Raw genomic sequence first — 57,671 nt, forward strand, 5'->3', positions numbered from 1 at the left:
GAAGGAGCGAGACCATGGGCGAGCGCGTGTACGACCCGGCGGCGGTCGAGGAGTACCGGCTGTTCCTGCTGGAGCTGATCGACGAGCTGGAGGGCGAGGTGATCCCGGTGCTGGCCACCGGGACCCTGAGCCGGGCACCGGCGTTCGGGACCGCGCCGGGCGCGGCCGACGCGGCGTCGCGGTACCTGGAGTTCCACGCCGCGATGTGGCGGAGCCTCCAGTACCTGCGGGGGACGCTGCACGGCCTGGAGTCGGCGCTCGCCGAGACCGAGGGTGGCGACTCGGGGTTCTTCTTCACCGTCGGGACCGTCGCTTAGGCGAGGGAGACGGCTCGGGCCGCACCTCCTGGAGGAGGTGCGGCCCGAGCCGTGCCACGGTCCGCGTGGTGCTAGAACGCCCCGTCGGGGAGGTCCATCGGGACCAGGTCGGCCGCTTCGACGATCTTGCGGTCGGCGGTGATCCGCGGGAGCACTTCGTGGGAGAAGAACTTCGCCGCGGCGACCTTGCCGCGGTAGAAGTCGTCGTCCGAACCGGCGTCGAGCTTGGCCTGGGCGACCTCGGCCTGGCGCAGCAGGAGCCAGCCGACGACGAGGTCGCCGACCGCCAGCAGCAGGCGCCGGGAGTGCAGCCCGACCTTGTACAGGTCGCGGGGCTCGTCGCCCATCGCGGCCATGAGCGAGGGCTGGAGCGCCTCGATGATGCCCTGGACGTCGCCGAGGGCGCGGAGCACGCGGGCGCGCACGTCGCCGAGGTCGGCGTGGCCGTCCTGCGTGGACTCCATGATCTCGCCGGCGACGGCCATGAGCGACTCGCCGTTGTCCTTGATGATCTTGCGGAACAGGAAGTCGAGGCTCTGGATGGCGGTGGTGCCCTCGTAGAGCGTGTCGATCTTCGCGTCGCGCACGTACTGCTCCAGCGGGTAGTCCTGGAGGTAGCCCGAGCCGCCGAAGGTCTGGAGCGACTCGGAGCTGAGCAGGTCGTAGGCGCGCTCGGAGCCGCAGCCCTTGACGAGCGGCAGGAGCAGGTCGTTGATCCGCTTGGCGGTCTCGGCCGCGTCCTCGTCGCCGTCGGCCTCGGCCAGGACGGCCTTGTCCTGCCAGGAGGCGGTGTACGCGACGAGCGCGCGCAGGCCCTCGGCGTAGGACTTCTGGAGCAGGAGCGAGCGGCGCACGTCCGGGTGCTTGATGATCGGCACGCGCGGGGCGGTCTTGTCGGTCGACTGGAGCAGGTCGGCGCCCTGGATGCGGCTCTTGGCGTAGTCGAGCGCGTTCAGGTAGCCGGTGGAGAGCGTGGCGATGGCCTTGGTGCCCACCATCATCCGCGCGTACTCGATGATGAGGAACATCTGGCGGATGCCCTCGTGCTTGTCACCGAGGAGCCAGCCCTTCGCGGGGGCCTTCTCGCCGAAGGTGAGCTCGGCGGTGGCCGAGACCTTGAGGCCCATCTTGTGCTCGATGTTGGTGACCTTGACGCCGTTGCGCTCGCCGAGCTCGCCGGTGGCCGGGTCGAACAGGTACTTGGGCACGATGAACAGGCTCAGGCCCTTGGTGCCGGGGCCGCCGGCGCCGTCGACGCCCACGGGGCGGGCGAGGACGTAGTGGATGATGTTGTCGGTCATGTCCTGGTCGCCCGAGGTGATGAAGCGCTTGACGCCCTCGATGTGCCAGGAGCCGTCGGGCTGGAGCCGGGCCTTGGTGGTGCCGGCGCCGACGTCGGAGCCCGCGTCGGGCTCGGTGAGGACCATGGTCGCGCCCCAGCCCTTCTCGACGAAGAGCTTGGCCCACTCCTGCTGCTCGGCGGTGCCCTCGCGGTAGGCGCTGTGCGCGAACGAGGAGCCGGCGGCGTACATCCACAGGGCGGGGTTGGAGCCGAGCACGAGCTCGGCGAGGGACCACCAGAGCATGCGCGGCGCGGAGGTGCCGCCGAGGACCTCGGGGAGGTCCAGGCGCCAGTACTCGGCGTCGATGAAGGCCCGGTACGACTTCTTGAACGCCTCGGGGAGCGTCACCGACGCGGTGGACGCGTCGAAGACGGGCGGGTTGCGGTCGCCCTCGACGTAGCTGGAGGCCAGCTCGTTCTCGGCGAGGCGGGCCAGCTCCGCCAGGATCTCGCGGGCGGTGGCCTCGTCAAGGTCCGGGTAGACCTGGTGGTCGAGGATCTTGTCCGCTCCGAAGACCTCGAAGAGATTGAACTCCAGGTCTCGGAGGTTGTGGCGGAAGTGCGTCATTGCGGGTCCTCCATTACTCAGTGGTAACCCCCATCATATTACCCGTCAGTAATCTGTTCAAGGATCCCGCGACCCCGCGCAGTTCGCCAGGCGTGTCGCGGTCGGATACCCGACACCGCGCCGCCCCGGGCGCCGCTCGATCGGGTGATCGTGGAGGTCTCCCCGCGCACGCCGTAACCGGCGCATTCGTGCCTCGTTGAACCGGGCATCAGACCGCTTGTGCGACTCCGCCCGCACCGGGCGGGACGAACCGACGAGCCCACCACCCGCACCACCGCGTCACCGCCGCGCCCCACCACCAGGAGCACCCCATGATCCGAGCCGTCGCCTCCCAGCTCGCCGCCCGCGTCGGGCCCGCCTACATCGGCCGCCACCGCCGCGCGCGGCCCGTCCTCCACCGCGTCCTGCGCCTGCCCGTCCCGGCCCCCGTCCAGGAGGCCGCGCGGTGAGCCGCCGGCTGCCCGTCAGGCTCACCAGGCGCCGCCGCGCCCGCTCCCGGCTCCTCGCCCTGCGGCGGTGCCGGATCGGGCGCCCGAGGGACTAGTCCGCCCCCGGGCGGTAGTCCAGCAGCAGCAGCGCGATGTCGTCGGTCAGCGGACCGCCGACCCAGCGCCGCAGCGCCGTCTCCAGCGAGGCCAGGCCGTCGCCGGTGTTGCCGTGCCCGATGAGGCTCCACGCGCGCTCGCGGATCGGGAAGAACTCCCCGTCCTTGCGCGCCTCCGCGAGGCCGTCGGTGTACAGGAAGATCCGGTCCCCCGGCTGGAGCCGCACCGTCAGCTCCTGCGCCGACGGGCCCAGGCCCAGCGGCGGCGCCATCGACTCCGGTTCCAGGTAGGTCGCCACCCCGTCGCGCACCAGCATGGGCGGCGGGTGGCCGCAGTTGAGGATCTCCAGGGTCCCGCCGCGCTCCTGGAGCAGGATCGCCGTCACGAAGTCCTCGTCGCCGCCGTTGCGCAGCACCGCGTGGTCGAGGTCGGCCACCATGCACCGCTGGTCCGGCCGCTCGAACGCCACGTGCCGGAACGAGCCCAGGACCGTCGACGACAGCCGCACCGCGTCCAGGCCCTTCCCGCGCACGTCGCCGATGACGATCCGCACCCCGTACTCGGTGTCCAGGGCCTCGTACAGGTCCCCGCCGATCTCCGCGCCCGACCGGGCCGAGACGTAGCGGGCCGCGATGTCGAAGGGCCCCAAGCGCTCCCCGATCGGCCGCAGGATCGCCTGCTGCACCACCGAGGCGAGCTGCGCGAGCCGCCGCAGCCGGTCGTCGTCGCGCTCGCGCACGACCGCGACCGCCGCCGCGATCACCACCGCCACGGCCACCACCAGGAAGTCCACGCCGTGCCGGGCCACGCCCGACATCGAGAAGTCGTGCAGCATCCACAGGTACCCGAAGGCCAGCGCCATGCTCGCGGCCCCGACCCCGGCGACCCAGCGCCACGGCAGGAACGCGGAGGCCGCCAGCGGGGGCAGCGCCAGCCACGACACCGCGTGGGAGTCGTCGCGGACGGTCAGGCGCAGCCCGACCAGGACCACCACGACCGCGAACGCGGCGGTGAACGCCGACCGCACGGACGGCGCGGACCAGCCCTTCCACAGGTCGCCCAGGGCCGGGGCCGGCCTGCGGCGCTGCGTAGTGCGCATGTGGATGCATGCCTCCTTCCCACCGGGTTCGCGGGCGCGCGCCCGCATGCGGCCGGAGGCCCCTCGTGGGGTCTCCGGTTCGGACGCGCCTGCGCCCGGCCCCCGGGAGGGCCGGAGGGGTTCGCCGCGCCCTCGCTGCGGCCGGGGGTGTCGTCAGCACCGGCCCCGGCCGTCGGCGGTGCGAAGCCCGGAGTGCCGGACCCGTTTCGACCATCGCCGTTGTGAAGATCGTAATGGTCGGCGCGGCGCTACCGGGCGTGGAGGACGTCGCCGCCCGGGTGACGGCGAAGTCGGTGCGTTCGGTCGAACGTAGGCGCCGAACGGGCCCGGGAACATCCTCCGTTCGGACAGGGTTTCGGGGCCCTGAACTGGGGCGGCGCCCGGAGGGCCCGCGCGGCGCGGGCACCGTCCGCGGCCTGCGGCGGGATCCGGACGGCCCGTCCCGAACGTGACGAAAAGCGCTGGCGCGGTGACGGGCGGTCGTGCGAGTCTTGGGGCCGTGCAGTTCACGCTTTCCAGAACCCCCTACGGCAGCCCGGTCGCGCGCGCCCTGTGCGACGAGGTGCAGGCCGAGTACGTCCAGCGCTACGGCTCCGGTGACATGACCGAGCTCGCCGACGCCGACTTCGCCCCGCCGAACGGCGACTTCCTGGTGGCCTACGGCGAGGACGGCGAGCCGGCCGGCTGCGGCGGTTGGCGCTCGCACGGCGAGGACGCCGAGATGAAGCGCGTGTTCGTGCGGGCCTCGGCGCGGCGCCAGGGCCTCGCGAAGCGGATCGTGGCGGCGGTCGAGGCGTCCGCGGCGGAGGCCGGCCGCAAGCGCGTGATCCTGGAGACCGGGCCGCGCCAGCCCGAGGCGGTCGCGATGTACGAGCTGCTGGGCTACACGCCCGTGCCGGGGTTCGGGTACTACTCCGCGGAGGACGGCTCGATCCACCTCGGCAAGGAGCTCGCGAGCGACCTTCCACACTAGTTCACTGAATTGCCGACGCAAGCGGCACGCAACCACTAAAGCCGCTGATGGCGCCTTTCGGACAGGAGAGACCGAACGGTCTTTTCCGAACCTCCACCCCGAAAGGATCAAAGTGGACAACAAGAGGAAGCATCTGATCCGCCTCGGCGCCGGCGCCGCCGCGACGCTCGGCGCCGCGGCCCTCGCATGGGCCGGGACCGCCGCCAACGCCCAGGAGAACACGCCCGGGAACGACGTCGAGGTCCAGGTCATCGGCGGCCAGCCCGCCGAAGAGGGCCAGTACCCCTGGCTGGTCGGGCTCGGCTCGCCCGGCGACGGCACCCCCTGGGAGCGGCAGTTCTGCGGCGGCTCGGTGATCGCCGCCGACGTCGTCCTCACCGCCGCGCACTGCGTCGAGGACGCCGCGGCCGAGGACCTCGTGATCTTCTCGGGCTCGGTGGACCTGGAGTCCGACGCGATCGTCGAGACCGCCGTCGCCGACCTCCACGTCGCCGAGGACTACAACGCGCCCATCGCGATGGCGAACGACTGGGCGCTGCTCAAGCTCGCCGAGCCGGTCGACGTCGAGCCGATCGCGCTCGGCGCCGACGCGGCCGAGTACGCGGCCCTGGAGACCGCGGGCTGGGGCAACACGGGGTCGGAGTACCCGGTCGTCGCCGAGTGGGTCGAGGTGCCCTTCGTGGACGACGCCGCGTGCGAGGCGGCCTACCCGGGCGAGGTCGACGCGGCCTCGATGCTGTGCGCGGGCGACCTGGAGAACGGCGGGGTGGACTCCTGCCAGGGCGACTCGGGCGGCCCGATCATGACCCCCGCGGGTGAGGAGCAGGTGCTCGTCGGGATCGTGAGCTGGGGCTACGGCTGCGCCGAGGCCGGGAACCCGGGCGTGTACTCGGAGATCGCCGGCTTCGCCGCCGCGATCGACGAGGTCCTGGCCGGCTGGGAGTAGCCGACTGGAAGCGGGAGCCGGGCGGACCGCGGTCCGCCCGGCTCCCGCCGTCTCCGGACCCGGTCCAGTGGAGTCCGGAATGGACCATTCTCATTCATCCGTCCCTATTGCCATATGACGTTAGTGAATGCACCGCTATTCACTGAAAAACAGCTGAGGTGCGGAATATTCATATATGAGCGATATTCCCGTAAGCTGACGTGCGGCAGGTGAACGCCTGAATCCACCCACTCGAAAGGATTTCTCGCGTGAAGCACAACCGAAAGAACCTCGTCAGGATCGGCGCGGCCGTCGCCGCCGGACTCGGCGCCGCCGCACTGGCGCTCTCCACCACCGGCGCGAACGCCGAGGAGGCCGCGGCGGACGGCGACTTCGACGCCCAGATCATCGGCGGCCGGCCCGCCGCCGACGGCCAGTTCCCGTGGACCGTCGCCCTCGCCGACGCCGCCGATCCGTCCTTCAACTACTGCGGCGGCCAGCTCATCGAGGAGGACGTCGTCCTCACCGCCGCCCACTGCACCGAGGGCTCCGCCGCCGCGGACGTCGTGATCCGCCACGGCGACACCGACATCGCCCAGACCGACGTGTACGAGGTCGCCGAGATCGTCGTCGCCGACGGCTTCGACGGCGCCACCATGGTCAACGACTGGTCGCTCATCAAGCTCGCCGAGCCGATCACCGGGGCCGAGACCCTCCCGCTCGCCGACGCCGACACCGGGGACTGGGGCACCCTGACCGTGGCCGGCTGGGGCACCACCGAGTCCGGCTCGATGTCGCCGGACCTCCTTTACACCGACGTCCCGTACGTCTCCGCCGACGACTGCGCCGGGGCCTACGGCGCCGAGTTCGACGCCGCCACCATGATCTGCGCCGGCGACCTCGCGAACGGCGGGGTCGACTCGTGCCAGGGCGACTCCGGCGGCCCGCTCGTCTCCGCCGACGGCGTCCTCGTCGGGATCGTCAGCTGGGGCTACGGCTGCGCCGAGGCCGGCAACCCCGGCGTCTACGCCAACGTCGGCCTCCTCCACGGCGACATCACCGCGGCCCTCGCGACCCTGTAGCGCGGGCTACCCTCCGGGGCACCGGGCGCGGCCTCCGGGCCTTTTGTATACTCGGTGCGGCTCCGTTCAGGCGGAGTTCGCGGGTGTAGTTCATTGGTAGAATGCGACCTTCCCAAGGTTGAGAGGCGAGTTCGATTCTCGTCACCCGCTCCGCGAGGACTTCCACGGCCGCCCCGGTCTCCGGGGCGGCCGTTTCCGTGCCCGCCCCACGCCACCTCCGAAGGGCCGTTCGACGCCCGATCGACCCCTTCCCCGGCCCTTCCCCAGCGCTCGTTCGACTCCGCATCGACACCCGTTCGACGCCCGTTCGACGATTTCGTGGCGGAGACAGGCCCCGCCACGTGCAGGGACATTTCAAGTTATCGATCACTTCCTCGCCCGCGCTAGCTGCCCATAGAGACCCCCTTCACTTTCCGAGAGCCCGCAGGTACTATGACCGCATCGAAAGTTTCCGGTACTTGTCCTGAAAGTTTCGGTGGCGATCCCTCTTGCCCCGGCCCAGGACGCCGGACCCTCATCCCTCGAAAGGACCACCATGCGAAACCCCCTTCTCCGGCCCCGGGCCCTGGTGGCCGCCGGTGCGGCCGCCGCGCTCGCGCTGACCGCCGCCGCGTGCGGCGACAGCGGCGAGAGCGACGCCGACCTCACCTGGTGGCACATCCAGAACCAGGACCCGCTCATGTCGACGTGGCAGGAGTTCGCCGACGACTTCGCGGCCGACAACGACATCACCATCGACGTCCAGGCCATCGAGAACCAGGCGTTCAAGGACCGCATGGGGACCGCCTCCCAGTCCGGCGACGTGCCCGACATCTTCCACACCTGGGGCGGCGGCGTCCTCGCCGAGCAGGTCGAGGCCGGCCTCGTGCAGGACCTCACCGGGAAGCTCGACTGCATCGACTCGATCAACCCGATCGCCCTGGAGCCCTACACGATCGACGGCAAGCTCTACGGCATGCCGTTCGACGCCGGCGTCGTCGGGTTCTGGTACAACGAGGACCTCTTCGCCCAGGCCGGCATCACCCAGCCCCCGGCCACCTGGGACGAGTTCCTCGCCGCCGTCCAGGCGCTCAAGGACGAGGGCATCACCCCGATCGCCCTCGCCGGCGCCGACAAGTGGCCCGGCCACTACTACTGGACCTACCTCGCGATGCGCACCGTCGGCCTCGACGGCCTCGCCTCCGCGGCCGAGGCCGGGGACTTCTCCGGCGACGGCTTCGTCCAGGCCGGCCAGATGGTCGCCGACCTCGCCGCCCTGGAGCCCTTCCAGCCCGGCTTCGAGTCCGCGGTCTACGGCGAGGCCGACGGCCAGTCCGCGACCATGGGCGAGGGCCTGGCCGCCATGGAGCTGATGGGCCAGTGGGCCCCGCAGGCCCAGCGCGACAACTCCGGCACCGAGGGCCCCGAGAACCTCGGGTTCTTCCCCTTCCCGACGGTCGAGGGCGGCACCGGCACCACCACCGAGTGGCTCGGCGGCGGCAACGGCTACGCGGTGGCCGCGGACGCGCCCGACGAGGCGCTGGACTTCCTGTGCAACTTCATGGAGCCCGACAACTACACCCGCGCCATCGCCGAGGGCAACCTGACCCCGGTCGCCGCCGACGTGGCCGCGGTCGCGCCCGACCTGAACGAGGACACCCAGAAGGTCGTCGACGCGCTCGCCACCGCCACCGGCACGCAGCTCTACCTCGACCAGGCGTACCCGCCGGCCATCGGCGGCGTCATCAACGACGCCACCGAGGGGCTGCTCCTCGGCCAGCTCACCCCCGAGGACTTCGTCGCGATGGTCAACGAGGCCTGGGCGGCCGAAGCGTGACGATCAAGGAGTCCCCTCGGGTCTCCCCGGTAACGGGGCGCCCGGACCGCCGCGCGGGCTCACGCCCGCGCCGGCGGTCCGGGCGCCCCGGCGCGGGGACGCTCGCCACGTTCATCGCGCCCGGCCTGATGCTGTTCCTGATGTTCGTGATCCTGCCGGTGCTGTTCGCCGCGTACGTGGCGTTCTTCCGCTGGAACGGCCTGGGCGGCGTCCCGACCGAGTTCATCGGACTGGAGAACTTCCGGAACCTCGTTCAGGACGACGTCTTCCTCGGCGACCTGTGGCGCCTGGCGCTCATCGTGGTCCTCTCCCTGCTGGTCCAGCTCCCGCTGTCCTTCGGGCTCGCGATGCTGCTGCACCAGCGGTTCCCCGGGCGCACCGCGTTCCGGCTGCTGTTCTTCGTGCCCTACGTCCTCACCGAGGCCGTCACCGCGGTCCTGTTCCGCCTCGTGTTCTCGCCCCGGCGCGGCTTCGCCGACTCGCTGCTCGCCAACCTCGGCATCGACGCCCAGATCGGGTGGCTGTCCGACCGCGACATCATCATGTTCGTCATCTTCGGGATCCTCACCTGGAAGTTCTTCGGCTTCCACATGATCCTGTTCCTGGCCGGGCGCCAGAACATCCCCGACGAGCTGTACGAGGCCGCCGCCATCGACGGCGCCACCGGTGCCCAGGCGTTCCGCTCGATCACCCTGCCGCTCATGGGCCCCACGGTCCGCATGATCGTGTTCCTGTCCGTCATCGGCTCGGTGCAGCTGTTCGACCTCGTGTACGTGCTCACCGGCGGCGGCCCGTTCCACGCCTCCGAGACGCTCGCGATCACCATGTACGAGCAGGGCTTCCAGCGCAACCAGATCGGCTACGCCTCCGCGCTGTCGATCGCGATGTTCGTCATCAGCCTCGTGTTCGCGCTGCTGTACCAGCGCTACGTCCTCAACCGCGACCTCCAGGGGTCGCTCACCACCGCCGGGGGGAACCGCTCATGAGCGTCAACACGCGCCGGGCCCGCCTGCTGCGGCACACCGGCTTCTACGTGGCCGCGTTCCTCACCACCGCGTTCGTGGCCACGCCGATCCTGTTCGCGCTCCTCGGCGGCTTCAAGGACAACCAGCAGCTCCGCGAGAACGCCCTGGGCCTGCCGAGCCCCTGGAACGTGGAGAACTACACCGACGTCCTGGAGTCGGGGGCGTTCTGGCAGCAGGTCTTCAGCTCCATCTTCATCGCGCTCGTCACCACGTTCATCGTCGTGATCTGCTCGGCGATGGTCGCGTTCGTGTTCGCCCGCTACGCCTTCCGCGGCCGCGAGGGCCTGTTCACGCTCTTCGCGGCCGGGATGATGTTCCCCTTCGCGGTGGCCGTGCTGCCGCTGTTCATCATCCTGCGCAGCTTCGAACTGCTCAACAGCCCCTTCGGCGTGATCCTGCCGCAGGCCGCGTTCGGCCTGCCGCTGACGATCATCATCCTGCGCACCTTCTTCCGCTCCATCCCCGGCGAGGTCGAGGAGGCCGCCACCATCGACGGCGCCGGGCCGTGGCTGTTCTTCACCCGCATCCTCCTGCCGATGGCGCGGCCCGTGCTCGCCACCGTCTCGGTGCTCGCCCTGGTCGGCTCCTGGAACTCGTTCCTGCTCCCGCTGGTGGTGCTCCAGAAGTCGACCTGGTGGACGCTCCCGCTGGGCGTCACCCAGTTCAGCGGCCAGTACGCCTCGGACACCGCGAAGGTGCTGGCGTTCGTCATGCTCGCGATGCTGCCCGCGCTGGTGTTCTACGCGTTCGCCGAACGGCACCTCATCAGCGGCCTGACCTCGGGCGGCACCAAGGGTTGAGACGCGTCCGAGGAAGGGCCCGGGGGTCGGCTGGCCCCCCGGGCCCTTTTTCGCGCGCACCGGGAACCGGCCCGGCGCGCGCGGCGTCCGAGAGGCATGAAAGCGAAACTCCTCACCGCACTCGCGGGCGCGGCCGCCCTCGCCGCCGCCGGGTGCACCTCGCAGCAGGGCGACGACCCCGTCGTCGACAGCGTCCCCTGGGTCCCCGCCTCCGCGCAGCTCGCCTCCTACGGCGGCTGCGACGAAGCGCTGGAGGGCATCCAGGACGCCGCGCTCGCCATGATGTCCCAGTGGCAGACCGGCGAGTACTTCGCCGGCGGCTCCGTGGAGGACGGCGCCCGGGCGGAGGAGGGCGACATGGCCGCCTCCGACGCGGGCGCCGCGCCGGCCTCCGGGCAGGGCGCCGACGCCTACTCCCAGACCAACAACCAGGTCGCCGGGGTCGACGAGCCCGACATCGTCAAGACCGACGGGACCTCCGTCTACAGTGTCGTCCGCAACACGCTCCGGGTGGTCGACATCGCCTCCGGGGAGGTCGTCGCCGAGCACGCCTTCGACGACACGACGTGGAGCCACGAGCTGTTCCTCGGCGACGGCGGCCTGTTCGCGATGTACACGCAGGACGTCCAGGACGGCGAGACCTACTACAGCGAGTTCAGGGTCGACCGCCTCGACCCCGCGACCCTGGAGGTGCGCGACAGCCTCGCCATGGAGGGGTCCATGGTGGACGCCCGCATGGTCGGCGGGGAGCTGCGGTTCGCGGTGTCCTCGCAGCCGCTCATCCAGCCCGTCTACGACGTCCTGTACGGCGGCGGCGGCGATCTCGCGGACCTCGAAGCGGCCCTTGGGGAGACGACCCTGGAGGACTGGGTCCCCGGCTTCACCGTCAACGGCGAGGCCGGGGAGGTCGACTGCGGCGACATCGCGCACCCCGAGCGCTTCAGCGGCTCCGCGGTGACCGTGTTCGGCCTCGCCGCGGCGGGCGGGTGGGACGAGGTCGCCCCGCACACGGTGATGGCCGACGGCGAGACCGTCCACGGCACCGCCGACAGCCTCTACCTGGCCCACTACGACTACGGCTGGGGTGAGGACGAACCCGAGTCGGAGACCGAGATCTACCGGTTCCGCTTCGACGGCGGCGAACCGGCCCTCGCGGGCGAGGCGACCGTGCCCGGGTCGCTGCTGAACCAGTACTCGCTCAGCGAGTACGACGGCCACCTGCGGGTCGCCACCACCGAGAACGACGCGATGTGGGGCTGGTGGGGCGGCTGCGGGCCGGCCGCCGACTGCGCCTGGGGCGCGGAGGTCGCGCCCGAGCCGGAGGACTCGAAGTCCACGGTGACCGTGTTCGCCGTCGGCGATGACGCGCTCACCGAGACCGGGTCGGTCACCGACCTCGGTGTCACCGAGCAGATCTACGCGGTCCGCTTCATGGGCGACACCGCGTACATCGTCACGTTCCGCCAGACCGACCCGCTGTACACAGTAGACCTCTCCGATCCCGCGGACCCGGTCGTCACCGGGGAGCTGAAGATCACCGGCTACTCCGGGTACCTCCACCCGGTCGGCGAGGACCGGCTCCTCGGCGTCGGCCAGGAGGCCACCGAGGACGGCATGACCACGGGCCTTCAGGTGAGCCTGTTCGACACGGCCGCACCGGAGGCGGCGGTCCTCGACCAGTACCACCGCGAGAACGCGGCCTCCGCGGTCGAGTACGACCCGCACGCGTTCCTGTACTGGCAGGACGCGAGCATCGCGGTCCTGCCGGTCAACGACTGGGGCCGGGACTACGCCGACTACACCGCCGGGGCGCTCGTCCTCGCGATCGGCACCGACTCCCTGGAGGAGGCCGCCTGGATCGAGCACGAGCTGGAGGACCCCTACCAGGAGGGCATCGTCCGCGCCCTCGTCGTCGGCGACCAGATCTGGACCCTCTCCTCGGAGGGCCTGCAGGCCAACGAACTCGGCGGCGGCTACGCGCAGACCGCCTGGATCGGGTTCTAGGGGCCGGGGGAAGAAGCGGGCCCGCACCGCCTTTCGGGTGGCGGTGCGGGCCCTGTCCGCGTCTAGCGGTCCCGGCGCCGCTCGCGCCATTCGGGGGCGAGGACCGACCAGACCTCCATGTCGTAGCGCTCGCCGCGGTGCAGGTAGGCGGCGCGCAGCAGGCCCTCGCGGGTCATGCCGAGGCGCTCGGCGACCGCGACGCTGGCGGCGTTGCGGTCCGAGGCGTACCAGTCGACGCGGTAGATGCCGCGCTCCTCGACCGCCCAGTCGATGATCGCGGTGGTCGCCCGCGTGACCAGGCCCCTGCCGACGGCGGCGGGCTCGAGCCAGCAGCCGGCCTCGGCGGTCTCCATGACGGTGTCGAAGGTGCGGAACAGGACGCCGCCGACGAGCGCCCCGTCGAGCCGGATGCCCCAGATCCGCCCGGTGTCCGCCTCGGCCCGCGCGGCGAAGACCTCCAGGAGCGCCCGCGTGCCGTCGACGTCGGCGCACCGGTCGGCGATGGAGACGTACCGGCCGATGTACTCGCGGCCGCGGTCCATGTGGGCCGTCATCTCCTCGGCGTGCTCGGGCAGCAGCGGGGCGAGCTCGGCGCCGTCCCCCAGGGGTCCTGCGAACATGTGCCCTCCAGATCGGGATCGGGTGTGCCACATGGTCTCACGGGCGGGCCCGGGCCGGCGCCGGCCCGGGCCCGCGGCGCTACTCGGCGGGCCGCAGGTCCGCGAGCATCCGGACCGCGCCCATGCCCCACATCTCGTTCCAGAAGCTCGGGTAGACGCCCGGGGAGCGCTCGGCGGTGGGCCAGCCGGTCCACACGGCGTTGCTCGCCTGCGACCAGGCGCCGTTGTACCACACGGGGATCGCCGGGAGGTCCTGCACGGTGATGAGCTCCAGCTCGGTGATGACCTCGGCGTAGCGGGGGTCGTCGGTCGCGAGGGTCGAGAGCTCCTGGGTGAGCTCCCACGCCTCCTCGTTCTCCCAGCGGGAGAAGTTGCCGTTGCGCTGGATCTCGGCCACGGGGAGCTGGAAGAGGTTCTGGAAGTGGCTCCACGGCGAGTTGGTGATCCGGCTGTTGTTGTTGACGACCAGGTCGAAGTCGCCGGACTCGCGGGCGGCGTCGACCTCGGCGGCGTCGAGGAACACCGCGGTGCAGTCGATCCCCGCGTCGACGAGGTCGGAGGCGAGGGACTGGGCGGCGGCCTCCCAGTCGGTCCAGCCGTCGGGGACGATGAGCTGGAGGGAGAACGGCTCGCCCTCGCGGGTCTCGACGAAGCCGTCGCCGTCCTCGTCGGTGTACCCGGCCTCGGTGAGGATCGCGACCGCCTGGGACGGTTCGAAGACGAAGCCGTCGTCGCCGATCGCCTCCGCGTCGTAGTAGCGCTCCCAGACCGGGAGGAGGCCGGTCGGGTGGGCCTCGGTGACCATGCCGCCGTACACGGCGTCGACGATCTGCCCCGGGCTGATGGCGAAGGCGACGGCCCGCCGGAACTCGGGGTCGTCGAGGGGCTCGCGGGTGGTGTTCGGGACCAGCATCGCCACGTTGAACGGGGCCATGAAGGGCGGCTTGTCGAAGTAGGTGGTGAGCGCGGGGTCGCCGGTGAGGAAGTCGTCGACGCCGGGCATGAAGTTGTTGGCGAGGTCGAGCCGGCCCTCGATGAGCATGTTGAGGATGTCGGCGTTGCCGGGGGTGACGAGGTCGACGATGAACCGCGGCCGCACCTGGAGTCCCAGCGCCTCGGTGGCCCACCAGTCGTCGCGCCGGACCCAGGCGACGCGGGTCTCGTCGTAGCTGTGGACCGCGTACGGGCCGGAGACGACCGGGTCCGGGTCGAGGGTGCCGCTCACCAGCTCCTCGGGTGTGTACGCCTCGTATACGTGCTTGGGCACGATCTCGTTGGTGTACAGGAAGTTGTCCCACTCCTGATGGCGCGCTTCGGAGAACGTGAAGCGCAGCGAGCGCTCGTCGAGGACCTCGACCGCTTCGAGCCAGTCCCAGACGGCCGCGTACGGCACGCCGTCGATCTTGCCGAGCTCGACGGTGTACGCGACGTCGTCGGCGGTGAGCCGCTTCCCGTCGCTCCACGAGACGCCCTCGCGGAGCGTCAGTTCGTATTCGAGGCCGCCGGTCCACTGCCCGGACTCGGCGAGCCAGGGGGTGAGGCGCTGCTCGGCGGTGTCGAGGAGGAACAGGTACTCGTATCCGAGCCCGTTGAGGCCGGTGACCTGGCCCGCGCTGATCGGGTTGAAGTCGCCGGGCGGGCCCCAGGCCGTCCCGGTGGAGTACAGGGTCTCGCCGCGGGGGAAGTCGTCCATGGCGAGGCGGCTCGCGTCGTCGCCGGCCCCGGGTGATTCGTCGTCGCTGCACGCCGCCGTCGCCAGGGCCGCGGTGGCGGCGAGCGCGGGGAGGTGTCTCCGCTTGGTCATGTCGGTTCTGCTTTCGATGTGCGGGCGACCCGCTTCGCCGGCGCCGGGTTCCGGTGTGAGGGCGCCGCCGCGCGGGCGGCGGGCGGTCCGGACGGTGCGGCCGATGGCGATGGGGCCGGAGGAGATCGATCCCGCATGTCGGGTTGCGACCGCGAGTCGGTCGGAGCCGCCCGATCGGAGCGCTCCGGACGCCGGTGCGCGAGGCCGGGGGTGCGGCAGGGTCGCTGCCGTACGGGGGTGCGCGTCCTCGCGGTAGGGGAACGTTATCGCAGATTGGAAGCGTTGTCAGAACGCTTCGTGCGGCGGTTAGTCGCAATTGCAGGGATAAATACGTCAATTGCACGCCGCGATTCGCAATCGCTCCCACGATCGGTATCCAATCGAGATCTCCCGGGAGTGCGGGCGGGGCCCGCGCCGGTCGGCGCGGGCCCCTGTTCCTGTTTCCTTCAGGTCCGGCCGGCCGCTAGCGGCCGAGGTTGCGGAAGCGGCGCACGCCCAGCGGCAGGAAGACCAGGGTGATGAGCAGCGGCCACAGAACCGCGGCGGCGAGGGCGTGCTGCTCGGGCCAGGAGCCGCCGGTGGCGACGGGGTTGCCGAACAGCTCGCGGATCGCGGTCGCGGTGGCGGACACCGGGTTCCACGCGGCGATGGCGCCGAGCCAGCCGGGCATGAGCTCGGGCGGGGTGAACACGGAGGAGACCATGCCGAAGGGGAACGCGAGCGCGAAGAGGCTCCCGGTCTGCTCGACGTTCTTGGCCATGAGGCCGATCCAGACGCCGATCCAGATGAGCGCGAAGCGGAGCCAGATGAGGAGGGCGAACGCGCCCAGGGTCTCCCAGACCGTGCCCTCGCTGCGCCAGCCGATGGCGAGCGCGATGAGGAAGAGCACGAGCAGGTCGACGCCGGCGTGGATGGTGTCGGAGATGTTGCGGCCCACCACGACCGCCGAGGAGGCGGTGGGCATGGACCGGATGCGGTCGACCATGCCCTTCTCCTTGGCGTAGGCGACGGCCATGGCGGTGTTCATGAACCCGAAGGCCATCGTCATGGCGAACATGCCGGGCATGGCGTAGGCGACGTAGTCGACCCCGGCGCCCTGCCCGGTGACGTCCATGGCGGAGCCGAAGACGTACACGAAGAGCAGGACCATGACGATGGGGAAGCCGAGGGTCCACGCGAAGTTGGCGGGCTCGCGGAGCAGGTGGGTGAACTCCTGGCCCACGATGGTGCGGTAGTCGTGGAGCGTCCACTTGACGCGGCCGGCGAGGGTCTCGTCGGGGAGCGGGGCGACGGCGGTCACTGGCGGGCCTCCTGGGGCTGGTCGGGGCGGCCGACGAGTTCGAGGAACGCCTCGTCGAGGGTGGGGCGGCGCAGGCCGAGGTCGGCGACGGTGATCCGCTGGTCCTGCACGGCGGTCGCGGCGGCGGTGAGGGCCGGGACGGGGTCCTTGACGGGGGCGGAGACGGTGAGTCCGGCCTCGTCGGCGGCGACGTCGCCTTCGGCGACCGCGGCGACGATCCGCTCCAGGGCGGGGAGGTCGGCGGGGTCGGCGGCGACGATCTCGAGCCGGTCGGCGCCCATGCGGCGCTTGAGCCCGGCGGGGGTGTCGTCGACGAGGTTGCGGCCGTGGTCGATCACGGCGATGCGGTCGCAGAGGCGGTCGGCCTCGTCGAGGTAGTGGGTGGTGAGCACGACGGTGGTGCCGTCGGCGGCGAGGCCGGAGACGGCGTCCCAGACCTCGCGGCGCCCGGCCGGGTCGAGGCCGGTGGTGGGCTCGTCGAGGAAGAGCACCTGCGGGGCGAGGATCATGCTCGCGGCGAGGTCGAGGCGGCGCTTCATGCCGCCCGAGAACCCCTTGGCCTGGCGGTCGGCGGCGTCGGCGAGCCCGAACTGGGCGAGGAGCCGGTCGGCGCGCTCGCCGGCGCGGGTCTTGTCGAGCCGGAACAGCTTCCCGAAGAGGACGAGGTTCTGGCGGGCGGTGAGGAGGTCGTCGACGGCGGTCTGCTGGCCGGTGAGGCCGATGCGGCGGCGGACCTGGCGGGCCTCCTTGGCGACGTCGAACCCGGCGACGGCGGCGCGCCCGGCGTCGTAGCGCAGGAGGGTGGTGAGGATGCGGACGGTGGTGGTCTTCCCGGCGCCGTTGGGGCCCAGGAGCCCCAGGACGGTTCCGGACTCGGCGACGAGGTCGAAGCCGTCGAGCGCGGCGGTGTCCTTGAATCGCTTGCCGAGGCCGGCGGCCTCGACGGTCGTGGTGGTCATCGACTGGTCTCCCTAATCGGGTACGTTGTACTCAGTAATAGCATACGGCGTACCCGATTAGCAAGCGCGATATCATGAGGCCCCTATGGCGACACCACAGACTGGGGCGGGCGACCCCGAACGCAGCCTGGAGCTGCTCTGGCGCGAGTTCGAACCGCAGCAGAGCCGCCCCGGGCCGAAGCCGCGGCTCACGGTCGACCGGATCGTGGAGGCCGCCATCGCGGTGGCCGACCGCGAGGGCTCGTGCTTCGGGATGCGCAGCGTCTCGGCCGAACTCGGCGTGGGCGCCATGACGATCTACCGGTACGTCCCGGGCAAGAAGGAGCTCATCGACCTCATGGTCGACCGGATCTCGCGCTTCGAGGGCGACGCCAAGCCGGACCTGACGGGGATGACCTGGCGCGAGCGGCTGGAGCTCCTGGCCGAGGGCACGTGGTCGGCGTACGACGACCACCCGTGGATCCTGGAGATCAACCAGCGGCGGCCGGTGTTCGGGCCGGACTCCATGGCGGGGTACGACTTCGCGCTGTCGGCGTTCGCGGGGCACGACCTGTCGAACCGGGAGATGAACCTCGTCATCACGGCCGTGATGAACCTGGTGACGGGCACGGCGCGGCAGTACCTCATGCGCGACAGCGCCGTGGAGGTCCCCGAGGCGAACGAGCGCGAGTGGTGGGACGTCCAGGCGCCGTACCTGGACCGGGCCATCGAGTCGGGCCGGTTCCCGCACCTCGCGGGGTTCACCGACGAGGAGGCGTGGAACATCACCGCCCACGAGGCGATGCGCTACCTCCTGGAGCGGTTCCTCGACGGCCTGGCCCCGCGCATGGAGGCGTCCCGCAGCCAATAGGCCGGCGGACGGGTCCACCGGCCGTTCCCCACGGGCGCTAGGCCCGTCTGCTGTGCTTCCCGTTCCGACGGGCTACGCCCATCGACTGCACTTCCCGTTCCGAAGGGCTACGCCCATCTGAAGTACCACGCCTTCGACCGGATCATGTGCTCGGCGAGGTCCTCCAGTGTGGGCACGCCGGAGTCGAGGAGGTCGGGGCAGTACGCGTACGCCTCCGAGGCGACGGCGAGCGCCTCCTCGCGGGAGGGCGGGTGCGGGACGTACAGCTCGACGACGTCGTAGGTCATGGCGACCAGTTCGGCCTCGAAGCGGCGGTTCCAGCTGCGCAGGACCGAGGCGTGCTCGGCGCCGTAGAGCTCCCAGTTGGTGGAGCCCTTCCAGGGGAACATGGCCGGGATCTTCCAGCCCGCGTCGGTCTCGACGAGGCCGAGGAGGCCCTCGTGCTGAGGGGTGGCGAAGTCGGAGTCGCCGCGGCGGGGCAGGATCGGGACGCCGCGGGCGGGCTCGCCGGCCTCGGCGCCCTTCTCGTGGAGCAGTTCGGCGGCGTCGATCTCGTCGGCGCGGGCGAGCTCGTCGTCGCCCTCGTGGATGATCGCCTCGCCGTTGTCGCGCCACTCCTCGGGCGGGCCGAGGAGGACCGGCATCCAGCCGGTCTGGTCGGCGGCCTGGCGGATGTCGAGCCACCAGCGCAGGGCTTCGGAGGCGCGGACGGCGAAGGCCCACATGGCGGTGTCGCCGCGGCGCACGAGCTGGTGCATCTTGGGGACGGCCAGGCCGGCGGCGCGCAGGTCGGCGCGCGGGGACCCGGCGATGTCGAGGTCCTCGGAGTCGATGCGGGGCATCATCTCGTCGCGGCCGGTGCCCGGGCGGGGCGGCTCGGGCTTGTCCAGTGTGAGCAGTTCCCGGCGCGGGCGCTCGGGGACGAAGATCTCGCCTCCCGGCTCGGGCTGCGCGGGGACCGCGGCGGCGGGCGCCGGGTCGGGTCGCTCGGGTGCGAGGTCGGGCACGAGCCGGAGTCCGGTCACGGGCGTTGCGGGAGCGATGCTGTCCTCCTCCAGGGCTACCGGCGAGGGGTCCGGGCCGTTCTCGGGGGCGGCATCGCCGAGAGCCCCTGAGGACGCGCCGGGCTCGGGCGTCTCGGGCTCGTTGGCAGGTTCGGGTTGGGCGGCGGGATCTGGCACTGAATCTGGTGTGTCCCGGCGCCCCAACAGACGCTGGAGGAGTCCCACAATGAACCATGATGCCCTGTCTCCGCCGAAACCGCCACGCCCACCCCCGAACTGGGGCGCACGAATTCACCGGAACGGGCTCGCGTCAGCGCCCGCGGCCCTTCTTGAAGAGGAGGCCGAAGAGGAAGGCGCAGACCAGGATGACGACCAGGATCGCGAGGAGTTTGAACATGATGGCCATGGGGTTCACTTCACCTTGGTGAGTTCGGGGCGCTTGGGGTGGACGGTGTCGCCTGAGGACTTCCCGGTGAGGCGGCGCTTGACCCAGGGGGCGAGGTGCCGGCCGGCCCACTGGACGCCGTTCATGTCGCGGCGGGGGCGCGGGTGGTCGGGGAGCGGGTCGAGCCATGCCGGGTCCGGCTCGACGTCGAGGGCCAGGCACACGTCGTGGGCGACGCGCTTGTGGCCGAGGGTGTTCAGGTGGAGGCGGTCGGCGGACCACAGCCGCGGGTCGTCGAAGGCCCGGTCGCCCCACAGGTCGACCAGGACGGCGCCGTGGCGCTTGGCGACCTTCTTGTACGCGTCGTTGGTGGTGATGAACCGCTTGCGCAGCATGGCCATCCCCGGGATGTGCGGGGTGACGTCAGCGCAGGTGAAGAGGACGACCTCGGCGCCGGACGCCTTGAACAGGCGCACCACCTCGTGGAGGCGGGTGGCGAGCTGGACCGGGTTGAACCCGGGGCGCAGCGCGTCGTTGCCGCCCGCGGCGAAGGACACCAGGTCGGGGCTCTGCTTGATCGCGGGGACCACCTGCTCGTCGACGATGCGGTCGAAGAGGCGGCCCCGGATAGCGAGGTTCGCGTAGGCGAACGCGGGCCACTGCTCGGCGGCGCGCACCGCGAAGAGGTCGGCCCAGCCGCGGTCGCGGTCGCCGTCAGGGTCCGGGTCGCCGACCCCCTCGGTGAAACTGTCGCCGATGGCCACGAAACTCGAGTACTCCGCCGCCACTGCCCCACCTCCATGTTCGCCGGGTCCGCACCCGCGCCGTCGATTCGAGAACTGCGCCTCGTGGGCGCTGACCAGCATGCCTCACCCAGATAACGATCGGATTTCGATCAGGTGGCGAGGTCGGGCACAGCGGTCCATACGTCGCGTGGCGGGTGGCGGACGCTGACGCGGTCCCGTTCGGGCGCTTGGGTTCTCGGCAGGAGGCGTGGCCTGGGCGCGGGGGGCCGGCCAGGCGTGGACGGCGGCGTGTCCGCTATCCGTCAGAGTGGCGGAGGTCTCAGACGTACCAGCCGGCGGCGCCGGGCTCGACCCACCAGGTGCGCTTGCGGCCGAGTTCGCCGGCGAGGCCGTCCTGGATGTAGGTGACCGAGCCGGCGGGGTGGACGGCGACGGCGCGGCCCTTGGCGCGGCGGACCTCGATGCGCAGGCGCTTCCTGAAGCGGCCCACGGTGACCGGGACGGCGACCGCGACGTCGATCTTCCCGTCGGCGGGGTCGGGTTCGGCGAGGACCATGTCGTCGGCGGCCGCGTAGCCGTCGGCGTTGGCGACCACGCACGCGAGGATCTGCTCGCTGCCGTCGGCGAGGACGACGTCGTCGAGGTTGACGACGCCGCGCCAGGGCCGGTCGCCGCCGCCGAGGCGGACGCCGTCGATCGCGACGCCCCCGCCGTCGTGGCGCATGAGGTCGGTGCGGCGGACCGTCCCGCCGGTGACGGCCTCGGCGACCTCGGCGGGCTTCTCGGGCAGGCCGAGGCGGGCCACGATCCCGGGCGTCCCGCCGAGCGGGAGGACCGCGAGCGCGGGGAGGTCGGGGACGGTGCGCCCGTCGGGCAGGCCCTCGGGGCGCTTGCTGGGGGCGGGCATCGCGAGCCGCGTGAGCCGGGCGAGGACGGCGTTGACCTGCTCGTCGGTGTCGGCGGCGAGGACGATCCGCTCCTCGGGGTCGGCGGCGGCGGCGTCGATGTCCTCGGCGGTGCGGGCCTCGACGGTGCGCACGGCCGCGCCGCGCGCCTTCAGCTCGTCGGCCAGGTGCAGCGCCTGGGTGCGCGGCCCGGGGTTCGAGCAGTCGGACTCCACGAGGGTCAAGACGACGACGTTCACCCGCCCGACTCTACGGTGTGACGGGGACCCGCTTCATAGTGCTTGGGCCTGCTGAGACCCCAGATAAACGAATGCAAGTAGGCTTGGCAGGTAATCGGGTGATCAACTTCCCGGGAGGATGGGCACATGCCGGCGATCGCGGTCGTAGGAACGCAGTGGGGCGACGAGGGCAAGGGCAAGGTCACCGACCTGCTCGGCGCCGAGATGGACTTCGTCGTCCGCTACCAGGGCGGCAACAACGCAGGCCACACGGTCGTGACCCCGGACGGCACCAAGTACGCCATCCACCTGGTCCCGGTCGGCATCCTCACGCCCGGGGTGGTCCCGGTGATCGGGAACGGGGTCGTGGTGGACCCGAAGTTCCTCATCTCCGAGCTCGACGAGCTGACCGCCGGCGGGGTCGACGTGTCGAACCTGAAGCTCTCGGCCGACGCGCACCTCATCATGCCGCACCACCGGGCGCTCGACCGCGTGGTCGAGCGGTACCTCGGCGGCGCCCGCATCGGCACCACCGGCCGCGGCATCGGCCCGGCCTACGCCGACAAGGTGGCGCGCCAGGGCATCCGCGTGCAGGACCTCCTGGACCCGAAGATCCTCTCCATCAAACTGGAGCAGATCCTCCGCGAGAAGAACCAGATCCTCGTGAAGGTGTACAACCGCAAGGCGATCGACCCGCAGGCCGTGGTCGAGGAGTACCTGGGGTACGCCGAGCGCCTGAAGCCGTACATCGCCGACACACGGCTGCTGCTCAACCTGGCCCTGGAGGAGGGCAAGAACGTCCTCCTCGAAGGCGCCCAGGCGACGATGCTCGACGTGGACCACGGCACCTACCCGTTCGTGACGTCCTCGAACCCGACGACGGGCGGCGCCTGCGTGGGCACCGGTATCGCGCCGAACAAGATCACGACCTCGATCGGCATCATCAAGGCGTACACGACCCGCGTGGGCTCGGGCCCGTTCCCGACGGAGCTGTTCGACGAGTTCGGGGAGTTCCTGCTCAAGAAGGGCGGGGAGTACGGGGTGACCACGGGGCGGCGGCGCCGCTGCGGCTGGTTCGACGCCGTCCTGGGCCGGTACGCGGTGCGCGTCAACGGCATCACCGACCTGTTCGTGACCAAGCTCGACGTGCTCTCGGAGCTGGAGCGGGTCCCGATCTGCGTCGGCTACGAGGTCGACGGCGAGCGCGTCGACGAGATGCCGATGACCCAGACCGACGTGCACCACGCGAAGCCGGTGTACGAGTACCACGACGGCTGGTTCGAGGACATCTCCCACTGCCGCAAGTTCGACGAGCTCCCGGCCGCGGCGCAGTCCTACATCGAGCGACTCGAAGAGCTGTGCGGCGCACGGGTCTCCGTGGTCGGCGTGGGCCCGGGCCGCGAGGAGAACATCATCCGCCACCCGATGCTCTAGCAGACGCTTCCAACCGCAAGGGGGTGCCGTCCGGCGCCCCCTCGCGGCGTCCCCGGGGCGCGACGGGGCGGGGTAACCTGCCCCCATGCCCGAGAGCACCGCCCCGGAACCGGGTTTCACCGTCAACGACCCGCGCGTGCACAACCTGATCCAGGGCCAGCGGATCGAGCTCAACATGCACCAGGCCGCCGAGGCGCGGGTGCACGCGTTCGCGGAGGGGCCGCTGCTGTGCGGCCGCATCCCGGCCGCGGCGCCGGCCCGGATCGAGCGGGAGACGACGGTCGCCCCGGAGGGCCCGACGGTCCTCACCGGGATGGCGGGGGCGGGCAAGACCCAGGCTGCGGCCGCGTTCGCGCGCCGGATCTGGAACGCGGGCGGGCTCGACCTCCTCGTGTGGGCCGACGCGTCGGACCGGGCCGGGATCGCGGCGGCGTTCGCGGGCGCGGGCGCGGCGGTGCGCGGCGACGACCCCGCCGGCACGGAGGCCGCGGCGGCGGCGTTCCTCAACTGGCTCGCCCGCCCGAACGCGCCACGGTGGCTCGTCGTCCTCGACGGCGTGACCGATCCCGACCATCTGGCGGGGCTGTGGCCGCCGGAGACCGCGCGCGGCAGGACGATCCTGACCACGCAGGTCCGCAGCGCCGCCCTCGACGGCCACCGGGTGCGCCTCGGCCCGTTCACGCCCGAGGAGTCCGCGGACTACCTGGAGCGGCGCCTGGGCGCGGGCTCGCGCGCCCTCGACGGCGCGGCCGGACTGGCCGCGGAGGTCGGGCACCTGCCGCAGGCGCTCGCGCTCGCGTGCGCGCACCTCCTCGACCGGCCGGGCACGACCTGCGCCGACTACGCGCGGGGCCTCGACGCCGCCGGGCCGGCCCCGGTCGCGGCGCCGCTCCGCGCGGCGATCGAGCGGGCCGACCTCCGAGAGCCCGCGGGCCTGGCCTCGATCCTGCTCGGCCTCGCATGCCGGCTCGACCCGGCAGGGGTCCCGCTGGCGCTGTTCACCGCCGACCGGGCGCTGCAGACGTACGCGGGCTTCCCGGGCGTGCGCGCCGATCCGCCGCTGACGCGCGGCGAGGCGGAGGAGGCCATCGCGGCCCTGCACCGGTCGTCGCTCATCGACATCGACGGCGATGCGGCCCGCATCCACCCGCTCGTGCAGCGCGCGGCGGGCGAGGCGCTGGGGCCCGAGGGCCGGGACGCGACGCTGAAGGTGGCGGCGGACGTCCTCCAGGACGTCTGGCCCGCGGACGGCGACCCGCGGCTCCCGCGCTTCCACGCGACCGTCGCGCGGATGCTCGACAACACGGCGGGCTCGCTGTTCCAGGCGGGGACGCACACGGTCCTGTCCGCCACCGCCCGCGACCTGTCCGAGTCGGGGCGCATCGCGGCGGCCGTCGCGTTCCAGCGGCGGTTCGCGGACGCGAGCGAGGCGCACCTCGGGCCCGAGCACCCGGACACGCTCGACGTCTTGGAGGACCTGTCGTTCCGGCTGCGGGAGGCGGGCGAGCCGGACGCCGCCGCCGAGGTGGGCGAGCGGGTCCTGGCGGCGCGGCTGCGGGTCCTGGGCCCCGACCACGGGGCGACGCTGCGGGCGCGGACCGTGCTGTCGCGGCTGCGGATCGAGGCGGGCGACACCGGCGGCGCCGTCGCGGAGCTCGAAGCGCTCGTGGCGGACCACCTGCGCCTCGTCGGACCCGACGACATGCACACGTTCACCGCCCGCAACAACCTCGCCGAGGTCCGGGGCATCACCGGCGACCACGCGGCGGCCGTCGCCGGGTACGACGCGCTCCTCGCCGACTGCCTGCGGGTCTTCGGCCCCCGCCACGCCGTGACACTGCGGACCCGGAACAACCGCTCGCGGTGGATCGCCGAGGCCGGTGACGTCGACGGCGCGATCGCGGAGGCCGAGTCGGTGCTGGCCGACCACGACGACGTGCTCGGGCCCGACGACTACCAGATCCTCGTGGCCCGCGCGAACCTCGCGTACTTCCGGGCGATGGACGGGGCCCCGGAGCGGTCGGCGGCCGAGTTCGCGGACCTGCTGGAGGACTTCCTGCGGGTCCTGGGCCCAGAGCACCCGGAGACGGCGAAGGTCCGCGGGCACCTCGAACTGCACCGCGCGGCGGCGGAGGGCTCGGACTGACGGGCGGCTAGAAGGTCCGCTTCCGGCGGGGCGCGGCCGAGCGCGGGGGCTCTTCGCGGATGTGGTCGCGGACGCGGGACATGATGCCGCGCAGGCGGTTCAGGTCCTCGGCGGAGACGGCCTCGTAGAGGAGCCGGCGCGTGACCTGGATGTGGCCGGGCAGGACTCTTCCGACGGTCTCGCGACCCTTGTCGGTGATGGCGACGAGGGTGGCGCGCTCGTCGTCGGGGCTGGGCCCGCGGGTGACGAGGCCGGCCTTCTCCAGGAGCGCGGCCTGGTAGGTGAGGCCGCTGCGGCTGTAGACGACGCCGTCGGCGAGCTGGGTCATGGTGAGCTGCCCGGCGCCGTTCAGGGCCATGAGGAGCTGGAACTGGACGGTGCTGATGCCGCCCTCGGCGCGCAGCTGCTGCTCAACGTGGTGCTGGAGGAGGCTGACGGCCTCGGTGAGCGCGAAGTACGCCTCCAGCTGCTGCGGTTCGGGCAGCTTGAGGTCGCCGAGGTCGAAGTCGTCAGGGCCGGTCACCTCCGAATCCTACCTGCTTCGAATTCAAAGCAATGTGTCGACCATCACTCGCTCCAACTCTTGTGCTTCGAATTCAAAGCACTCTACAGTTGCGACCAGACACTTCGAATTCAAAGCAACCACCTGAAGGAGCACCCCATGAAAGCCGTGCGATTCCACTCCTACGGCGGCAGCGACGTCCTCGCCCTCGAAGACGCCGACCGCCCCACCGCAGGCCCGGGCCAGGTCGTCGTCCAGGTCGCCGGGACCTCGTTCAACTTCCTCGACCTCGCCATCCGCATCGGCCTCATGAAGGCCGCCATGCCCGTCGACTTCCCGCACACCCCGGGCATCGACCTCGCCGGCGTCATCGCCGAGACCGGCGACGGCGTCACCGACTGGAAGCCCGGCGACCCGGTCGTCGCCTTCCTGCCGCCCCCCGCACCCGGCGCGACCGCCGAGTACGTCGCCGTCCCGGCCGACCTCCTCGCCGCCGCACCCGCCACCGTCCCGCTCGCCGACGCCGCCGCGCTCCCCACGGTCGGGCTCACCGCCCGCCAGGCCCTGTTCGACCACCTCGGACTCCGCGCCGGCCAGAGCATCCTCATCAACGGCGCCGGCGGCGCGGTCGGCGGCTACGCCGTCCAGCTCGCCAAGCGGGCGGGCGCGGTCGTCACCGCGACCGCCAGCCCCCGCAGCATCGAACGCGTCAGGGCCGCCGGCCCCGACCGGATCGTCGACCACACCGAGACGCCCGTCACCGAAGCCCTCGAAGGCGAGCAGTTCGACGCGGTCCTCCACCTCGTCCGCAACGGCCCCGAGGAGACCGCCGCCCTCATCGGCCTCGTCGCCGACGGCGGCGCCTTCGCCAGCACCGCCACACCCGGACCGCTCATCCCCGGGCGCGGCATCCGCGTCGACCAGGTCTACGTGCGCAGCGACGCCACCCGGCTCGCCGAACTCGTCGCCCTCGTCGACTCGGGAGAGCTCAAGATCGACGTGACCGAGCGGCTCACGATCGCCGACCTCCCGGCCCTGCACGACCGGGCGTTCGCGGGGGAGGTGAGCGGCAAGGCGATCCTCACGCCCTGATCGCCGAAACCGCTTCCATGCGCTTAGATTGCCGGGTGGCAACAGCAGAGTCGGAGCGGCGCGGCGACCTCGACGCGGCCGCCGCCGTCTTCACGGACGTGCGGCCGCGCCTGTTCGGGATCGCGTACCGGATGCTCGGCAGCGCGGGCGAGGCCGAGGACCTCGTCCAGGAGGTCTGGCTGCGCTGGCAGGCGTACGACCGGGACACGGTGGCCGAACCGGGGGCGTTCCTCGCGACGATCGCGACCCGGCTGTCGATCAACGCACTGAAGTCGGCGCGGGTGCGCCGCGAGACCTACATCGGTCCGTGGCTGCCCGAGCCGGTGGACACGGCGGCCGATCCGTATCTGGGCGCGGAGCGCGGCGAGGCCCTAGAGTACGCGACACTGCTGCTCATGGAGCGGTTGTCGCCGAACGAGCGGGCCGCGTACGTGCTGCGGGAGGCGTTCGACTACGCGTACGACCAGATCGCCGAGATCATCGGCACCAGCACCGCAGCAGTGCGGCAGCTGGTGAGCCGGGCGCGACGGCACATCGCGGACGGCCGCCGCTCCCGCCCCAACCGGGCCGGGCAGCGGGCGCTGCTGGAGGCGTTCATGGCGGCGGCGCGGTCAGGCGACATGGTGCAGCTGGAGCGGCTGCTCGCGGCCGACGTGGTGAACACCTCGGACGGCAACGGCGCGGTCAAGGTGGCCCGCAAGCCCCTCGTCGGGGCCGAGCGGGTGGCGAAGTTCCTCAAGGCGCTCGAATGGCTCTGGGACGACATGGAGGTGGACTGGACCGAACTCGGCGGCCGAACCTGGGCCGTCCTGCGGCAGCACGGCGCCGTCTACGCCGTCATCACCGTGGACGCGACCGACGCGGGCATCGACCAGATCCTGTGGCAGGTCAACCAGGACAAGCTCAGCGCCTTCCGAGACTGAACGACCACCCGAGCCAGCCGAGACCATCGGACACCGGACACCGGACACCGGACACCGGACACCGAGCACCGAGCACCGAGCACCGAGCACCGAGCACCGAGCCTGGACTCGGGCGGCTTCGCCGCCCGAGTCCAGGCTCCCGAGTCCAGGCTCGGAGTCCGATGCGAAGCGCCCGTTCGCGAACCGCTCGCTAGCGGGCGATCCACTCCCGGTAGGTGAGGCTCGACAGGAGCGCGCCGCCCTGGTCGATGAGGGCGTCGCCCTTGACGGCCGCGAACATGCCCGCGGTGGAGTCGACCACCACGTTCCGCTTGTCGCCCTTCGCTTCGAGCGTGATCCGCCCGAGCTCGTCGAGCGTGAACACCTCCGGGCCGGCGACGTCGCGGGTCCCGTTCAGCGGGGCGCCGCCGGCCACGTCGGCCACGGCCCTCGCGATGTCGGCCGACGCGATCGGCTGCACGCGCGTGGCGGGCAGGCGGACCGTCTCCTCGTCGGAAGTCCACGACATGACGGCGGGCATGAACTCGAAGAACTGGGTCGACCGGACGATCGAGTACGGCACCGGCCCGGCCTTGAGGACGTCCTCCTGCAGGACCTTCGCGCGGTAGTAGTCCAGGTCCGGGACCTGCTCGACCCCGACGATCGACAGGATCACCGCGTGCCCCACCCCGGCGTCCGCCGCGGCGGCGAGCAGGTTGTCCATGCTCGTTTGGAACCACGCGATCGACGCCTCGTCGAAGGTCGGCGAGTTCGTCAGGTTGACGACCGCCCCGGCCCCTTCGAGCGCCGCCGCGAGCCCGTCGCCGCTGATGAGGTCGACCCCGGTGGACGGCGAGTGCGGCATCGCCTCGTGCCCGGCCTCGTTCAGGAACGTGACGACCTGCGAACCGATGAGCCCGGTCCCGCCCATGACAGCGATCTTCATTGCAAACCTCCGGTTCCGCGGGGCGGCCGGTGCCGCCCCGTCGCCAGCTGAGACAAGACGCGTCAGGGGTTTGTGACATCCTCCCGCGGACCGGCCCGGAACAACGCCGGTTCCCGCCCGGACCCCGGCTTGATAGCGTTTGCACCATGAGCGAGCCGACCGCCTTCCCGCTGCGCCTGCCCGAGATGCCGCTGCACGATCCGTTCATCGTCGCCGACTCCGGCTCCGGCCTCTACCACCTGTACACCTCGAACCTCGCCTCCAGCGGCGCGCCCGGCGCCGGGACGATGGTCTACCGGTCCCGGGACCTGCGCGAGTGGGCCGAGCCCGTCCCGGTGTTCCTGGTCGACGAGGAGGACGCACCGTGGGCGGTGCACGGCGCCTGGGCGCCCGAGGTCCACCGGTGGAACGACCGCTGGTACCTCTTCACGACCCTGCACGACACCGACGCGCCGCTGCCCGTGCCGCGCCCCGGCGAGTACGGGACGCCGTTCCCGGTCGCGAACTACCGCCGCTCCACGATCGTCGCAGCCGCCGACGCCCTTACCGGCCCGTTCCGGATGCTCAAGCCCGAGGCGCCGATCCTCCCCGCGGACCTCATGACCCTCGACGGGACGCTGTTCGTCGACGAGGACGGCGAGCCGTGGATGGTCTGCGCCAACGAATGGCTCCAGCGCATCGACGGCACCGTCGAGGCGTTCCCCCTCAACCGCGCCCTCGACGGGGTCGACGGCGAGCCGATGGTCCTCTTCAGAGGCTCGGACGCCTCCTGGATCACCCGCGAGCTCCCCGCGGGCGTCCCCCACCAGATCGCCCCCTACGTGACCGACGGCCCCCAGCTCCACCGCTTCGGCGACACTCTCGTCTGCCTCTGGTCCACGTACGAGAAGAACCGCCTCACCGAGGGCGGCATCGACGGCGACTACGTCCAGACCTGGGCCGTCGCCCCCTCCGGCCGCCTCGAAGGCCCCTGGGAGCAGCGCGAACCGCTCGTCCGCGGCGACTCCGGCCACGGCATGCTCTTCACCGCCTTCGACGGCACCCTCATGATGGTCCTCCACCGGCCCTTCACCGGCGCCCGCGGCAAGCTCTACGAGATGACCTGGGACGGAAGCGATCTGAAGGTCCTCCGCCAGCGCACCGACCTCGACGGGGACTGAAGAAACCGAACATCCCTGCGCACGCAGGGGTACCGTTCGACCACCCTCGGCCGCTATAGTGCGGATTGGATGCTGTTCGCGCCGATTCGCCCCTTAGGAGCGGCTATGAGGACGTTGATGACCTGCATGGCGGCCGCGACGCTGGTACTGGCCGCGTCGGCGTGCAGCCCTGAGGAGTCCGAGGAGGGCGACGGTTCGGTCGTCTTCTGGACCCCGTACACGACCCCGGAGCGGATCGCGGCCCAGCAGCCGGTGATCGACGCGTTCACCGAGGCCACCGGCATCGAGGTGGAGATGGTCCCGCTGGAGCCGGACCAGATGGGGCAGACGCTCGTCACCGGCGCGGCCGCGGGCGAGGTGCCCGACGTGATCGCGCACAACCCCTCCAGCACCGCGGCGTGGGCCGCCCAGGGCCTGCTCGACGACGAGGCGCCGCAGGAGGTCGTGGACGCGCTCGGCGCGGACACGTTCTCGCAGGCCGCCCTCGACATGGTCACCGTGGGCGGTTCGCTCCACGCCGTGCCGTCGGACGGGTGGGGCCACATGATCGCCTACCGCACCGACCTGTTCGCCGACGCCGGCCTGGAGCCGCCGGAGTCGGTGGTGGACCTCGCCGACGCCGCCGAGGCGCTGCAGGCGGACGGCTTGGCGGGCATCGCGATCGGGACCACGCCCGGCGACGTGTACACGCAGGAGGGCATCGAGTCGATGCTGCTCCCGTTCGGCTGCGACCTGGCGGAGGACGGCGCGGTCGCGATCGACTCGCCCGAGTGCGTCGAGGGCCTGGAGACCTACCAGCGGCTGGCGGCGGCGGCCGGTCCGGCGCAAGTGGACGTCGAGGCGGCGCGCGCCGCGTACCTGTCGGGGTCGGCGGCGATGGTGCTGTTCTCCTCGCACTTCGTGGACGAGGCGGCCGGGCTCGACGTCGACAACCCGGTGACCTGCGCCGAGTGCGCCGAGAACCCGCGGTTCCTGGCGGAGAACACGGCGTACCTGACCACGTTCACCGGCGACGGGAGCGGGACGCCCGCGGTGTACGGGCAGACCACGAACTACGGCATCCCGGCCGGGGCGAACACGGCGGACGCGAAGGCGTTCGTGGAGTACATGCTCTCGGACGGCTATGTGGAGAACCTCGCGTCGGCGACCGAGGGCCGCATCCCGGTGCGGCCGGGCCCTGAGGCGGGGTCGACCGAGTTCCTGGACGCGTGGGCGGCGCTGCCGTTCGGCAACGACGACGCGCAGGAGGTCTCGATCGGCGAGGTCTACGGGCCGGAGCTGGTCGACCGGATGGCCGCGGGCGCGGAGGGGTTCACGCGCTGGGGCTGGGGCACGGACGACGCCGAGCTCGCCGGGATCGTGTTCTCCCAGACGATCCTCGCCACCGAGGCCGAGTCCCTGTTCGAGGGCGCGGACCCGTCCGAAGTGGCCGCCGCGATGGCGGCGGCGGTCGAGGCGGCGCAGCAGGACCTCGGCTGATGCCTTCGGGCGGGGATTCGAACACCGGCGGCGATCGGCTGTCGGACCCTTCGGGCACCGTTGAGACCGGGGGGCCTTCCCCGACGCCGCGGCGGGCCGTTCGTGTGCCCGGAGACCGGGCGTCTGCATCGGATTCGAACAGCGGGGCCGAGGCGGTGTCGGACCCCTCGGGCATCGTTGAAACCGAGGGCCCAACCCCCGAGGTGCGGCGGGCCGTTCGCGTGCCCGCCGGTCGGTGTCCTCCCGGACCGCCGGGTCCGGGCCGTACAGCGGCGAAGGGGCCGTGGCGCCGGAGGCCGCTCACCATGTCCCGCCGCGAGGACCTGCACGGGCGGCTCCTGGTGGCGCCCACCATGGTCGTGGTGCTCGCGTTCGCGGTGCTGCCGTTCCTCGCGGTGGTCCTGTTCGCGTTCCTCGACGTCCGCCTGGTCGACATCCCCCGCCTCTACCTCGACGAGCTCGTGTTCACCGGCGACAACCTCGCCACCGTGTGGGGCTCGCCCCGGTTCTGGTCCGCCGCGACCACCACGATCACCTACGCGGCGGCGTCCTCCGCCGGGGCCGTCCTCGTCGGACTCGCCGTCGCCCTCGCGCTCCGCCACCCGTTCCGGGGCCGCGGGCTCGTCCGCGCGCTCGTCCTGGTCCCCTACGTGCTCCCCGTCGTGGCCGCGACCACCATCTGGAAGACCCTCCTCAACCCCGGCTACGGCCTCGTCAACGCCGTCGGCACCGAATGGCTCGGCTGGGCCGAGCCGATCGCGTTCCTCACCACCACGAGCCGCGAGGTCGGCCCGTTCACCGTCCCCGTCGCGCTCACCACCGTCATCGCGTTCGAGGTGTGGAAGACGTTCCCCCTCGCGTTCCTGTTCATCACCGCGCGCCTCCAGGTCGTCCCCGGCGACATCGAGGAGGCCGCCCAGATCGACGGCGCCGGCAAGACCCGTACGTTCTGGCACCTCCTCCTCCCGCAGCTCGCCGGGGTCATGGCGCTCCTGGCGGTGCTGCGGTTCCTGTGGTCGTTCCAGAACTTCAACGACATCTACCTGCTCACCGGCGGCGCGGGCGGCACCGAGGTGCTGGCCGTCCGCGTCTACTCCGAACTCGTGGTGCGCGCCAACATCGGCACCGCCAGCGCCACCGGCCTCCTCATGACCGGGATGCTCCTGGCCGTGGTCGCGGTCTACGCCTGGATGATCAAGCGGGAGCAGGCATGAGGAACACCGAGGACCGGGTGCTGGGCGTCCTCCGCTGGGCCGTCATCGCGATCGCCGTGGCCGTCACGGCCGGGCCGCTGCTGTACGGGGTGCTCCTGTCGCTGCGGCCGTTCCAGTCGGTGGTGTCGGAGCCGCTGGACCTGTTCCCTTCGCCCAGTGAGCTGACGTTCGCGTCGTATCCGACCGCGATGGCCGAGTACGGGCTGGGCGGGAACATGTGGAACTCGCTCCAGGTCGCGGTGGCGACGGCGGGGCTCGCGATCGTGCTGAGCGTCCTGGGGGCGTACGCGGCGGTGCGGCTGCGGTTCTTCGGGCGGGACGCGGTGAACGTGGTGTTCCTGGGCGTGTACCTGCTGCCGGGGATCGTGCTCGCGGTGCCGCTGTTCGTGCTGCTGAGCCGGATCGGGTTGACGGGGAGCCTGGCGGGGCTGGTGTTCGTGTACGTGGCGCAGACGGTGCCGGTGGCGCTGTACATGCTCCGCACCTACCTCGTCGCGGTGCCGTCCTCTGTGGAGGAGGCGGCGATGATCGACGGGTGCGGGCGGCTGGCGCTGATCCGCCGGGTGGTGCTGCCGATGGCGCTGCCGGGCGTGGCGGCGACGGCCCTGTACGTGTTCATGATCGCCTGGAACGAGTACCTGTTCGCGCTGCTGTTCCTGGTGGCCGACCGCGACCGGTGGACGGTGTCGCTGGGGATCGCGCAGCTCACCGAGTTCTCGGTGCCGACGACGGTGCTCATGGCGGGGTCGATCGCGATCACCGTCCCGGTGGTGGCGGGGTTCTTCCTGGCGCAGCGGCTCCTGGTGACGGGGCTGACGTCGGGTGCCGAGAAGGGGTGAGGTCATGATCCGGTTGGGGATCCTGGGGGCCGGGGCGCGGGGCTCGGACACGTACGGGCGGTGGGCGGTCGGGCATCCGGAGCGGGCGCGGGTCGCGGCCGTCGCGGACCCGGACGGGCGCCGGCGGGACCGGCTGGGGGCGCGGGCGGGGGTGCCGGAGGCGCACCGGTTCGCCGACTGGCGGGAGCTGGTGGCGCGGGCGGACGCGATCGGGTTGGACGCGTTCGTGATCGCGCTGCCGGACCGGCTGCACGTGGAGGCGGCGCTCGCGGCGGCGGCGACGGGCCTGCCGATCCTGCTGGAGAAGCCCGCGGCGGCCACGGAGGAGGACCTGGAGGCGCTCGCGTCGGCGGCCCGGGAGCTGGAGGCGTACATCTGGATCGGGCACGTCATGCGGTACCAGCCGTTCTGGCGGACGATCCGGCGCCTCGCGGACGCGGGCACGATCGGGCGGCTGCTCACCCTCCGGGTGGAGGAGAACATCGGGTTCTGGCACTACGCGCACTCGTACGTGCGCGGGAACTGGCGCAACGTGGCGACGTCGAGTCCGATGGTGCTCGCGAAGACCTGCCACGACCTGGACATCATCCGCTGGTTCGCGGGGGAGGCGCCGGCGACGATCGCGTCGGTGGGGTCGCTGTCGTACTTCCGGCCCGAGCACGCCCCCGCGGGGGCGCCGACGCGCTGCCTGGACGGGTGCCCGGCCGCCGACTCGTGCCCGTTCTACGCGCCGCGCTACTACGCGGAGGCCCTGGCGGCCACCGACGGCTGGCCGGTGGCGCTGCTGGGCGACGACCTGTCGCCGCAGGGCCGCCTCGACGCCTTGCGCACGGGGCCGTACGGGCGCTGCGTGTTCCACTCGGACAACGACGTCGTGGACCACCAGCAGACCGTCGCCGAGTTCCCCGGCGGGCTCACGGCGGTCCTGTCGACCTCGGCGTTCACGGGCCAGAACACGCGCACGGTGCGGTTGACGGGGACGGCGGGGGAGGTCGCCGGGAACCTGCGCACGGGCGGCCTAGAGATCGACCTGTTCTCCCCGACCGCGGAGCTGCCGGAGCTGCCCGAGGCCCGGCCGGGGAAGAGCTACACGCGCGAACCCATGGGGCACCGCGTGTTCGAGGTGTACGCCGGGCCGGTGACCGTGGGCGGCGAACCGGACCACCGGGGGCACTCGGGGGGCGACGAGGCGCTCATCGACGCGTTCGTCACCGCGCTGGAGGAGGGGCGGGACGGCGGTGCGGACCGCGCCTCACAGGACCGGGCCTCCCTGGACTCTGCCTTTCCGAACCGGGCCTTCCCGGACCGCGCGTTCCCCGACCGCGCCGCGCCGGACCTCGAGGCGTCGCTGGACAGCCACCGCATGGCGTTCGCGGCCGAGCGCTCGCGCACCGAGGGCCGCACGGTCCACTGGGGCCAGCCGTGAGCTGGTGGCGCGACGCGGTCGTCTACCAGGTGTACCCGCGCAGCTTCGCCGACGCGAACGGCGACGGGGTCGGCGACCTCCCCGGGATCGAGTCGCGCCTGCCCTACCTGCGCGACCTCGGCGTGGACGCGCTGTGGATCAACCCGTGGTACGTGTCGCCGATGGCCGACGGCGGCTACGACGTCGCCGACTACCGCGCGGTCGACCCGGTCTTCGGGACCCTCTGGGACGCCGAGCGGCTCATCCGCGCCGCCCACCGGCACGGGCTGCGGATCATCGTCGACCTCGTCCCCAACCACACCTCCGACCGGCACCCGTGGTTCCAGGCGGCCCTCGCCGCCGCACCCGGTTCCCCCGAGCGGGCCCGGTTCCACTTCCGGGACGAGCCGAACAACTGGCGGTCCAGGTTCGGCGGCCCCGCCTGGACCAGGCTCGACGACGGGCAGTGGTACCTGCACCTGTTCGACACCGCCCAACCGGACCTGAACTGGGACCACCCGGAGGTCCGCGCCGAGTTCGAGGCGGTCCTGCGGTTCTGGCTCGACCGCGGCGTGGACGGGTTCCGCATCGACGTCGCCGACCGCCTCGTCAAGCAGGCGGGCCTGCCCGACCGGCCCGTCCGCGAGACCGGCGCGCCGACGTTCACCGAGGACGGGGCCCGCCCCGGCGCCCGGGCCGGCGACCAACCCGACAAGGACCGGCCCGAGGTCCACGAGATCTACCGGTCCTGGCGGCGCGTCCTCGACGAGTACCCCGACCGGGCGTTCGTCGGCGAGATGTGGGTGACCGACCCCGAGCGGTTCGCCATGTACCTGCGCCCCGACGAGCTGCACACCGCGTTCAACTTCGCGTTCCTCAAGTGCGCGTGGGAGGCCCGGGCCCTGCGCGGGGTCGTGGACGCGACGATCGCCACCCACGCCCGCGTCGGCGCCCCGCCCACGTGGGTCCTCTCCAACCACGACGTCACCCGGCACGCCACCAGGTACGGCCGCGTCGACACCCGCTTCACCAAGCGGATCCACGACGCCCCGACCGACCACGCCCTCGGCGAGCGCCGCGCCCGCGCCGCGGCCCTGCTCAGCCTCGCCCTGCCCGGCGGCGCCTACGTGTACCAGGGCGACGAGCTCGGCCTCCCCGAAGTGTTCGACCTGCCCGACGAGGCCCGCCAGGACCCCGTGTTCCGGCGCACCAGCGGCGTCGACCTCGGCCGGGACGGCTGCCGCGTGCCGCTCCCGTGGGGCGGCGACGCCCCGCCGTTCGAGTTCGGCGAGGGCGGCTCCTGGCTCCCCCAGCCCGAGTCGTGGCGCGACCGCACCGCCGCCCGCCAACTGGGCGACCCCGCCTCCATGCTGTCCCTCTACCGCCTCGCCCTGCGCATCCGCCGCGAGGAGCCCGGCCTCGGCGACGGCCCGCTGCGCTGGCTCGACCTCGGCGAGGGCGTCCTCGCCTTCGCCCGCGACCCCGGCGTCGCGTGCGTCGTCAACCTGAGCGGCGAGCCCGTCGCCCTCCCCGAAGGGGCGCCGTTGATCGCCAGCGCCGAACTCACCGGCCGGGACGGCACCGCCCTCCCCCCGGACGCCGCGGTCTGGCTGCGCATCTGAGGGATCGGCACGTCCGACCGGATGTCGGACCCGCCGGGCACCCTTGTTCCGGGGGCCCGGCGCCGCCCCGGCCATGCGGCGTGCCCGCGGCACACGCGCCGCACCGGACGACGCAGCGGATGACGCGGCGCGGTTCAGGCGTGGCGCCGTTCGACACCGCTGACTACAGTTGCGGATCGGAGGTGAGCCGTGCGCAGGAGCTCGGAATGGGTCGTCGTCGAGCGCAGCGCACCCACCCGCCGGATCTCGACCCTGGCTCTGTACGCCGGCGCCTGCGCGGCCGGGATCGCCGCGCTCTACTGGCTCGTGCACACCGAGCCGGCCCGCCTCGACTCCGGCGAGCCGAACCCCGTCGCGGCCCTCCCCGGGTTCTTCACCGTCATGGCCCTCATCGGCGCCGCGTGCTTCCTGGTGCCGCTGGTGCGCCCCCCGAAGCTCATGGTCAACCACTTCGGCCTCCGCGTGCGCCCCAGCTTCGGCAAGGCCCTCATGATCCCGTGGAGCAACATCGAGGAGCTGGCCGCGATCCACGTCGGCTCCAAGCGCCGCGGCACCTCCTACCTGCTGTTCGCCGCCGACGTGTACCTCGGGCGGGGCGGCTCCGACCGGCCCGGGTTCCTCGGCCGGTCGGTGCTGCGCGAGGCCAACCGGGCCACCGAGGGCCTGGTCGCCGGGTTCGACCTCGCGGTGCGGTGCAAGGACTTCGCGACCGAGCCGCAGCAGCTCCTCGCCCGCCTCGCCTCGTACGCGCCCGGTCACGTCCAGGTCGTCGACCGGCTCTGAGACACGCCGCCGCGACCGCGTCCCGGGTGTTCGCCGCCGGCGAAACCCCATCGGCCCCAATGCGACAGCCCGTCCGGCACCCCCACTGGGGACCGGGATGCGCGGCTTGCCCCAAATGCCGGTCCCTGCCCCGCGCGGCCGATCCGTACACTGGAGGCGATCCGGCCGCTCCGCCCCTGAACGCGCCGGATCGCCTCAACCGACCGGCAGGCAGCGCCGGCGGACCGTCCAGCATTGGGGGTACCCGTGGCGTCGATCCCGGACGAGGGCCTGCGCGCGACCCTGGCCACCATGGCGCCCGGCACCGCGCTCCGCGACGGCCTGGAGCGCATCCTCCGCGGCCGCACCGGCGCGCTGATCGTCGTCGGCTGCGACGCGATCGTCGAGCGCATCTGCACCGGCGGCTTCGAGATCGACATCGAGTTCTCCGCCACCCGCCTGCGCGAGCTCTGCAAGATGGACGGCGCGGTCGTGCTCACCACCGACGGCGCCCGCATCGTGCGCGCCGGCGTGCACCTCATGCCCGACCCGTCGATCCACTCCAACGAGTCGGGGACCCGCCACCGCACCGCCGAGCGCGTCGCCATCCAGACCGGGCTCCCCGTGATCTCCGTCAGCCAGTCGATGCACACCATCGGGCTGTACATGGGCGACATCCACCACCTCGTCGAGCCGTCAACGCAGATCCTCTCCCGCGCCAACCAGGCCCTCGCCACCCTCGAACGCTACAAGCTGCGCCTCGACGAGGTCGCCGCCAGCCTCTCCAGCCTGGAGATCGAGGACCTGGTCACCGTCCGCGACGCCGTCACCGTCCTCCAGCGCCTGGAGATGGCCCGCCACATCGCCGACGAGGTCGAAGGCCACGTCATCGAACTCGGCACCGACGGCCGGCTCCTCGCCCTCCAGCTCGACGAGCTCATGGCCGGCGTCGACACCGACCGCGAGCTCGTCGTCCGCGACTACCTGCCCGACGACGCCGACCACCGCAAGGCCCTGCGCGCGGTCGACCTCATGAGCTCCCCCGAACTCCTCGACCTCATCGCCGTCGCCCGGTCCCTGGGCTATCCGAACTCGCCCGACGTCCTCGACCGGCGCGTCAGCCCGCGCGGGTACCGGATGCTCGCGAAGGTCCCGCGCCTGCCCGAGGCCGTCATCGAACGCGTCGTCGACCGCTTCGGCGCCCTCCCCGAACTCCTCGGCGTCACCGTCGAGGAACTCCAGGACGTCGACGGGGTCGGCCCCGGCCGGGCCCAGAGCATCCGCGAATCGCTCACCCGGCTCGCCGAGGTCTCGATCCTCGACCGGTACCTCTGATCAGGTGAGGCGCAGCGCCGCCGGCGACGACGCCGCCTCGCCCAGGCGCGCCCGCAGCTCGTAGTCGCCCGCCGGGAGCTCCCGGCGCGCGCCCTCGCAGTTCTCCTCGGAGGCGAGCCCGTCGACGGTGAACTCCACGGTCCGGCCCGCGCCGTCGCTCAACTCGACCTCCTCGCCCTCCGGGGTCCCGCAGTGCGCCGTCGAGTAGACCACGTCCGAACCGGCCGCCAGCTCCACCGCGACCGAGCGCAGGTCCACCGTGCACGGCGCGTCCGCCGCGCTCGCGACCAGGACGCTCACCGGCACCTCCGCGCCCGACCGGACCTCGTCGAACGCCGCCACGACCTGGAGCATGAGCTCCTCGGCCGGGCACGCCGCCACCGGGGCCGCGGTCGGCGACGGGCTGGGGGAGTCCGAGGGCTCGGGGATGTAGGGCCGCTGCGCCGAGGAGGACGGCGTCGGCGCCGTCCACTCCTGCTGGGCCGCATCGGCCTCGCCGCCCGGGTCCTCCTCGTCGCCGCCGCCCAGGGCGCTCAGCCCCAGGACCGACGCGAGGACCACCGCCAGCACCGCCCCGGCCACGATCGCCCGCCGCCGCCAGTAGACCGACTCCGGCTCCGAGCCCTTCACGAACCTGCCTTTGAATCCCTGCACGCCGGGACGCTAACGCAGCCCGGGCCCGCCCGGGCGGAATTACACGCCCCGCGACCCGGCTCCCCCGCTGTCGGACCCCGCGCCGACAATGGGGTCATGCGCGCCGCCACCGAAACCACCGACCCGGCACTGCCCTCCCCCGACGTGCTCGCCGAGCGCCTGCTCCCCTGGTTCGACGCCCACAACCGCACCGAGCTCCCGTGGCGCCGGCCCGGGACGACCGCGTGGGGCGTCCTCGTCTCCGAGATCATGAGCCAGCAGACGCAGGTCGCCCGCGTCGCCCCCGTGTGGGAGGCGTGGATGGCGCGCTGGCCCGAACCGGCCGACCTCGCCGCGGCGCCGACCGCGGACGTCCTGCGCGAATGGGGCCGCATGGGCTACCCGCGGCGGGCCCTGCGCCTCCAGGAGTGCGCGAGGATCATCGCCGAGGAGCACGGCGGCACCGTCCCCGCCGACCCGGCCGAACTCGAGAAGCTGCCCGGGATCGGCAACTACACCGCCGCGGCGGTCGCGGTCTTCCACTACGGCGGGCGCCACGCGGTCGTCGACACGAACGTGCGCCGCGTCGTGGCCCGCCTCGGCGGCCGCAGCGATGCCGGCACCGCCACCACCCGGGCCGACCTCGCCGCCGCCGCGGCGCTGCTGCCCGAGGACACCGCGACCGCCGCGCGGGTGTCCTTGGCGCTCATGGAACTGGGTGCCCTGGTGTGCACCGCCCGCAAGACCGAGTGCGGCACCTGCCCGGTCACCGCCGAGTGCGGGTTCTCCGGGCAGGAGCTCCCGGAGGGGCCCAGCCGCAAGCGCCAGCGCTACAAGGGCACCAACCGGCACGTGCGCGGGGAGGTCATGGCGCTGCTGCGGGACGCCGACGGGCCCGTCGAGCGGGCCCGGATCGACGCGGTCTGGACCGACCGGCGCATGGTGGACGAGGCCGTCGCGCAGCTCATCGCCGACGGCCTCATCGGCACCGACGAGCAGGGCCGGTTCGAACTCCCGAGTCGGTGACAAACGGTCCCGCCGCTGCTAGCGTGGGAGTTGAGAGAACTTCACGAAGCTCGGTCGGCACCGGTCCCCAGGGACCGGCGGCCCCGGGTCCAACCCCGCCGGTCACCGCGGCGGGGCACCGGGCGGACCTCCGGGTCCGGCTCACCGCCGGTGCCGGGACCGACCGCCTACCGCACGGCCGCCCCCGAGCGGCCGGTCGGGAACACGACGACGCGGCTCGCGCCATCCACCGTCGCGTCGACCGCGGACCGGCCGCCCGAAACGCGGGCCGTGCAGGAGCGGACGCCCACGCGGCGCCCGCGACCGGGCAACGGCAATGCCGTCGGGGTACCGCGCGCTCAGACCCGGGCGGCATTGCTATGCGCGCGGGCCCACCGCGACCGGCGCCTCGGTCCGCCGGGCCCAGCGCACCAGCCACCACACGATGAGCACCGCGGGCAGGCCCTTGAGCATGATCCCGCCGAGGACGCCGAGCGACCCGAGCCCGAGGCCGTCGCGCAGCAGCGGCGAGTTCCACACCGCGTGCAGCACGATCACCCCGGCGACCGATCCGGCCGCGACCCACGCCGCGCGCGTCGTCCGCCGCGTCGCCGCGTACGCGATCCCGGCGCCCGCGATGGCGGTGAAGATCGCGTGGCTCCACAGGCCCGCGAGGACCCCGCGGACGAGGAACACGGCGACGACCGGCGCGACGGCGTCCCCGGCCCGGTTGACCACGGTGCTCGACATCGCGAACGCGTAGCCCTCCACGATCTGGAACCCCGCGCCGCAGAACGCGCCCAGGACGATCCCGTCGAGGACCCCGTGCAATCGCCCCCAGAAGATCGCGACGACCAGGACCACCCCGGCGGCCTTGACGACCTCCTCCACGAGCGGCGCGGCCAGCACCGGCGCCCAGCGCTCGGCCCAGGCCGGGCCGTGCGCGGTCGCGAGGAGCCCGTGGAGCGCCCGGGACCCGAACAGGGAGGTCATGACGGCGACGGTGGCGCCCCAGACGAGGCCGAGCGCGAGCGCGGCGGCCGGGAGCGCGAGGTGCCCGGCGAGGCGGCGGCGCATGACCGCGAACGGGACGGCGAAGAGCGCGAACAGGACCAGCGCGGCGGTCCCGGCCCGCGGGTAGGCGAGCGCCACCGGGAGGGTGTTGTACAGCAGCAGGATCGCGGCCGCGCCGATGAGCAGCGCGGCCGTCCACTGGGCGGGGGAGGTGGGGTCGGGGCGCATCAGGCGGCCCCGAAGGCGAGCCGGGCGAGGAGCTCGTCGATGCGGTCGACGGTGCCGGCGTCGAGGGAGGCGCCGCGGGCGGTGACCTCGGCGCGGGTGCCGCCGTGCACGAACGCGCACGCGAACCCGGCGCCGGTCTCGGTGACGAAGCCGCGGCCGGCCCCGTCGACGCCGTCGGCGGCGCAGTCGCGGGACTCGGTGAGGCGGACGCCGGGCTGGGCCTCCAGGAGGCGGGCCATCTCGCCGGCCAGGTACTCGGCGTCGAAGCCGTAGGGCCCGGCGACGGCGATGTCGACCTCGGCGTCGCCGACGAGGAACTCGGCGCGCCCGGACTCGGGCCGGTACTGGCCGGGGCGCATCCGGGTGCCCTCGGGGAGCACGACGGTGACGCCCGCGAGCGTGAACCGCTGCCCGCCGACGTCGACGGTGGGGGAGACGGCCTTGTTCAGTAGGGGGACCGCGAGCGCGAACAGCAGCACCGCGGCGGCGACGGCCGCGGCGACGGCGAGGCTCCTCATGCGGGACACACTTCAAGCGTCGCATGTGGTTCGCGGCATTGCATCGGTAATGCCCGGCTCAGGGCGGCGGGTCCGCGATGCGGCGGCCGCGGCCGGGCGGGAGGCCGCACGGGTGCGGCGGCGGGGTGTTCGAGGGGCGGTGTGTTCGAAGGGCAGTGCCTTCGAGAGGCAGTGCGCTCGAGGGGCGGTGGGTTCGCGGGGCGCGCGGGGCCGGTGCGCACCGGGGCGGTGCGGTCGGGGCCGCGCTGATGTCGCGCCGGTCCGGTGCGGACGCCTTGCCGGCCGGGACCTGGTTCAGGGGTCCGTCGGCCGGCGTCGCGTCCGCGTGTGGTCGCCGGGGCGGGCCCTGAGGGAGGGCCCGCGTCCTCGCCGGCCGGGGATCGGCCGGTCGCCGTGGACCACGGCTTCGTTTCGGGGCGGGGGCCGGAAGGGTGGTCCGGCCGCTGTGGATGGTTCCTCGGGCCTCGTCGCCTGGTCGGTGGCGGGAGGCGGTTGTCGGGTGCTAGTCGGCGGCTTCGCGCTGGACCGGGATGTCGCCGTTGATCAGCGCGCGGATCTCGGACTCGCGGTAGCGGCGGTGGCCGCCCAGGGTCCGGATCGCGGAGATCTTGCCGGCCTTGGCCCAGCGCGTCACGGTCTTGGGGTCGACGCGGAACATCGCGGCGACCTCAGAGGGGGTGAGCAGGGCCTCGGACTCCACCGGAAGGTTCAGCTCTGTCGTCATCGTTCGTTCTCCTCCACACACGGGCTGCGAATCACCGGCTGCCGAGCCTTGATTCGTTCCTTCTGCAATCGTCCGGCCTGTCGTAGATGTCCGACATAGGCCGAACGGCCGATTTTGCTTGGACTTTCCGCTCGGATCGCTCATCCGAGTGATCACTCCACAAGCGAACGAGCAGGCAGCGGGCCCGCAGACCGGGGCGAAGCGAGATAAGTTCAGTCTTTCGGCGAGACGACGATCACGCCATCGGTCGACAAGGCGCGCATAGCATTCCTGCGCGTCCTCGGGTTCGGAGGCGCCGAGGTGGTCGAGGGCCTGCCAGGTGAGGTCGACCGAGTCCTCCTCGCGGAGCTCGTCCGGGTCCATCCTGGAGACGAGCCCGCCGTAGTCGAGTTCGACGACCGAGTCGCGGTGGAAGCCGTCGAGCCACCGGCCGGTCTCGGCGAGGGCCTCGGCGAGGTCGGCGCCCTCCCCGAACTCGGCGCGCACGAGGTTGCGGGCGACGGCGAGGCCGGTGCGGGACTTGGCGATCGGGGTGCGGTAGCGCAGCAGGCTGAGGCCGGGCTGGATGACCAGCTCGCGGTCCTCGGGGCGCACGCACGCGAACCAGCGCAGCGGGACCGACCAGGAGGCGACGTGCTCGTGGGCGTCGGCGGGGGCGTCGTGGCGGTCGCCGCCGTCGTCGAGGGCCACGATCTCGGCGGCGGAGGAGAGGAACTCGGGCGGGAACAGGGCCTCGGCCACCGCCTCGGGGGTCAGGCGGCGCACCTCCAGTGCGGCCGAGGCGATCCGGTACCGCAGGTTCCACGGGCACACCAGCGGGTCGCCCTCGCCGCGGTCGATGACGTACGCCTCGCGGCCGAAGGTGGGGACGCCCCGCCAGGGCCATCCGATGCGCTCGTACAGTGCTTCCCGTCGGACCCTGGGGCCCTCGAGCGGGTCGACCGCGCGCCCCGAAGCGGCGTACGCGCGCCAGTAGCCGGCGTCGGCGAAGGCCACGGCCGGCTCGTAGACGCGCAGATAGGACGCGTTCGGTGCGTACACGAGGCAGATACTTCCATAGTCATATGCTGGTGGCGTAGGCATACCCGCGCTACGACGAGGAAGCGGCCGCGACCCGGCCGCGCCCCTGGGGCGCCGCCCGGCGCGCACCGCGCTCCGGGGCCCGCACCCCTAGAGAAGAACTGGAGAGCAAGCCATGAGCATCTTCGACGCGACCGGCCACGAACAGGTCGTGTTCTGCCACGACCCGGACACCGGGCTCCGGGCGATCATCGCGGTGTACTCGACCGCGCTCGGCCCGGCCCTCGGCGGCACCCGCTTCTACCCGTACGCCTCCGAGGAGGAGGCGCTCACCGACGTGCTGCACCTGTCGGAGGGCATGGCGTACAAGAACGCGATCGCCGGGCTCGACCACGGCGGCGGCAAGGCCGTCATCTGGGGCGACCCGGTGGCCGACAAGAGCGAGGCGCTGCTGCGGTCCTACGGCCGGTTCGTCGAGTCGCTGGGCGGGCGCTACGTGACCGCGTGCGACGTCGGCACCTACGTCGAGGACATGGACCACGTCGCGCGCGAGACCCGCCACGTGTCGGGGCGCAGCCCCGAGTCCGGCGGCGCGGGCGACTCCTCGATCCTCACCGCCTTCGGCGTCTTCCAGGCGATGCGCGCCGCGGCCCAGCACCGCTGGGGCGCCGTGGACCTCGCCGGGCGCACCGTCGGCGTGGCCGGCCTGGGCAAGGTCGGCCGCCACCTGCTCCCCCACCTCGTCGAGGCGGGCGCCGAGGTCGTCGCGTGCGACGTCAACGACGCGGCGATCCGCTGGACCCAGGAGCAGTTCCCGCAGGTGCGGCTCGTCGCCGACGCCGACGAGCTCATCGCCGCGGGGATCCACGTGTACGCCCCGTGCGCCCTCGGCGGGGTCCTCAACGAGACCGCGCTGAAGACCCTCGACGCCGAGATCGTCTGCGGCGCGGCCAACAACCAGCTCGCGTCCCCCGAGGTCGCCGCCGAGCTCGACCGGGCCGGGATCCTCTACTGCCCCGACTACGTCGTCAACTCCGGCGGCGTCATCCAGGTCGCCGACGAGTACGACGGCGCGTTCGACTTCAAGCGGGCGGAGCGGCGCACCGCCGGGATCTTCGAGACCACCGGCCGCATCCTCGACCGCGCGAAGGGCGAGGGCACCACCCCCGTGGCCGCGGCCGACGCCCTGGCCGAGGAGCGCATGGCCGCCGTCGGGCGCCTCCAGCGGATGCGCCTGTTCCGCTGACGTCCGCGAGGATCCTATAGGATGTCCGGCTTATCCTATAGGATTCCGCGAACCCGCACGTGCGCAGCGTCGCCGGGCGAATTCGGATGGTGAGAACGAATCTCGCGATTCGGACGGATGTTCGTCCCGGTCTGGTGGTCATCGCCGGTAATCTGTGGCATCCAACTCATGGGCCGGGATGCAGTCGGGCGCCGCGAGGCTGTACCGTAGGAGCCACGAAGAGATTGCAAGCATTCCGGGGCGCCGTAACGGCTGCCCCGATGATTTCTGTGCGAGGGGGTCGAGCCATATGGGGCGCGGCCGAGCTAAGGCAAAGCAGACCAAAGTGGCCCGGAAGCTCAAGTACCATGCTCCGAACACCGACCTGCGCGCGCTCGAGCGCGAGCTAGGCACCGGTCGTGAGGACGAGGTCGACGACATTGAGCCTCCTCCTGAAGAGGAGCCGGACCCGTACGCCGCTTATGCCGACGATCGGTACGACGGAGACGAAGACGATCTCCGCGAGGATGACTGGCTCCCGCCGAAGAAGCAGTTAGCACTGCGGCCCGCGGTGACGCCGGATCGTGCCCGCACGATCTGACCGGCCGCGAGCCTGGCGGGCCCGCCCGACCGATCTCCGCGATCTCCATATCCAGAACGGGCAAGCGCCTCCACTGCGCCGGCCCGGTCACCGCCCCCGCCGCGGCCTCCCAGGCCCCGTCCGGGAGCGGCGCTGGAGCAAAGACTTCGGATGTCGGCGGACGACGCGATATCCAATATGCACGAAGAGAGGCGGCGCGACCGAGACCCGGTCGCGCCGCCTCTTCTGCTGCTCGGGGAGCGGCTACTGCTGCGGCGCCTGGGGCCACTGGTTCTGCTGGGTCTGCGGGGCGGCGGCCGGCGGGACCGCGGGCTGCTGCCCGGTCGGGTAGGCCGGGGCGGCGGCCGCGGCCGGAGCGGCCTTGCCGGGGACCAGGAGCGCACCGGACACGAAGAGCGCGTAGGCGCCGATGAGCAGGAGCGCCCCGATCCACGCCGACGCGTCCGAGCCGGACGAGCCGTCCGGCAGCGACAGCAGGTCGTACAGGAAGCCGGCCAGGAACACGGCGGTGCCCGCCACGGTGAGCGCCTTCCACAGGGACCGCAGCCGCTCGCCGGCGAACAGCGCCAGCGCGAACATGACGATCACGGCCGTCAGGACCGACGGGAGCCCGAACAGGTGCGAGGCGACGTCGACCTGGAGCTCGGTGGAGTCGGAGGTGCCGGTGATGAGGCCGGACAGGGCCAGCGCGCCGAGGCCCGCGATGCCCAGGATCGCCGGGAGCGAGGGCACGCCGAGCTTGTCGAACAGCGACGGCGCCGGCGGGGCGTAGGCGGCGTACTGCTGCTGGGCCTGGTACTGCGCCTGGGGCGAGGCGTAGGGGGCCTGGGCGTAGGGCTGCCCGGGCTGCGCGGACACGGGCTGCTGCGGGTAGCCCGCACCTGATTGCTGTTCACTCATGCCCTCATCATGCCTTGGACGGGCAAATGGGCGCACCCGGGTTGCGGAGCCGGTCACCGGCCCGATGCGGGCCCTTCTCCGGTGCGGGGGGCGGGAAACGGGCGGAATCGGCGGCCCCGAACGCAGCGCCGCGACGACCCGAGCCCGTAGTCTGGAGCCATGTCGCAACGTCTCCGTCCCGTTTCGCCGATCTGGGTGGCAGGCCGTCCGCAGCACGGCGAGGAGGAGTTCTTCGTCACCCACCCCTTCGACGACTCCCCGGTGGGCGCCACCTCGTGGGCGACCGCGGGGCAGGTGGAGGCCGCGGTCGCCGCCGCCTCCGGGGCCGCCGCCGAATGCGCGGCGCTGCCCGCGCACGTGCGGGCCGAGGCCCTGGAGCACGTGCGGCGGCGCCTCGACGAGGAGGCCGAGACGTGCGCGGAGCTCATCACCGCGGAGTCGGGGAAGCCGATCGCGTGGGCGCGCGTCGAGGTGCGCCGGGCGGTGTCGGTGTTCCGGTGGGCGGCCGAGGAGGCGCGCCGGTTCACCGGCGAGGCGCAGCGCCTCGACACGGACCCGTCCGCGGAGGGGCGCCTGGCGCTGGTGCGCCGGTTCCCGCGCGGCCCGGTCCTGGGGATCACCCCGTTCAACTTCCCGCTGAACCTGGTGGCGCACAAGGCGGCACCGGCGGTCGCGGCGGGCTGCCCGATCGTCCTCAAGCCGGCGCCGGCGACCCCGCTGTCCGCCCTGCACCTGGGAGCGCTGTTCTCCGAGACGGACCTGCCGCCGGCGATGCTGTCGGTGCTGCCGGTCCCCGACCACCGGGCCGAGCAGCTCGTGGACGACCCGCGGCTCGCGGTCGTGTCGTTCACCGGGTCGGGCCCGGTCGGCAAGCGGATCCTCCAGCGGGTCCCCGGCAAGCACGTGACGCTCGAACTGGGCGGGAACGGGGCCGCGCTCGTCACCGCCGAGTACCCCAAGCGGGACTGGGCTGCCGAGCGGATCGCGATGTTCGGCAACTACCAGGCCGGGCAGTCGTGCATCGCGGTGCAGCGGGTGTTCATCGAGGCGCCCGCCTACGCGGACATGGCGAACCGGATCGTGGAGCAGGTGAAGGCGCTGCCCACGGGCGATCCGAACGACCCCTCGTGCAAGGTCGGGCCGCTCATCAGCGCCGAGGCGGCCGAGCGGGTCCAGTCGTGGATCGACGAGGCCGTCGACGAGGGCGCGAAGGTCCTGTGCGGCGGCGGGCCCCGCCAGGGCGCGCTGGTCGAGCCGACCGTGCTCACCGACGTGCGCGCGGACGCGAAGGTCCTGCGCGAGGAGGTGTTCGGGCCGGTGCTCGTGCTCGCGAGCGTCGACAGCTTCGAGGCGGGCCTGGCCGCGGTGAACGACTCGCGGTACGGGCTCCAGGCGGGGGTGTTCACCGAGAGCCTGCCGCAGGCGATGCTCGCCCACCGGACCCTCGACGTCGGCGGCGTGATCATCGGCGACGTGCCGTCGTTCCGGGCCGACCAGATGCCGTACGGCGGCGCCAAGGGCTCGGGGCTCGGACGCGAGGGCGTGCGGTCGGCGATGCTCGACTACACGGTGGAGAAGGTCCTGGTCCTGCCCGACGCGCTCTGACCGCGGCCCGAACCGGGCCCCGGCCGCGAACGCGCCGCGAGGTGCGTCACCTCGCACCGGGGACGGACCGGCACCATCGGGACGGTTCCGCTCCGCGACCTGCGAGTTTCCTTCACAGGTTTCGCCCTCCGAGTGGCCGGTGTTGACAAAGGGCTATAGCGTGGGCTGCATGACGGTCCCTCCCAATTACGGTCCTCAGCCCGGCCCTCCGCCCGAGCAGCCGCAGACCCCCGGGTACGGCTTCCAGTCGCCGTACAACGGCGGCCAGAGCCCGTACGGAAGCCAGCCGCAGCAGCCCCAGCCGTCGCCGTACGGGTCCGCACCGCAGTACTCCGCGGGCCAGGCCGGCGGCGGGCAGCCCCCGTACGGGGCCGAGCCGCCGCCCTACGGCGGACCGGTCCTGCCGCCCGAGCCGCCGAAGCGCAACTACGGGCTCATCGGCGGGGTCATCGTCGGCGTCCTCGTGCTCGTCCTCGGCGGCGTGCTCCTGGTCGTGCTGAACATGAACAAGGACGACGGGAAGGACACGGCCGCGGACCCGACCACCGGGGAGGAGGCGTCCCCGTCCGAGGAGGCGTCCGCGAGCGAGGAGGCCACCGAGGAGGAGCAGGCCGGCTCCGAGGTGGGCCAGTGCCTGCCGTACGAGCCCGTGATCGCCGACGGCGGCTACGGTGACGGCCTCGAACTCGTCGACTGCGCCGACGCGACCGCGTTCTGGGAGATCACCGCCCAGTCCTACGACGTCACCGACGTCGCGGTGGACGAGGAGGGCAACCTCACCGACTTCACCGCCGCGAAGGCCCTGTGCGGCGACGACTGGGCCGTCCTGCGCCCCGGCGAGGCGTGGTCGAACTGGCACTACGTGTACTCCTCGGGCACCCTCGACTCGCTGTACTGCATCAAGGCGACCGGCGCGGCCGACCCGAGCGAGCCCGCGAACACCCCGTACGTCCCCGCCGAGGGCGACTGCTTCTACGACGCCGAGTCGTGGTGGACCGTCGACTGCGGCTCCGACCTGGCCCAGTACGTGGTCGTCGGCGTCGTCAACCTCGACACCCCGGTCGCGATGACCGAGGACGAGGCCGCCGACCAGGCGACCTGCGGCGGCTCCTGGTACTGGCAGGTCACCGACCCCGAGGGGCGGACCTCCGCGATCCTCTGCGGCGACGACGTCTAGACCGCGAAGCGAACGACGGGGCGGCCTGCGGGCCGCCCCGTTCCGCTACACCCGGACCTGCGCCCGGAGCCCTTCGAGGTCCCCGCACGAGAGAACGGCGGCACGGCCCCCAAGGCCGCACCGCCGTCCGGTGCCGTGCTGCTGATCCCCTAGCCGAAGCGGCCTGTGATGTAGTCCTCGGTGCGCGGGTCCGACGGGTTCGAGAACAGCCGCTGCGTCTCGTCGAACTCGACGAGGAAGCCGAAGCGCTCGCCCGCGGCGTCGACGTCGGCCGAATAGAACGCCGTCGCGTCGGAGACGCGCGCCGCCTGCTGCATGTTGTGCGTGACGATGACGATCGTGTAGTCCTCGACGAGCTCGTTCATGAGCTCCTCGATGCGGGCCGTCGCGATCGGGTCGAGGGCCGAGCAGGGCTCGTCCATGAGCAGGACCTCCGGCTGCACCGCGATCGCGCGCGCGATGCACAGGCGCTGCTGCTGCCCGCCCGAGAGCGCCAGGGCGCTCTTCTTCAGGTTGTCCTTGACCTCGTCCCACAGGGCCGCGCCGCGCAGCGCCTGCTCGACCCGGTCGGCGAGGTCGTCCTTCATGCCGTTGATGCGCAGGCCGTAGGCGACGTTGTCGAAGATCGACTTCGGGAACGGGTTCGCCTTCTGGAACACCATGCCGATGTGGCGGCGGACGGCGATCGGGTCGACGCCCGAGCCGTACACGTCCTTGCCGTGGTAGGTGATCTGGCCGCTGACCTTGGCGCCCGGGATGAGGTCGTTCATGCGGTTGATCGACCGCAGCACCGTGGACTTGCCGCAGCCCGAGGGGCCGATCATGGCGGTGATCCGGTTCCGGGCGACCGGGAGGGAGACGTCGCGGACCGCGTGCGCCTTCCCGTAGTGCACGCCCACGCCCTTGAGCTCGATGACGGTCTCGGCGGCGACGGGCGCGCCCGTCCGCCCCTGCGGGGCCAGGCCCGCGATGGGGGCCTTGACCCTGGCACCAGTCTCGTTCACGGTCACGCGTGCTCCTATCACCGATCGTCAACCGCTGTTAACGTGTCCTGCCCTCATGGAACGCCATGCAGGTGCACGAGGAGCGGCCAGCAGGTGAACTGGCGGTGAATGGAGTGCGGTGGCGGTCACGCGCGCCCGGCGGGCGCTCGGGCGCGACCGCGCGGACGCTCAGGCGTGCTCGGGCGGCAGCAGCTCGTCGTTCGGGTAGCCGCCGAGCAGGTCGTCGGAGGCGGTGAGCGTGAACTCCTCGGCGACGGCGACCGCGCCCAGGTCGACCGAGCCGGCGACGTCGCCGTCCTCGGCCAGCTCCATGAGCATCCCCCGGATCACCGGCGCGGGCACGCCCGCGTCGTCGGCGAGCGCGGCCAGGGTGACCTGCACGGTCGCGGACTTCGCGTTGCCGGGCAGCGTGAAGCGGCCCTCGTCGTCGAACTCGTAGTCGACGCCGCCGACGCGGCGGATCGCGATCGCGGTGAGCTCTTCGAGGTCCCCGCGCTGGTCGGCGGCCTCTTCGATGGCCTCCAGCTTGTCGAAGGAGAGGACGTCGAAGGGGTTGATGTAGAGCTGCGGGGCGACGTACATGACGCCTTCGCGCTTCTCGGACCGGTACAGGCCGAGTTCGAGGAGGAATTCGAGCAGGTCGCGCACGGTGTGCGGGACGGGCAGTCCGGCGCGGCGGCAGTGGGTGGTGAAGGTGTCGATGCGCTCGGAGCGCTCGGCGGTGGCCCGGTCGTACTCCTCGCGGGCCTCCTTCTCGACGACCTCGGCGGAGGCGCCCAGGTGGTGCTCGGAGGCTTCGGCGATCCAGTCGTCGACGTCGCCCGGGTCGCACCAGACGGGCTCGTTCCAGATGTCGTCCTCGGGGAAGGCGTCGGCCCACCATCCGGCCGGGAACGGGTTGAGCGAGGGGACGGTGCGGAACAGCTCGATGCTGCACGGCATGATGCGGATCCACGCGGGGTGCATGGGGGCTTGGACCGGGCCGGACTCGTCGCCGAAGGGCCGCTCGAAAGATTCCACGCATCGACCGTATCAGCGCGGGGCGGCGCCGCCGCGCCGCCGGGACGCGACTTCGCTTTCAGCGTACTGCGGTGGAAGGGGCCGTCCCGGTGCGGTGATACCGGGTATTGCTCAGTGCCCGTTGCGTGCCCGTTCGACGGCCCGCCCCCGGTCCCGCCGTCGCCGGCGGTGCCGGAGGCCGCGCCCGCGCCGGGACGGCCCTCGCGCGTCGGCCCCGCCGGCCCCGGCCCCGGGCGTGCCCGCGGATCGGGGGACGCGGCCCGCCGCGTCCGGGCCGACGTCACTCCGATCGATGCATGTCGATATCGACCGAACGGCCCGGTTCGGCTATCCGTTCGAGCGGATACCGGACAGGTCCGGTTCGAACTCGGCGAGGCCCCCGAGGTGGTCGGGGGTCAGGTATTCGAGGGTGCGGACCTGCTGTTCGAGCAGGCGGCCCACGGTGACGATCTGGTCGGCGGCGTTGAGCACGAGCCAGTGCTCGTACTCGGCGTACTGTGGTTCGACCGGAGCCAAGGTCACTTCGGCTTCCTTCCTGATGTGCCTGCGGTCAGTGGTGCGATCCGTCAATAGTGCGATCCGGAACAACCTATGCGCCGTGAGCCGCGCACGGATTCATGACACACCCGCGGCGGCCGGATTACCCGGTCCGGGCGCGGTCGCACCGTCCGGTTCAGGATCGCAGCACGAGTTTCAGGGTCGGCACCCCGTCCCGGGTGATCTCGACGGGCACGCCCCAGTCCTGGCGGGTGAGGTGGCACGCGGGGTGCTCGGCCTCGGCGTCGCAGGTCGCGGCCTGCGCGACGACCTGGAGGACGCCCCGCTCGACGCCGTCGGCGAGGACGAGTTCGCGCGAGAGGTCCTCGGTGCGGCCCGCGCCCTCGGCGAGGAGCTGGGGCGGGTCGGCGGACACGGTCACCTGGACGGGCGAACCGAACGTGTAGTCGAGCTTCTGCCCGGGGGCGGGCGCGAACAGCACGTCGAGGCGCAGGCGCCCGGGGGCGACCTTGGTGCGCTTGCGGGTGACGCGGTGGTGCTCCCCGGCGACGGCGGCCTCGGCGAGGTCCGGGACGGCGAGGCGGTGCGCGGCGGACTCGACGACGGCGATCCGGTCGCCGAGCGCGAGGACGTCGCTGGGCTCGGCGAGGCCGGAGGCGAGCGTGGAGACGGTGCCGGTCGCGGGGTCGTAGGCGCGGAGGGCGCCGTTGTAGGTGTCGGCCACGGCGACGCGGCCGTCCGGAAGGACGGCGACGCCGAGCGGGTGCTGCATGAGCGCGTCGGCGGCGGGGCCGTCGAGGTGCCCGAAGTCGAACAGGCCCTGGCCCACGACGGTGTGCATCCGGCCGGCCTCGACGTAGCGGAGCGCGGAGGTCTCGGCGTCGGCGATCCACAGCCGGTCGCCGTCGGCGGCGAGGCCGGAGGGCTGCGCCATCCACACCTGTTCGAGGGGGCCGTCCTTCAGGCTCTCGACGGTGGTCCCCGCGTAGACGCCGGCGGTGCCGGCCCTGGGGTCGAAGTACCAGAGCTGGTGGATGCCGGCCATCGCCACGATGACCTTGTCCTCGAACCAGGCGAGGTCCCACGGGGAGGAGAGGTCGACCTCCAGGGCGGCGTCGGTGCCGTTGTCCATGCGCCACTGGGCGCCGGTCCCGGCCACGGTGACGGTCTCGCCGGTGGCGAGGCGGACGCCGCGCAGGAGGTGGTTGACGGTGTCGGCGACGACGAGGTCGTAGCCGACCTGCGCGGCCACGTCCGCGGGGAGGAGGACGAGGCCCTGCGGCTCGTTGAACTCCGGCGCGGGGCCGTCGGCGCGGCCGCGCACGCCGGTGCCGATGACGCCTTTCACGGTGGCGAGGTCGGGGGCGAGGCGCACGAGGCGGTGGCGGGCCGAGTCGCTGACGAGGACGTCGCCGGGTTCGGCGGCACCGCGTTCGGCGGTACCGGCCTCAGCGGTACTGGGGAGCTCGATCGCCTTGCCGGGGAAGCGGAGCGCGGTCTCGGCGGGCGGGGCGGCCACGTAGAGGCTGCCCTCGGGGTCGAGGGTGCCCTTGGCGGTGTGGACCGCGACGAGGTCGCCGATGATCCGGTCGAGGGCCTCGACGTGGCCTTCGCCGGCCATGGTGGAGACAGCGTAGCCCTCGGGGTCGAGGACGACGAGGGTCGGCCAGGCGCGGGCCGCGTAGGCGTCCCAGGTCTTCAGGTCGGGGTCGTCGAGGACGGGGTGCTCGACGCCGTAGCGCTCGACGGCGGCGGCGAGGGCCTGCGGGTCTCGCTCGTGCTCGAACTTCGGGGAGTGGACGCCGATGATGACGAGCGCGTCGCCGTACTTCGCTTCGAGGGGGCGCAGCTCGTCGAGGACGTGCAGGCAGTTGATGCAGCAGAAGGTCCAGAAGTCGAGGACCACGACCTTGCCCTTGAGGCTGTCGAGGTCGAGCCGCTTCCCGCCGGTGTTGAGCCAGCCGCGCCCTTCGAGCCGGGCGGCGCGCACGCGGGACTGCTTCTTCGCGAACGGCGCCGGCTCGGGCCGGTCGTTCGCGGGCTCGGAGTTGGCGGTCCCGGCGTCTCCGGCGCTCCCGGCCCGGTCCTTCGCAGACGATGTCACCGGGCGAGCGTAGCTCGCGCGGCCTGCGCGAACGCCCCGCTCGGCCCGGACGCGAACGAGCCTCACAACACGGCGAGGGCCGATGGGGTTCCCATCGGCCCTGTGCGTCGTGTCGTACCCCCGCGTTATTTTTGCACCAGGGGTCCCTTAGACCGGATTTATCGCCATATATCGGGTTTTCGGCCGGTATGCAGCGGTCTCCGGGGTGCTACTCCTCGGAGGGGGACTCGGTGGCCTCGCCGCCGCCTTCGCCTTCCTCAGGGGCGCCGAGGAGGCTGAGGCAGTAGACGTCCTCGCCCACGGTCAGCGTCTCGCGGCCGGCGTCGGCGCACTGCTGGCCGTCGTCGACCTTCTCCACGATCTCGTAGTCCTCGCCGTCGACGGCCTCGGAGCACTCGACCGCCTCGGCCTGGTCGCCCGAGGTGTGGCGGACGCAGCCGCCCTCCTCGAACTTCGGGGCCGCGAACAGCAGGAAGTACACGCCGACCGCCGCGCCGATGAGGACCAGGACGCCCACGGCCGCGAGGATCGGGACGAGGCCCTTCTTGCGGCCGCCGCCCTCGGTCGCGGCGGGGGCGGGCGGGTACTGGCCGGGCGGCACCGAGCCGGTCGCCATGCCCGGCTGCGTGTACTGCGGGGCCAGCGGCGGCTGCGACTGGGCCGGCTGCGCGGGCGAGCCGTACGCCGACGGCGGGGCCGGCGGCTCGCTGTACGGGTTGTGCGCGCCGATGATGAGCTTCTGCGTGTCGTCCGACTGCACGGGCGGCGGCGGGGGCTGCTGGGCCGCCGGCGGCTGGTAGACGGGCTGCTGGGGGTGCTGCGGCTGCTGGTACGGCTGCATCGGCGGCGGCGGGACGGCGCCGGGCTGCTGGCCCTGGTTCGCGAGCGGGTTCGGCGGCGGGGACGGCCAGGCCGAGGGGTTCGCGGGCTGCTGCGGCGCGGCCTGCTGCTCGCCGTAGGGGGCGGGCGCGTTGAAGCCCGAGATGCCCTGCGGCGGAAGGACCTGGGTGCTCTCCTCGACCGGCGAGGGGGTCACCGGGGGCGCGGCGGGCGCCTGCGGCTGCGAGGTCGGGCCCAGGCGCAGGATCTGCGTGCCGTCCTCGTCGAACTGCGGGCCCGGAGGCGACGCGGGGGCCGCGGGCGCCTCGAAGGCGGCCGGGGGGACCTGCGCGGGAGCGGCGGGGATGTCGACGTCGATCGCGTGCGGGATCGACTGGGTCGCGCCCTCGTCAACCGAGGGGGGAGCGGGGGACGCCGGGGGCGAGGGCTCGTGAACGGGCTCCGCGGCGGGCGCGGGCGGGACGTCCGCGTCGGCGAGGGCCGAGGCCGGCTCGGGCTCGGCGGGCGGGGCCGTCTCGGCGGCGGGCTCCTGGGCTGCGGACTCTTCCGCGGGCTCCGGGACGGCGGGCTCCTCGGCGGGGCGCTCCGGCTCGGCGGCGGGGGCCGGCGGGGCCTGGTCCGCGGTGTCGGCCGCGGGGGCCTGGCCGGCGTCGCGGCTCTCGGCGGCGGGCTCAGCGGTGCCGCTCTCGCCAGTGGCGCGCTCGGCGGCGCTGTCCTGGACCGCGCTGTCCTCGGCCGCGGCCCGGTCGGCGGCGCTCTGGTCGTCAGGGGCCTCGCCCTTTGCTGGCGGGTTGCCTTGCTCGGAGGTCACGGCTGCTCCTCAATGCTGCTTCCGGCCTGGCGTCTTGGGGGCACGCCAGACGGCAACACGGTACCCCAGCGACGCCAGCGATCACTCGACAGGGTTATGGCGGTACGCGAAGAACCGCCCGGCGGCGGTGGGAACGGAGGAGATCGGCGCCCGGAGGGCACGAAAAAGGCCGGGCGCACACGGTTGCCCACCCCTCATGGCAAACGCGGCGCCCGGCCGGTGTGAGAACCCCCTGGAGAGGGTCTCCGCGGTGTGGCGACTCGGCGCTGTCGACCACACCATATTGGGAGGAGATAAGGTTCGCGGTCTCTGCGCCCCTCAGGTTCTCGGCTTGCGAGCTCCGTCAGGACTGAGACGCGGAAACTTCGAAGTCATGTTTCCTCGTTGTTTCCGTGCCTCAATTACAACACCGAACGATGAGATCCGCCAACGATTCACTGGTGCGCTTGATCACGTCCAAGCGAGCAGTGTTTCCCCAGGGTGCGATAGGAACGCCCCGACGTCGGCGAGGAACTGCGAACCCTGCTCCCCGTCGATGAGCCGGTGGTCGAACGACAGCCCGAGCGTCGTCACCTGGCGCACGGCGATCTCGCCCTCGTGGACCCACGGCTGCGGCCGGACCGCGCCGAACACGAGGATCGCCGACTCGCCGGGCGGCAGGATCGGGGTGCCGGTGTCGATCCCGAAGACGCCCACGTTCGTGATCGAGAGCGTCCCCCCGGCCATGTCGGCCGGGGTGGTCTTCCCGTCCCGGGCGGTGCGGGCCAGCGAGGTGAGGGCCTCGGCCAGCTCGACCAGGCTCAGGTCCTGGGCGGCCTTGACGTTCGGGACGACCAGGCCGCGCGGGGTGGCGGCGGCGATGCCGAGGTTCACGTCGTGCTTGACGACGATCTCCTGGGCGGCCTCGTCCCAGCGGGCGTTGATCATCGGGTGGCGGCGGGCGGCCAGCAGGACCGCCTTGGCCACGAACAACAGCGGCGTGACCTTGACGTCGGCGAACTCCCGGCGCGCCTTGAACTCCTTGACGGTGTCCATCATGCCGGTGACGTCGCAGGTCAGGAACACGGTGACGTGCGGCGCGGTGAACGCCGAGGCCACCATGTTCTGCGCGGTCAGCTTGCGCACGCCCTTGATCGGGATCCGCTGGTCCTCCGCGGCGGCCGCGACCCGCTGCGGCGCGGCCGGAGCCGGGCCCGCGACCGCGGCCTGGACATCGGCGCGCGACACCGTCCCGTTGGGACCGGTCGGCACGATCGCACCGAGGTCGACCCCGAGGTCCTTGGCGAGCTTGCGGACCGGCGGCTTCGCGAGCACCGGGCCGGTCGGGGCCCCGGCGGCCGGAGCCGGCGGGACCGGAGCGGGGGCGGCCGGGGCGGCCTCCACCGGCGGCGGCGTCACCGGCACGATCACCGACGGCGGGGTCACCGGGGCGAGCGAGCGGGCGGCCGGGGGCTCCTCCGCGGGAGCACCCGGCTTGCGCTTGCGGCGCTTGGAGCCGGCCTCGCGGGCGCCGTAGCCGACGAGGTTCGGCGTGCGCTCCTCCTTGGCCGGCGCGGGCGCGTCCGCGCCCTCGACCTCGAAGGTCGCGAGCGGCTTGCCGACGTCGACGGTGGTCCCGGCCTCGGCGTGGTGCTCGGCGAGCACCCCGTCGTAGGGGCTGGGGACCTCGACGAGCGCCTTCGCGGTCTCGACCTCGACGAACGGCTGGTTGAGCTTGACCTCGCCGCCGGGCTCGACGAGCCACGCGGCGACTTCGCCCTCGGTGAGTCCTTCACCGAGGTCGGGCAGGTTGAACGTGATCTTCTGTCCCATGTGCTCCTCCTCAGTGCTCGAGGGACCGGTCGACGGCGTCGAGCACGCGGTCCAGGTTCGGAAGGTAGTCGTCTTCGAGGCGGCTCGCCGGATAAGGCACGTCATAGCCGGTCACCCGCAGGACGGGCGCCTCCAGGGAGTAGAAGCACTCCTCGGTCAGGCGGGCGGCGACCTCGGCGCCGATGCCGACGTTCCCGGGGGCCTCGTGGACGATCACGGCCCGGCCGGTCTTGCGGACCGACGCGAACAGCGGCTCCCAGTCGATCGGGGACAGCGACCGCAGGTCGATGACCTCCAGGTCCATGCCCTCCTCGGCGGCGGCCTTGGCGGCGTTCTCGGCCACGTCCACGGTGGGGCCGTAGGCGATGAGCGTCGCGGTGCGGCCCTCCCGGACCGTGCGGGCCCGGTACATGTCGAGCCCGGCGTTCTCGGTGTCGACCTCGCCCTTGGAGTGGTAGCGGCGCTTGGGCTCGAAGAAGATCACCGGGTCCTCGCCGGCCGCGGCCTGCTGGATCATCCAGTAGGCGTCGGCCGGGTTCGAGCAGGCGACGACCTTCAGGCCCGCGGTGTGCGCGAAGTACGCCTCCGGGGACTCCGAGTGGTGCTCGATCGCGCCGATGCCGCCGCCGAACGGGATCCGCACGACCACGGGGAGGCGGATGCGGCCGCCCGAGCGGTTCGGGATCTTCGCGAGCTGCGACACGAGCTGGTCGAACGCGGGGTAGACGAAGCCGTCGAACTGGATCTCGCAGATCGGCCTGTAGCCGCGCATGGCCAGGCCGATCGCGGTGCCGATGATCCCGGACT

General features: G+C 72.5%; 50 protein-coding genes, 1 tRNA gene and 1 pseudogene (1 of these 52 running past the window's edge). 28 read left to right on the forward strand and 24 right to left on the reverse strand.

Annotation, left to right across the window (positions count from 1 at the left end; all coding sequences use genetic code 11):
• The first annotated feature begins 14 nt into the window (after positions 1-14).
• Entirely contained in the window at positions 15-317 is a 303-nt protein-coding gene (locus BLS99_RS12225) for a hypothetical protein (RefSeq protein WP_091049406.1), read from the forward strand.
• Positions 318-388: 71 nt separating this feature from the next.
• On the opposite strand, the gene BLS99_RS12230 is transcribed toward BLS99_RS12225, so the two are convergent.
• Positions 389-2,227, reverse strand: coding sequence for an acyl-CoA dehydrogenase (locus tag BLS99_RS12230; protein WP_091049410.1), 1,839 nt, complete (start codon positions 2,225-2,227; stop codon positions 389-391).
• Between the two features lie 311 nt (positions 2,228-2,538).
• Here BLS99_RS12230 and BLS99_RS26205 point away from each other — a divergent pair, with 311 nt between their 5' ends.
• Positions 2,539-2,676, forward strand: a complete 138-nt coding sequence (locus tag BLS99_RS26205; protein WP_176953330.1) for a hypothetical protein — start codon at positions 2,539-2,541, stop codon at positions 2,674-2,676.
• A gap of 91 nt (positions 2,677-2,767) precedes the next feature.
• Here BLS99_RS26205 and BLS99_RS12235 read toward each other — a convergent pair whose 3' ends face one another.
• Positions 2,768-3,871, reverse strand: coding sequence for a PP2C family protein-serine/threonine phosphatase (locus BLS99_RS12235; RefSeq protein ID WP_091049414.1), 1,104 nt, complete (start codon positions 3,869-3,871; stop codon positions 2,768-2,770).
• A 499-nt stretch (positions 3,872-4,370) separates the two neighbouring features.
• Between BLS99_RS12235 and BLS99_RS12240 the strand changes: the two genes are divergently transcribed.
• The 8 genes from BLS99_RS12240 to BLS99_RS12275 all read left to right on the forward strand — a co-directional run bounded on the left by BLS99_RS12240 (position 4,371) and on the right by BLS99_RS12275 (position 12,496).
• Entirely contained in the window at positions 4,371-4,844 is a 474-nt protein-coding gene (locus BLS99_RS12240; protein ID WP_245712235.1) for a GNAT family N-acetyltransferase, read from the forward strand.
• Between the two features lie 112 nt (positions 4,845-4,956).
• Positions 4,957-5,790, forward strand: coding sequence for a S1 family peptidase (locus tag BLS99_RS12245; RefSeq protein ID WP_176953331.1), 834 nt, complete (start codon positions 4,957-4,959; stop codon positions 5,788-5,790).
• A 248-nt stretch (positions 5,791-6,038) separates the two neighbouring features.
• Positions 6,039-6,851, forward strand: a complete 813-nt coding sequence (locus BLS99_RS12250) for a serine protease (RefSeq protein WP_218126437.1) — start codon at positions 6,039-6,041, stop codon at positions 6,849-6,851.
• Between the two features lie 79 nt (positions 6,852-6,930).
• Positions 6,931-7,001 (forward strand) — tRNA-Gly (locus tag BLS99_RS12255).
• A gap of 385 nt (positions 7,002-7,386) precedes the next feature.
• Positions 7,387-8,667, forward strand: a complete 1,281-nt coding sequence (locus BLS99_RS12260) for an extracellular solute-binding protein (protein WP_091049424.1) — start codon at positions 7,387-7,389, stop codon at positions 8,665-8,667.
• Positions 8,664-9,653 (forward strand): carbohydrate ABC transporter permease, encoded by a 990-nt coding sequence (locus tag BLS99_RS12265; protein ID WP_218126438.1) that lies wholly within the window; start codon positions 8,664-8,666, stop codon positions 9,651-9,653. Before BLS99_RS12260 ends, BLS99_RS12265 begins: the two co-directional genes overlap by 4 nt.
• A complete protein-coding gene (locus tag BLS99_RS12270; RefSeq protein ID WP_091049428.1) occupies positions 9,650-10,492 on the forward strand; it encodes a carbohydrate ABC transporter permease in 843 nt (280 codons plus the stop codon). The genes BLS99_RS12265 and BLS99_RS12270 overlap by 4 nt, the downstream gene beginning before the upstream one ends.
• A 96-nt stretch (positions 10,493-10,588) precedes the next feature.
• On the forward strand, positions 10,589-12,496 hold the full coding sequence (locus BLS99_RS12275; protein WP_091049432.1) for a beta-propeller domain-containing protein: 1,908 nt from the start codon (positions 10,589-10,591) through the stop codon (positions 12,494-12,496).
• 62 nt (positions 12,497-12,558) lie between these two features.
• On the opposite strand, the gene BLS99_RS12280 is transcribed toward BLS99_RS12275, so the two are convergent.
• The 4 genes from BLS99_RS12280 to BLS99_RS12295 form a co-directional block, all read right to left on the reverse strand.
• Positions 12,559-13,116 (reverse strand): GNAT family N-acetyltransferase, encoded by a 558-nt coding sequence (locus BLS99_RS12280; protein WP_091049435.1) that lies wholly within the window; start codon positions 13,114-13,116, stop codon positions 12,559-12,561.
• A gap of 79 nt (positions 13,117-13,195) precedes the next feature.
• The gene (locus BLS99_RS12285; RefSeq protein ID WP_091049438.1) at positions 13,196-14,920 is read right to left on the reverse strand and encodes an ABC transporter substrate-binding protein; all 1,725 of its coding nucleotides are present in this window, start codon (positions 14,918-14,920) and stop codon (positions 13,196-13,198) included.
• A gap of 463 nt (positions 14,921-15,383) precedes the next feature.
• Positions 15,384-16,220, reverse strand: a complete 837-nt coding sequence (locus BLS99_RS12290) for an ABC transporter permease (RefSeq protein ID WP_091049442.1) — start codon at positions 16,218-16,220, stop codon at positions 15,384-15,386.
• A complete protein-coding gene (locus BLS99_RS12295; protein ID WP_091049446.1) occupies positions 16,217-17,179 on the reverse strand; it encodes an ATP-binding cassette domain-containing protein in 963 nt (320 codons plus the stop codon). Before BLS99_RS12295 ends, BLS99_RS12290 begins: the two co-directional genes overlap by 4 nt.
• Before the next feature lie 85 nt (positions 17,180-17,264).
• Here BLS99_RS12295 and BLS99_RS12300 point away from each other — a divergent pair, with 85 nt between their 5' ends.
• Positions 17,265-18,029, forward strand: a complete 765-nt coding sequence (locus BLS99_RS12300; RefSeq protein WP_091049448.1) for a TetR/AcrR family transcriptional regulator — start codon at positions 17,265-17,267, stop codon at positions 18,027-18,029.
• Positions 18,030-18,136: 107 nt separating this feature from the next.
• Here the strand turns inward: BLS99_RS12300 and BLS99_RS12305 are convergent, their stop codons facing one another.
• The 3 genes from BLS99_RS12305 to BLS99_RS12315 form a co-directional block, all read right to left on the reverse strand.
• Entirely contained in the window at positions 18,137-19,210 is a 1,074-nt protein-coding gene (locus tag BLS99_RS12305; protein WP_143034779.1) for a DUF4253 domain-containing protein, read from the reverse strand.
• Positions 19,211-19,444: 234 nt separating this feature from the next.
• Positions 19,445-20,206 (reverse strand): SGNH/GDSL hydrolase family protein, encoded by a 762-nt coding sequence (locus BLS99_RS12310; RefSeq protein WP_218126439.1) that lies wholly within the window; start codon positions 20,204-20,206, stop codon positions 19,445-19,447.
• A gap of 277 nt (positions 20,207-20,483) precedes the next feature.
• Positions 20,484-21,308 carry a diacylglycerol kinase family protein gene (locus BLS99_RS12315; RefSeq protein ID WP_091049458.1) on the reverse strand — a complete coding sequence of 275 codons (825 nt, stop codon included), beginning with the start codon at positions 21,306-21,308 and terminating at the stop codon, positions 20,484-20,486.
• Between the two features lie 126 nt (positions 21,309-21,434).
• On the opposite strand from BLS99_RS12315, the gene BLS99_RS12320 reads away from it, so the two are divergent.
• Positions 21,435-22,721, forward strand: coding sequence for an adenylosuccinate synthase (locus tag BLS99_RS12320; RefSeq protein WP_091049461.1), 1,287 nt, complete (start codon positions 21,435-21,437; stop codon positions 22,719-22,721).
• Between the two features lie 85 nt (positions 22,722-22,806).
• A complete protein-coding gene (locus tag BLS99_RS12325) occupies positions 22,807-24,867 on the forward strand; it encodes a tetratricopeptide repeat protein (RefSeq protein WP_091049465.1) in 2,061 nt (686 codons plus the stop codon).
• A 7-nt stretch (positions 24,868-24,874) separates the two neighbouring features.
• On the opposite strand, the gene BLS99_RS12330 is transcribed toward BLS99_RS12325, so the two are convergent.
• Positions 24,875-25,390, reverse strand: a complete 516-nt coding sequence (locus BLS99_RS12330) for a MarR family winged helix-turn-helix transcriptional regulator (protein ID WP_218126440.1) — start codon at positions 25,388-25,390, stop codon at positions 24,875-24,877.
• 138 nt (positions 25,391-25,528) lie between these two features.
• Here BLS99_RS12330 and BLS99_RS12335 point away from each other — a divergent pair, with 138 nt between their 5' ends.
• Positions 25,529-26,461 carry an NADP-dependent oxidoreductase gene (locus tag BLS99_RS12335; RefSeq protein ID WP_091049468.1) on the forward strand — a complete coding sequence of 311 codons (933 nt, stop codon included), beginning with the start codon at positions 25,529-25,531 and terminating at the stop codon, positions 26,459-26,461.
• A gap of 35 nt (positions 26,462-26,496) precedes the next feature.
• A complete protein-coding gene (locus BLS99_RS12340) occupies positions 26,497-27,384 on the forward strand; it encodes an RNA polymerase sigma-70 factor (protein WP_218126441.1) in 888 nt (295 codons plus the stop codon).
• A gap of 190 nt (positions 27,385-27,574) precedes the next feature.
• Here the strand turns inward: BLS99_RS12340 and BLS99_RS12345 are convergent, their stop codons facing one another.
• Positions 27,575-28,309, reverse strand: a complete 735-nt coding sequence (locus BLS99_RS12345) for an SDR family oxidoreductase (protein WP_091049476.1) — start codon at positions 28,307-28,309, stop codon at positions 27,575-27,577.
• Positions 28,310-28,455: 146 nt separating this feature from the next.
• On the opposite strand from BLS99_RS12345, the gene BLS99_RS12350 reads away from it, so the two are divergent.
• The 8 genes from BLS99_RS12350 to disA all read left to right on the forward strand — a co-directional run bounded on the left by BLS99_RS12350 (position 28,456) and on the right by disA (position 38,125).
• Positions 28,456-29,469, forward strand: coding sequence for a family 43 glycosylhydrolase (locus BLS99_RS12350; protein ID WP_091049479.1), 1,014 nt, complete (start codon positions 28,456-28,458; stop codon positions 29,467-29,469).
• A gap of 105 nt (positions 29,470-29,574) precedes the next feature.
• Positions 29,575-30,948: an ABC transporter substrate-binding protein gene (locus BLS99_RS12355; protein WP_176953332.1), complete on the forward strand. Its 1,374-nt coding sequence runs from the start codon at positions 29,575-29,577 to the stop codon at positions 30,946-30,948.
• Between the two features lie 305 nt (positions 30,949-31,253).
• A complete protein-coding gene (locus tag BLS99_RS12360; RefSeq protein WP_091049486.1) occupies positions 31,254-32,162 on the forward strand; it encodes a carbohydrate ABC transporter permease in 909 nt (302 codons plus the stop codon).
• Positions 32,159-33,001, forward strand: coding sequence for a carbohydrate ABC transporter permease (locus BLS99_RS12365; RefSeq protein WP_091049490.1), 843 nt, complete (start codon positions 32,159-32,161; stop codon positions 32,999-33,001). The genes BLS99_RS12360 and BLS99_RS12365 overlap by 4 nt, the downstream gene beginning before the upstream one ends.
• 4 nt (positions 33,002-33,005) lie before the next feature.
• Entirely contained in the window at positions 33,006-34,427 is a 1,422-nt protein-coding gene (locus BLS99_RS12370) for a Gfo/Idh/MocA family protein (protein ID WP_091049493.1), read from the forward strand.
• Positions 34,424-36,028: a glycoside hydrolase family 13 protein gene (locus BLS99_RS12375; RefSeq protein WP_218126442.1), complete on the forward strand. Its 1,605-nt coding sequence runs from the start codon at positions 34,424-34,426 to the stop codon at positions 36,026-36,028. Before BLS99_RS12370 ends, BLS99_RS12375 begins: the two co-directional genes overlap by 4 nt.
• Positions 36,029-36,217: 189 nt before the next feature.
• Positions 36,218-36,811 (forward strand): hypothetical protein, encoded by a 594-nt coding sequence (locus BLS99_RS12380; protein ID WP_091049497.1) that lies wholly within the window; start codon positions 36,218-36,220, stop codon positions 36,809-36,811.
• Between the two features lie 246 nt (positions 36,812-37,057).
• Positions 37,058-38,125, forward strand: a complete 1,068-nt coding sequence (gene disA, locus BLS99_RS12385; RefSeq protein ID WP_245712236.1) for a DNA integrity scanning diadenylate cyclase DisA — start codon at positions 37,058-37,060, stop codon at positions 38,123-38,125.
• Here the strand turns inward: disA and BLS99_RS27415 are convergent, their stop codons facing one another.
• A complete protein-coding gene (locus BLS99_RS27415) occupies positions 38,126-38,779 on the reverse strand; it encodes a hypothetical protein (RefSeq protein ID WP_143034780.1) in 654 nt (217 codons plus the stop codon).
• A gap of 96 nt (positions 38,780-38,875) precedes the next feature.
• Between BLS99_RS27415 and BLS99_RS12395 the strand changes: the two genes are divergently transcribed.
• On the forward strand, positions 38,876-39,784 hold the full coding sequence (locus tag BLS99_RS12395) for an HhH-GPD family protein (RefSeq protein WP_091049504.1): 909 nt from the start codon (positions 38,876-38,878) through the stop codon (positions 39,782-39,784).
• A gap of 357 nt (positions 39,785-40,141) precedes the next feature.
• On the opposite strand, the gene BLS99_RS12400 is transcribed toward BLS99_RS12395, so the two are convergent.
• The 4 genes and pseudogenes from BLS99_RS12400 to BLS99_RS27840 all read right to left on the reverse strand — a co-directional run.
• The gene (locus tag BLS99_RS12400) at positions 40,142-41,005 is read right to left on the reverse strand and encodes a PrsW family glutamic-type intramembrane protease (RefSeq protein WP_091049507.1); all 864 of its coding nucleotides are present in this window, start codon (positions 41,003-41,005) and stop codon (positions 40,142-40,144) included.
• A complete protein-coding gene (locus BLS99_RS12405) occupies positions 41,005-41,523 on the reverse strand; it encodes a hypothetical protein (protein ID WP_091049512.1) in 519 nt (172 codons plus the stop codon). The genes BLS99_RS12400 and BLS99_RS12405 overlap by 1 nt, the downstream gene beginning before the upstream one ends.
• 502 nt (positions 41,524-42,025) lie before the next feature.
• Complete coding sequence (locus BLS99_RS25660; RefSeq protein WP_112134444.1) at positions 42,026-42,247, reverse strand: BldC family transcriptional regulator; 222 nt, start codon at positions 42,245-42,247, stop codon at positions 42,026-42,028.
• A 237-nt stretch (positions 42,248-42,484) separates the two neighbouring features.
• Positions 42,485-43,330: pseudogene (locus BLS99_RS27840) on the reverse strand (DUF8083 family protein); the annotation flags it as partial.
• A 112-nt stretch (positions 43,331-43,442) separates the two neighbouring features.
• Between BLS99_RS27840 and BLS99_RS12415 the strand changes: the two are divergent.
• Complete coding sequence (locus BLS99_RS12415) at positions 43,443-44,513, forward strand: Glu/Leu/Phe/Val dehydrogenase dimerization domain-containing protein (RefSeq protein WP_091049517.1); 1,071 nt, start codon at positions 43,443-43,445, stop codon at positions 44,511-44,513.
• A gap of 289 nt (positions 44,514-44,802) precedes the next feature.
• Positions 44,803-45,093: a DUF3073 domain-containing protein gene (locus BLS99_RS12420; protein WP_091049520.1), complete on the forward strand. Its 291-nt coding sequence runs from the start codon at positions 44,803-44,805 to the stop codon at positions 45,091-45,093.
• 243 nt (positions 45,094-45,336) lie between these two features.
• Here the strand turns inward: BLS99_RS12420 and BLS99_RS12425 are convergent, their stop codons facing one another.
• Positions 45,337-45,993, reverse strand: coding sequence for a hypothetical protein (locus BLS99_RS12425; protein ID WP_143034781.1), 657 nt, complete (start codon positions 45,991-45,993; stop codon positions 45,337-45,339).
• A 159-nt stretch (positions 45,994-46,152) separates the two neighbouring features.
• Here BLS99_RS12425 and BLS99_RS12430 point away from each other — a divergent pair, with 159 nt between their 5' ends.
• Together BLS99_RS12430 and BLS99_RS12435 are read left to right on the forward strand one after the other, a co-directional pair.
• Positions 46,153-47,598, forward strand: a complete 1,446-nt coding sequence (locus BLS99_RS12430) for an aldehyde dehydrogenase family protein (protein ID WP_091049527.1) — start codon at positions 46,153-46,155, stop codon at positions 47,596-47,598.
• A gap of 169 nt (positions 47,599-47,767) precedes the next feature.
• A complete protein-coding gene (locus BLS99_RS12435; protein ID WP_091049531.1) occupies positions 47,768-48,775 on the forward strand; it encodes a hypothetical protein in 1,008 nt (335 codons plus the stop codon).
• Positions 48,776-48,924: 149 nt separating this feature from the next.
• Here the strand turns inward: BLS99_RS12435 and pstB are convergent, their stop codons facing one another.
• The 7 genes from pstB to BLS99_RS12470 form a co-directional block, all read right to left on the reverse strand.
• Positions 48,925-49,785 carry a phosphate ABC transporter ATP-binding protein PstB gene (pstB, locus tag BLS99_RS12440; RefSeq protein ID WP_091049535.1) on the reverse strand — a complete coding sequence of 287 codons (861 nt, stop codon included), beginning with the start codon at positions 49,783-49,785 and terminating at the stop codon, positions 48,925-48,927.
• A gap of 162 nt (positions 49,786-49,947) precedes the next feature.
• Positions 49,948-50,799, reverse strand: a complete 852-nt coding sequence (locus tag BLS99_RS12445) for a DUF6042 family protein (protein WP_091049539.1) — start codon at positions 50,797-50,799, stop codon at positions 49,948-49,950.
• A gap of 327 nt (positions 50,800-51,126) precedes the next feature.
• Positions 51,127-51,321, reverse strand: coding sequence for a hypothetical protein (locus BLS99_RS12450; RefSeq protein ID WP_091049542.1), 195 nt, complete (start codon positions 51,319-51,321; stop codon positions 51,127-51,129).
• A 151-nt stretch (positions 51,322-51,472) separates the two neighbouring features.
• A complete protein-coding gene (locus tag BLS99_RS12455) occupies positions 51,473-53,287 on the reverse strand; it encodes a thioredoxin-like domain-containing protein (RefSeq protein ID WP_091049716.1) in 1,815 nt (604 codons plus the stop codon).
• 322 nt (positions 53,288-53,609) lie between these two features.
• The gene (locus tag BLS99_RS12460) at positions 53,610-55,052 is read right to left on the reverse strand and encodes a hypothetical protein (RefSeq protein ID WP_091049544.1); all 1,443 of its coding nucleotides are present in this window, start codon (positions 55,050-55,052) and stop codon (positions 53,610-53,612) included.
• 450 nt (positions 55,053-55,502) lie between these two features.
• Positions 55,503-56,864 carry a dihydrolipoamide acetyltransferase family protein gene (locus tag BLS99_RS12465; protein WP_091049548.1) on the reverse strand — a complete coding sequence of 454 codons (1,362 nt, stop codon included), beginning with the start codon at positions 56,862-56,864 and terminating at the stop codon, positions 55,503-55,505.
• A 10-nt stretch (positions 56,865-56,874) separates the two neighbouring features.
• Positions 56,875-57,671, reverse strand: the 3' portion of a protein-coding gene (locus BLS99_RS12470; protein WP_091049551.1) for an alpha-ketoacid dehydrogenase subunit beta. Its footprint extends 178 nt past the window's final position; only the last 797 of its 975 coding nucleotides appear in the window; its start codon lies off the right edge, out of view — the gene reads right to left on this strand; its stop codon occupies positions 56,875-56,877.

This window comes from Glycomyces sambucus, from assembly GCF_900102815.1.
In the GTDB taxonomy this organism is placed as follows: domain Bacteria; phylum Actinomycetota; class Actinomycetes; order Mycobacteriales; family Micromonosporaceae; genus Glycomyces; species Glycomyces sambucus.

Excerpts from the sequence above, each read along its gene's own strand:
- BLS99_RS25660 (WP_112134444.1), bottom strand. The coding sequence starts at position 42,247 with ATGACGACAGAGCTGAACCTTCCGGTGGAGTCCGAGGCCCTGCTCACC.
- BLS99_RS12435 (WP_091049531.1), top strand. The coding sequence starts at position 47,768 with ATGACGGTCCCTCCCAATTACGGTCCTCAGCCCGGCCCTCCGCCCGAG.
- BLS99_RS12235 (WP_091049414.1), bottom strand. The coding sequence starts at position 3,871 with ATGCGCACTACGCAGCGCCGCAGGCCGGCCCCGGCCCTGGGCGACCTG.
- BLS99_RS12355 (WP_176953332.1), top strand. The coding sequence starts at position 29,575 with ATGAGGACGTTGATGACCTGCATGGCGGCCGCGACGCTGGTACTGGCC.
- BLS99_RS12395 (WP_091049504.1), top strand. The coding sequence starts at position 38,876 with ATGCGCGCCGCCACCGAAACCACCGACCCGGCACTGCCCTCCCCCGAC.
- BLS99_RS12225 (WP_091049406.1), top strand. The coding sequence starts at position 15 with ATGGGCGAGCGCGTGTACGACCCGGCGGCGGTCGAGGAGTACCGGCTG.
- BLS99_RS12300 (WP_091049448.1), top strand. The coding sequence starts at position 17,265 with ATGGCGACACCACAGACTGGGGCGGGCGACCCCGAACGCAGCCTGGAG.
- BLS99_RS12295 (WP_091049446.1), bottom strand. The coding sequence starts at position 17,179 with ATGACCACCACGACCGTCGAGGCCGCCGGCCTCGGCAAGCGATTCAAG.
- BLS99_RS12420 (WP_091049520.1), top strand. The coding sequence starts at position 44,803 with ATGGGGCGCGGCCGAGCTAAGGCAAAGCAGACCAAAGTGGCCCGGAAG.
- BLS99_RS12345 (WP_091049476.1), bottom strand. The coding sequence starts at position 28,309 with ATGAAGATCGCTGTCATGGGCGGGACCGGGCTCATCGGTTCGCAGGTC.
- BLS99_RS12350 (WP_091049479.1), top strand. The coding sequence starts at position 28,456 with ATGAGCGAGCCGACCGCCTTCCCGCTGCGCCTGCCCGAGATGCCGCTG.
- BLS99_RS12280 (WP_091049435.1), bottom strand. The coding sequence starts at position 13,116 with ATGTTCGCAGGACCCCTGGGGGACGGCGCCGAGCTCGCCCCGCTGCTG.
- BLS99_RS12430 (WP_091049527.1), top strand. The coding sequence starts at position 46,153 with ATGTCGCAACGTCTCCGTCCCGTTTCGCCGATCTGGGTGGCAGGCCGT.
- BLS99_RS12270 (WP_091049428.1), top strand. The coding sequence starts at position 9,650 with ATGAGCGTCAACACGCGCCGGGCCCGCCTGCTGCGGCACACCGGCTTC.
- BLS99_RS26205 (WP_176953330.1), top strand. The coding sequence starts at position 2,539 with ATGATCCGAGCCGTCGCCTCCCAGCTCGCCGCCCGCGTCGGGCCCGCC.
- BLS99_RS12360 (WP_091049486.1), top strand. The coding sequence starts at position 31,254 with ATGTCCCGCCGCGAGGACCTGCACGGGCGGCTCCTGGTGGCGCCCACC.
- BLS99_RS12415 (WP_091049517.1), top strand. The coding sequence starts at position 43,443 with ATGAGCATCTTCGACGCGACCGGCCACGAACAGGTCGTGTTCTGCCAC.
- BLS99_RS12400 (WP_091049507.1), bottom strand. The coding sequence starts at position 41,005 with ATGCGCCCCGACCCCACCTCCCCCGCCCAGTGGACGGCCGCGCTGCTC.
- BLS99_RS12335 (WP_091049468.1), top strand. The coding sequence starts at position 25,529 with ATGAAAGCCGTGCGATTCCACTCCTACGGCGGCAGCGACGTCCTCGCC.
- BLS99_RS12260 (WP_091049424.1), top strand. The coding sequence starts at position 7,387 with ATGCGAAACCCCCTTCTCCGGCCCCGGGCCCTGGTGGCCGCCGGTGCG.
- BLS99_RS12320 (WP_091049461.1), top strand. The coding sequence starts at position 21,435 with ATGCCGGCGATCGCGGTCGTAGGAACGCAGTGGGGCGACGAGGGCAAG.
- BLS99_RS12425 (WP_143034781.1), bottom strand. The coding sequence starts at position 45,993 with ATGAGTGAACAGCAATCAGGTGCGGGCTACCCGCAGCAGCCCGTGTCC.
- BLS99_RS12230 (WP_091049410.1), bottom strand. The coding sequence starts at position 2,227 with ATGACGCACTTCCGCCACAACCTCCGAGACCTGGAGTTCAATCTCTTC.
- BLS99_RS12325 (WP_091049465.1), top strand. The coding sequence starts at position 22,807 with ATGCCCGAGAGCACCGCCCCGGAACCGGGTTTCACCGTCAACGACCCG.
- BLS99_RS12365 (WP_091049490.1), top strand. The coding sequence starts at position 32,159 with ATGAGGAACACCGAGGACCGGGTGCTGGGCGTCCTCCGCTGGGCCGTC.
- BLS99_RS12370 (WP_091049493.1), top strand. The coding sequence starts at position 33,006 with ATGATCCGGTTGGGGATCCTGGGGGCCGGGGCGCGGGGCTCGGACACG.
- BLS99_RS12275 (WP_091049432.1), top strand. The coding sequence starts at position 10,589 with ATGAAAGCGAAACTCCTCACCGCACTCGCGGGCGCGGCCGCCCTCGCC.
- BLS99_RS12405 (WP_091049512.1), bottom strand. The coding sequence starts at position 41,523 with ATGAGGAGCCTCGCCGTCGCCGCGGCCGTCGCCGCCGCGGTGCTGCTG.
- BLS99_RS12465 (WP_091049548.1), bottom strand. The coding sequence starts at position 56,864 with ATGGGACAGAAGATCACGTTCAACCTGCCCGACCTCGGTGAAGGACTC.
- BLS99_RS12285 (WP_091049438.1), bottom strand. The coding sequence starts at position 14,920 with ATGACCAAGCGGAGACACCTCCCCGCGCTCGCCGCCACCGCGGCCCTG.